Source organism: Streptomyces sp. NPDC126497 (assembly GCF_040302425.1).
GTDB lineage: Bacteria > Actinomycetota > Actinomycetes > Streptomycetales > Streptomycetaceae > Streptomyces.
This window is the reverse complement of record NZ_JBEORT010000017.1, coordinates 1-53,237: the sequence shown is the minus strand read 5'-3', so window position 1 is coordinate 53,237 and position 53,237 is coordinate 1. Positions and strand designations below refer to the sequence as shown.

Here is a 53,237-nt window from a genome sequence, read left to right as displayed (position 1 = left end):
GCGGGTGCTCGCGGCCCTCGGCCACGAGGTGACGGTCACCGGCTTCTCGGGCGGTACGACGGGCCGCGTCCTGCGGGACCGGCTCTCCGGGGTGCCGCACCTGACGGACGCGCTGGTCCCGGTCTCCGGCCCGACCCGGCGCACCGTCGCGGTCGTGGACGAGCGCTCCGGCGGCACCACCCTGCTCAACGAGCCCGGCCCGGCGATCGGCCCCGCCGAGTGGTCCGCGTTCCAGGGGGTGTACGAGGACCTGCTGGCCTCCGCCTCGGCGGTGGCCCTGTGCGGCAGCCTGCCCCCGGGCGTCCCGGTGGGCGCGTACGCGGGCCTGCTGCGCACCGCCCGCGCGGCCGGGGTCCCCACCCTCCTCGACACCAGCGGCGCGGCGCTGCGCCGCGGGGTCGCCGGACGGCCCGACATCCTCAAGCCGAACGCCGACGAACTGGCCGAGCTCACCGGCTCCCACGAACCGCTGACCGCCACCCGGGACGCCCGCCGGCGCGGCGCGGGCGCGGTGGTCGCCTCGCTGGGCGCGGAGGGCCTGCTCGCGGTGACCCCCGAGGGCCGTTGGCGCGCGGCCCCGCCGCGGCGGCTGCGCGGCAACCCGACCGGCGCCGGCGACGCGGCCGTCGCGGGCCTGCTCTCGGCCCTGGTGGAGCACCGCCCCTGGCCCGACCGCCTCGCCCGGGCGGCGGCCCTGGCGGCGGCGACGGTCCTGTCCCCGGCGGCGGGCGAGTTCGACCGGGCGGCCTACGAGGAGCTGCTGACCGGGGTCACGGTGACCGGGGAGGCGAACGCGGCGCAGGGCCCGCACCGGGTCACTTCTTGACCTGGCCCTCCTTCAGCCACAGCTGGTCCAGCAGGACGTTGCACTTGTCCCCGTCGGCGCAGGAGACCGAGATGGTGTTGCTGCCCTTGTTGAGCGTCGGCCAGGCGAAGGTCTGGGTCCAGCCCTTGGAGAAGTCGCCGTCCCCGGCGTGCGCGAAGTTGTCCATGTTGAGCTTGGAGCCGAACTCCTTGCCGTTGACGGTGAGCGTCATCGACTGGGGCTCGTCGGTGGTGCTGTAGCGCACGAAGACGGTGTAGGTGCCGTCCTTCGGGATGTCGTTGACGGTCCAGGTGACCGAGTTCCCCGGCTGGTTGAGGTTGGACACGTAGATGCCGCCGTCGGACTGCGCGCCCTCGACGTCCGACGCGAGGGTGGCCGTGCCGCCCAGCCGCATCGCCTTCGCGTCGGCGGTGGGCAGCTCCGCCGCCTCCTCCTCGTCCTCGCCCTTGCTCGCCGAGGGGGTCGGTTCGCCGCTCTGCTGGGTCTGGGTCGGCGTGGAGCCCGCCTGGTCGTCGCCGCCGTCCTCGTCGTCGCCGCCGATCATGGCCACGCCGATGCCGATCACGACCGCGGCGACCACCGCGATCGCGCCGATGAGCAGGCCCTTGGTGTTCGGACCGCGGCCCCGGCCGCCCCCGCCGCCGTGCGACGGCTGGGGTGAGTGGGCGGTGGGGGCGCCGCCGGGCAGCGTCTCGGGGGCGGCGTAGTGGGCGCTCGGCTGGCCGTAGACGCCCTGCTGCTGCGGTGCCTGCGGGGCGGGGCCCGGCTGGCCGTACTGGCGGGTTCCGACCGGACGCACCCGGTTGACCGAGTTCGGGTAGCCGTAGCCCCCGGACGGCGGCTGAGCCCCGCTGGCCTGCCCGTCGGCGTAGAGGTAGCCGAACGGGTCGTCGTCCTCCGGCGTGCTCGCGCCGTTGTTGCCGGCCGTCATCCCTTGGTGCTCCTAGCTGCGGATCGGGTGCGGTACGAGGGGTGGAGAAGACGAGCCTACCCGCTTCCCATGGCCCGAACGGGTGACCCGGATCGCATCAAACCACTGACCTGTGGTTCATCCCGCACGCCGATGTTGTTTGGGACGAGATCGTTTCTCGACGTACATCCGTTCGTCGGCGGACTTCAACACTTCGTCCGCCGTCATCCCGCAGTGCGCCCACCCGATGCCGAAGCTGGCCCCGACCCGCACGGCCCGTCCCTCGGCCCGGATGGGCTGGATGATCTCGTTGCGCAGCCGTACGGCGAGGTCCTGGGCGTCGGCCCGGCCGAGCCCGTCGGCGAGTATCACGAACTCGTCGCCGCCGAGCCGGGCGACGGTGTCGCCGTCCCGCACGCCGTTGCTGAGCCGGCGGGCCACCTCGATGAGGACCGCGTCACCCGCGTTGTGCCCGAACCGGTCGTTGATCGACTTGAAGCCGTCGAGGTCGCAGAAGAGCACCGCGAGCCCCTTGGCGCCGTCGTCGAACTCCGCGGCCGGCGCGACGGTGTGCACGTGGTGGTCGTATCCCTCGCACTGGTCGGCGCCCGGCGGGAAGTCGAAGTCGTGGCCCCGGTCGAAGACGGGCGGGCCGTAGGCGGCGCCGAAGGAGTCCGCGGAGTCGAAGGACTCGAAGGGCTCCATGGAGTCGACGGAGGCGGGCGGCGCGCTCTGCGGCTGCTGCCGGCACAGCCGGGCGGACAGCCGGGACCGCAGCTCGGCGGAGTTCGGCAGCCCGGTGAGCGAGTCGTGGGAGGCGCGGTGGGCGAGCTGGAGCTCGCGGCGCTTGCGTTCCTCTATGTCCTCGACGTGGGTGAGCAGGAAGCGGGGGCCGTCGGCGGCGTCGGCGACGACCGAGTTGCGCAGCGACACCCAGACGTAGGTGCCGTCGCGGCGGCCCAGGCGCAGCTCGGCCCGGCCGCCCTCGGCGGAGGTGCGCAGCAGGGTGCCGATGTCCTCGGGGTGGACCAGGTCGGAGAAGGAGTAGCGGCGCATCGCGGAGGCGGGGCGGCCCAGGAGGCGGCACAGGGCGTCGTTGGTGCGCAGGATCCGGCCGTGCTGGTCGCCGCCCATCTCGGCGATGGCCATGCCGGAGGGGGCGTACTCGAAGGCCTGCCGGAAGCTTTCCTCACTGGCCCGCAGCGCCTGCTGGTCGCGCTCGAGGCGGACCAGGGCGCGCTGCATGTTGGCGCGCAGACGCGCGTTGCTGATGGCGATGGCGGCCTGGAAGGCGTACATCTGCAGGGCCTCGCGGCCCCAGGCGCCGGGCCGCCGGCCGTTGCGCGGGCGGTCCACGGAGAGGACGCCGACCAGTTCCCCGGAGGTGCCGCCGCCCTGCGGGCCGGGGGCGTGCATCGGGGCGAAGAGCCGGTCGGAGGGGTGCCACTCGTCCTCGAAGCGGGGCGCGGGCCCGTCGGTGTACCACTGCGGGACGTCGTCGTCGTCGAGGACCCAGCCCTCGGTGTGCGGTATGAAGACCAGGTCGCCCCAGCGCTCGCCCATGTTCAGCCGGCGGTCCCAGGACCCGCGGGAGCCGACCCGGCCGGTGATGAGGGCCTCGGCGGCGGAGTTCCCGGCCAGGGCGGCGACCACGAGATCGCCGTCGGGGCGCACGAGATTGACGCACGCCAGCTCGTACCCGAGGGCGCCCACGACGCCGTCGGCGACCGTCTGCAGCGTGTCCGCCAGGCTGCGGGCCGTGTTCATGTCGGCCATGGCCTGGTGCAGTTGCCGCAGCGACGCAAGACGGACGTAGGGTTCCGACTCGGTCTCCATCCTCGCCCTCCCCCCGAGACCTCGCAGCGAATCAAGGGTTGTCTTCGGCGTATCGTCCCAGCAGCTTCCCCGCCACTGAATCACAGCGCGCTGCCCACTCGGTACACAGGGTCAACAATTCTTGCCCCTTGTGACTCAAGTCACAGATAAACGTGAGCAATTGCGTGCTCTCTCCGCGGTTTTCCGCATGCTCACCGAACGCTTTTTTCGTGGTGCTTGTGCAGGGCCTGTGCCCGTCTCGGGCGTTGGTCCTAGGCCCCGGCTCGGACCGGGGCCCGATGCGGGGCCCGTGGAGCGGAGATTAGCGTTTCCGGCGTGCCGAACACTTCCGCCCCGCCCACGATCACCGCTGCGTCCGCCGCCCGGCATGCTGAGGGGGTGAGCAACGACGAGTTCCGAGCCGCCCTGTCCCGGCTGGCCGCCGGCGTGGTCCTGGTGACCGCGCAGGAGCCGCCACTGGACCCCGACGACCCCTCGGCGCCGGCCGGCGAGGACGTCGGCATGACGGCCACCGCGTTCATGTCGGTCTCCCTGGACCCGCCGCTGGTGCTGGTCAGCCTGCGCAACGGCTCCCGCATGGACGACCTCCTCGACGAGCAGCCGCTGTGGGGGGTCTCCGTGCTCTCCGAGAGCCAGCGGCACGTCGCGGGCCGCTTCGCGATGAAGGGCCGGGTCAGCGACCGCCTGCTCTTCGCCGACATCCCGTACCTGCGCGGCGAGCACAGCGGGGCCCCGCTGGTGGGCGGCGCGCTGGCGACCCTGGAGTGCCGCACCGAGCAGCGGGTGCCGGCCGGGGACCACACGCTGGTGATCGGCCGCGTCCTGACGGCCCGGGTGCCGAGTGCGGAGGGCGGTCCGCTGACGTATTTCCGGGGCCGTTACCGGCAGTTGGGCTGAACGCTTTGACGCCGTCACCGAAATCCCTTTTACCGGACGGGATGTGCCCGCCTAGGGTGCCCGGATGACGACGACCACGGCACTTCGCCTCGAAGAGATCACCCCCGGGAATCTCGAGGCCGCCCTCGGCATACGGGTCCGCCCCGACCAGGAATTCGCCGTCGCGCCGGTGGTGAAATCCCTCGCCGAGGCATACGTCCGTCCGGACTCCGCCTGGCCCCGCCTGATCATGGACGGCGACCGCGCGGTCGGCTTCCTGATGGCCTTCCTCGACATCGACTGGCACGAGGACGGCGGCAGCGTCGTCCGCTCCGGCCTGTGGCGGCTGAACATCGCGGCGGAGGAGCAGGGCAAGGGCTACGGCCGCTTCGCCGTGGAGTCGGTGGCCGAGGAGCTCCGCCGCCGGGGCGCCCGCGAGTTCCACGTCACCTGGCACCCCGGTGACGACGGCCCCGAGGGCTTCTACCTGGGCCTGGGCTTCCGCAGGACCGGAGAGGTCGTCGAGGGCGAGACGGTGGGCGTACTGGACCTGGACTGAAACGCCGGGGCCCTTGTCCGGACACCGGGCCCAGCGCCCCGAGGAGACGCGGGACCGCCCCCGCGCGCGCCTACCGCCGCACGGGCGCGCCCCGAAGGGGCGCGGGAACTTGCGCGACCGACCGCGACGGACCCGCAGGGCCGTCCACGCAGCGTCCCCGGACCTCCGGCCCGACGCCTCCGCAGGAGCCACCGGGGCCGCGCCCAGGGGGAGCCGGGGGTCACCCCCAGTCCCGCGCGGAGCGCCCCCGCTTGGTCTCGGACCGCTGCTTCTTCTCCCGCAGCCGCCGCTCGTTGATCCCGCGCGGGACACGCGTCGGCCGGCGCGGCCTCGGCGGAGGCGCGGTCGCCTCCGCGAGCAGCGCCGCGAGGCGCACCGCGGCGGTCTCGCGGTTGCGCCACTGCGAGCGGTGCTCCGAAGCGCGGACGGTGATCACCCCACCGGTCAGCCGCCCGGCCAGCCGCTCCAGCGCCCGTTCCTTCCACACCTCGGGCAACGCCTCGGTGCGGGCGAGGTCGAAACGCAGCTCGACCTGGGAGTCACTGGTGTTCACATGCTGTCCGCCGGGCCCGGACGACCGCGAGAAACGCCACATGAGCTCGGCCTCGGGCAGCGGGACGGAGCCGCGGATGAGATAGGGACCGGACATGCCGTACAGGTTCCCGCGCCTGACCGGGCCACGTCACGCGAATATCCCGTGTCCCCCGACCCCCGGTCCGGGGACCGGGGGTCGGGGGACACGGGTAAAGAAAGTAAAGGGACCTGGAACCTCTCGCGCCCCTCTCCACGTTCAATGGGGTAGCTGTAGCTTCTAGCCGTACGTAAACGAGGGAAGGGACTCCCAACAATGGCTGTAAGCCTGTCCAAGGGTGGCAACGTCTCGCTCACCAAGGAGGCTCCGGGCCTGACCGCCGTCACCGTGGGCCTCGGCTGGGACGTCCGCACCACCACCGGCACGGACTTCGACCTCGACGCCTCCGCGATCGCGGTCAACACGCAGGGCAAGGTCTACTCGGACGCCCACTTCGTGTTCTTCAACAACAAGCAGACCCCGGACAACTCCATCGTCCACACGGGTGACAACCGCACCGGCGAGGGCGCCGGCGACGACGAGGCGATCAACGTCAACCTGGCCGCGCTCCCGGCCGACATCGACAAGATCGTCTTCCCGGTGTCGATCTACGACGCCGAGAACCGCTCGCAGAACTTCGGCCAGGTGCGCAACGCCTACATCCGCATCGTCAACCAGGCCGGGGGCGCCGAGATCGCCCGCTACGACCTCTCCGAGGACGCGGCCACCGAGACCGCCATGGTCTTCGGCGAGCTGTACCGCAACGGCGCGGAGTGGAAGTTCCGCGCCGTCGGCCAGGGCTACGCCTCGGGCCTCGTGGGCATCGCCCAGGACTTCGGCGTCAACGTCTGACGGACGCCCGCCTCCCGTGACGGAGCCCCCGGCCGGGCGGTGACCCGCCCGGCCGGGCCTCCGGCACACGCTCAGGGCCGCTCCGGTCGCCCCGCGCCGTACAGCCAGTCCTCCCAGATCCCCGCGAAGTCCCGGTCCGGAGCCGACCTCTCCACGAACGCCGTGAAGTCGCCGGTGTCCGCGTTGCCGTGGCGGTGCGCCCGCGCCCAGCCCCGGAGCAGGTCCCGGAAGGCGTCGTCGCCGACCGTCTGCCGGACCTTGTGCAGGACCATCGCGCCCCGCCCGTACACGGGAGCGGCGGAGAGGTGCGCCGCGTCCGGCGGCTCGGCGGGCGGGAAGGACCAGAGCTCCTCCTCGGCGCCCGCGTCCGGGACGTACCCGCCGGCGTACAGCGCGTCGAAGGTCCGCTGCGCCGTGTCACCGCCGTGCTCCTCCCGCCACAGCCACTCCGCGTAGGTCGCGAAGCCCTCGTTGAGCCACATGTCCCGCCAGGTCCTCGGGGTGACCGAGTCGCCGTACCACTGGTGGGCGATCTCGTGGACCAGCAGCCCGGTGTCGGGGGCCCCGGGGAAGACGGGCCGGCTCTGGGTCTCCAGGGCGTACCCGGCGTCCTCCGGGCGCTCGACGATCACACCCGCGGAGGAGAAGGGGTACGGGCCGAAGGTCCGTTCCGCCCACGCCAGCACCTCGGGGAGCCGCGCCAGGGACGCGCGGCTCGCCTCCGCCTGCTCCGGATCGACGGCCGTGTACACGGGCAGCCCGCCGGCGGTCGTCGTGCGGCGGACGTCGTACCGGCCGACGGCCAGCGTCGCGAGGTAGCTCGCCATCGGCTCGCCGGTGCGCCAGCGGTACGTCGTGCGGTCCCCCTTCCGCTCCTCACCGGCCGGCTCCCCGTTGGACACCGCCCGCACCCCCTCCGGCACGGTCACCGCCAGGGAGTACGTCGCCTTGTCGGAGGGGTGGTGGTTGCCCGGGAACCACGCCGTCGACCCCACCGGCTGCCCCAGCGCCAGCGCCCCGTCGGCGGTGCGCAGCCAGCCCTCCTCGGAACCGTCCGGATCGGTGACGGTCACCGGGGCGCCTGCATAGCGGACGGTCACCCGGAAGGTGCCGCGCACCGCCTCGCGCGGGCGGACGGTCAGCTCCTGCCCCGTCCGGCTCCAGCGGGCGGCCGCGCCGTCCACGGTGACCTCCTCGACGTCGAGGCCCTCGAGGTCGAGATTGAGCGCGGAGAGGTCCTCCGCCGCCCGGGCGGTGATCACCGCGGTACCGGTGAGACGGTGCGCGCGGGGGTCGTAGGCGAGGTCGAGGGCGTAGTGGCGGACGTCGTAACCGCCGTTGCCGGCCTTCGGGAAGTACGGGTCGCCCACACCGGAACCGCCGGCCGGAGCCCCCGGTCCTCCCCCGCAGGCGGCCGCCGACACCACGAGCAGGGCGGCGAGGGCGCTGCGGGAGCCGGGGCGGTGAGGGCGCACCCCGGGATCCTATGAGGGACGGCGCGCCACGACGTGGCACCATCACCCACGTGCTCGACATCGGCTACGCCCTCTCCAACCGCTTCCCCGACCCCCCGCAGACCGACTACCGCCGCGCGGACGTCCACGCCCTGCGGCACGACCTCTTCTGCGGGGACGTCTACCTCGCCGACACGACGTCGGACCGCGAACTGTCCACAGCCTGGGGATGGGTGCCGGTGCTCGACTTCGCGTGGGCGCTGTGCGACATCGTGGAGCGGATCGACCGGGACCCGGCCGGCTCCCGCGCCTCCCGTCCCCAGCACGCGGAGCTGGACTTCACCGAGTCCACCGACCGCCTGCTCTTCGAGCGCCGCTTCGGCTGGGTGGACATCGAGGCGGAGTGGCTGCCCGCCTCCGAGCCCCCGCTGACCTTCTCCCACACCGAGCTGCGCCGCGAGGCCCGCGACTTCCTCCACGACCTCCTCGCCGACCTGACCGACCTCCACGAGGACCTCGGCGAGAACCCGGCCGTCTGGACCCTCCAGGCCCGCTATCCCCGCCTGAAGTAGCCCTCACCCCTCCACTCTGATCCCCCTCTCCCCCGCCAGCACCGGCGCCAGGTCCAGCAGCTGGGCCGTGCTGATCACCGCCCCCGACAGCCGGTCCACCCCCCGCGCGATCTCCAGCGGCGCGGCCCCGCGCAGGTCCACGTCCTTCAGCGTGGCCCCCGAGAGGTCCGCGTCCTTCAGGGCGCAGTCCACGAACTCCACCCGCTCCAGCAGGGCCCCGCCGAAATCCGGCTCCACCAGGACACAGCCCTCGAAGACCACGTCCTGGAGCCGGGCCGAGCGCAGGTTCAGAAAGTCGATCTTCCCGCCCCGGATCAGCACCCGCTCCAGCGCCGCCCCGTGCAACTGCGTCCCCCCGAGCCGCGCGTCGGTCAGCTCGACGTCGCGCAGGGTCGCCCCGGCCAGGTCGGTGCCCACACCCCGGACACCGGCGAGCACCGAGTCCAGCACCCGGGCCCGGGACAGCCGCGTGCCGTCCAGCGCGCACCCCGTCAGCACGCAGTCCATGAAGCGCGCCCCGCCGCCGTCCTGCCCGGCGAAGTCCGCCTCCCGGAACTCCAGCCCGTCGTAGTCCCCGTCCGGCTCCAGCCCGCCGCCCTCGTACCGCTCCGGCGCGGGCAGCCGGAGCTCCGGACGCCGCGCCGCCTTCACCCCCGGACCGCCCACCGCTCTCCTCGTCATGCCCCCATGCTGCACCCCACCCCTGACAATCCATCCGACCAGGAGAAACCCCGGGCATGTCCCTTCTCCGACCTCCCGGCGACCTCCCCGACAGCGCCCTCGGAGCGCGCGCCCCGCCGAGGCCGCCGCCCACCGGGCCCCGGGGAGCAGGGGCACGACCGGAAAAGCCGTTCCGGAGCCGTGGCGGGCGCCGCTACCGTGCACGGGGTGATCGACGTTCCCGCGGGACTCGCCGCCGCCCAGGAGAAGTACAACAAGGAGGCGGGCCGCGCCTTCGTCGCCGCCCTCCCGGACCTCACCGCCGCCTTCCTGGACCGCTGGGAGCTGCGCGTCACCGGTACGCCCATGCACGGCGTCAGCGCCCTCGTCCTCCCCGTCGACCGCGCGGACGGCACACCGGCGGTGCTCAAGCTCCAGCTCCGCGACCACGAGACCGACGGCGAGCCGGCCGCCCTGCGCCGGTGGAACGGCGACGGGGCGGTCCGCCTGCTCGCCCACGACGAACCCACCGGCACCATGCTCCTGGAACGCCTCGACGCCTCCCGGATGCTCGCCCACCGGCCCGACGTCCACGAGGGCGTCCTGGTGATCGCCCGCCTCCTCGCCCGCCTCCACGCCACCCCGGCCCCCGACGGCATGCGCCGCCTCGGCGACATCGCCCGGTCCATGCTGGAGCGGACCCCCGCCGTCCTGGACCGCGTCCCGGACCCGGCGGCCCGCCGCCTCGTCGCCGACTGCGCCGCCGCCGTGCGCGAGGTCGCCGACGAGCCCGGCGACCGCCTGCTCCACTGGGACCTGCACGACGAGAACGTCCTCGCCGCCGACCGCGCCCCCTGGCTCGCCATCGACCCCAAGCCGCTGGCCGGCGACCCCGGCTTCGACCTGTGGCCCGCCCTCGCCAACAACTTCGACCCCGACGACATCGCCTGGCGCTTCGACGCCATGACCGACGTCCTCGGCCTGGACCGCGCGCGGGCGCGCGCCTGGACGTACGGCCGGCTGCTGCAGAACTGCCTGTGGAAGACGGAGGACGGCCGCCCCCTGGACGAGAACGACCTGGAGATCGCACGCCGCCTGCGCGGGCGTGGGGGAGGTCGGACCCGGTAGCGCCCTCGCGTCCTTGGTTCCCTCGTCCTGGCACCCTGCCGCTGAGGCCGGACACCGCGGACGACCGCCCCCTCCATGAGCAGGTGGCCTCGGCGGTCCGGCGCGCCGTCGCCGAGGGGGGTGCGCGCCGGGTGACCGGCTCCCCCGGCGCGGGAGCGCCGGCACCGAGGACGGCGGCCCCGCTCCACGGCTCCGAGCGGGGCCGCGGTGCGTCCCCGATGGCGAACTCCCGTCCCGAGGCGGAAGGATGCGCACGCGTCGCTCTCCGCCGCTCCCGGTCCGGACCACGCGAAAGGCCAGGCCACGAGTTGCGTGACCTGGCCTTTTCGGGAGCCCCCTGTCGGATTCGAACCGACGACCTACGCATTACAAGTGCGTTGCTCTGGCCAGCTGAGCTAAGGAGGCGTCGCGCGGCGCGCGCGAAGGCTGGTCCACTGTACACAGAGCCGGTTTCGCCGGGCCACGCACTTGTGGGGGCGGGGTCCGCCGTTTCACCCCAGGCCGTACGCGAAGGTGTACGCCACCTTCGTCTCCCCGTGCCGGTGGGTGAACCCGCCCGTACCGCGCAGGCCGGTCAGCTCCCCGGTGCCCGAGCCCTCGACGACCTCGAAGGCGCAGTGGACGGTGCCGTCGCTCCCGAAGCGGCCGCGTTCCTCCAGGACGAAGGTGCCGGCGCGGCCGTCGACCCGGCCTGCGACGAGCTCCATGCCCGCGAAGGTGCCGGTTCCGTCGGCCAGGTGGGTGATCGTGTAGTCGCAGGTGGTGGCCTCGGCCTCGATGCCGCCCGAGAAGGCGTTGGTGACGGTGGCGTGCGCGAGCCGGGGCAGGCCGTCCTCCCCGGTGACGGGGTCCTCCCTCCAGTCGGCGAAGGTGAAGTGGCCGGTGAGTTCGGTGGTGGACATGGGTGTTCCCTTCCGGGGTGGCCGATGGTGTGCCCCCCACTCTTCCGGCCGTACCTGACACCTTCTGTCAGGTACCGCGGACAATGGCCCCATGCGCGCCGACCGGCTCCTCTCCCTGCTCCTGCTGCTGCAGAACCGCGGCCGGATGACCGCTGCCGAGCTGGCGGCCGAGCTGGAGGTGTCGGTGCGCACCGTCTACCGGGACGTCGAGGCGCTCGGCGCCTCCGGGGTGCCGGTGTGCGCCGAGCGCGGGCCGGAGGGCGGCTACCGCCTGATGGACGGCTATCGCACGCGGCTCACCGGGCTCACGGACGCGGAGGCCGGTTCACTGGTCCTCGCGGGGCTGCCGGGACCGGCCAGGGAGCTGGGGCTGGGCGCCGTGCTGGCGAGCGCCCAGCTGAAGGTGGAGGCCGCCCTGCCGGGCGAACCGGCGGACCGGGCGCGGCGGGTGCGCGAGCGGTTCCACCTGGACGCGCCCGCCTGGTTCCGGGACGCCGACCCGGTACCGCACCTGGAGCCGATCGCGAGGGCGGTGTGGGAGCGCAGGGTGTTGCGCACCCGCTACCGCCGCTGGCGCGGCGAGGTGCGCCGGGAGGTGCGTCCGCTGGGGCTCGTGCTGAAGGGCGGCATCTGGTACCTGGTGGCGCTGGCGGACGACGCGGTGCGCACCTACCGGGTGTCACGGTTCCAGGAGGTGGCGGAGACCGGCGAGGAGTTCACCCGGCCCGCGGGGTTCGACCTGGCCGCGTACTGGACGGAGTCCTCCCGGCGGCTGGAGGAGGCGACGCGGCGGGGCACGGCCCGGCTGCGGCTGTCGCCGCGCGGGCAGAAGCTGCTGCCGATGCAGTTCGGGGCGGCGGGGGTGCGGGCGCTCGCGGGCGCGGGACCGGCGGACGGGCGGGGCTGGGTGGAGGTGGAGCTGGCCGTCGAGTCGGAGGCGGTCGCCACCGGCGATCTGCTGCGGCTCGGCGTCGAGGCGGAGGTGCTCGGCCCGGCGGGACTGCGGGAGGCGGTCGCCGCGGCGGTGGCGGTGCTGGCGGACCGGTACGGGGCGGGGCGCTGATCGCGTGCCCGGCCGGGCGCCGGCCCCCGCGCAACCGGGCCGTCATCCCGGCGGTCGAAAGTTTGCATGAAATTCACAGCCCTGGAACTACTGACAACCAGATGAACGCCCGGTACCGTCCTGTGCCAGTTCACCCACGTGGACCACACCACTGCGGAGCACCCGTCGTGGCACCGCCTTCCTACTCGGATCGTCCGGCACGTTCCTGCCGGTAGAAGGGGACCATTCACCATGGCCACTGTCACGTTCGACAAGGCGACCCGGATCTACCCGGGTTCCACCAAGCCCGCCGTCGACGCCCTGGAGATCGACATCGCGGACGGCGAGTTCCTCGTCCTGGTCGGCCCGTCCGGTTGCGGCAAGTCCACCTCGCTCCGCATGCTCGCGGGGCTCGAGGACGTCAACGGCGGCGCCATCCGCATCGGCGACCGCGACGTCACGCACCTGCCGCCGAAGGACCGGGACATCGCCATGGTGTTCCAGAACTACGCGCTCTACCCGCACATGACGGTCGCCGACAACATGGGCTTCGCGCTCAAGATCGCCGGCGTCAACAAGGCGGAGATCCGGCAGAAGGTCGAGGAGGCCGCGAAGATCCTCGACCTCACCGAGTACCTGGACCGCAAGCCGAAGGCGCTCTCCGGCGGTCAGCGCCAGCGTGTCGCGATGGGCCGCGCCATCGTGCGTGAGCCGCAGGTGTTCCTCATGGACGAGCCGCTGTCCAACCTGGACGCCAAGCTCCGCGTGTCCACCCGTACGCAGATCGCGTCGCTCCAGCGCCGCCTGGGCATCACCACCGTCTACGTCACCCACGACCAGGTCGAGGCCCTCACCATGGGCGACCGCGTCGCGGTCCTCAAGGACGGTCTGCTCCAGCAGGTCGACTCCCCGCGCAACATGTACGACAAGCCCGCGAACCTCTTCGTCGCCGGCTTCATCGGCTCCCCCGCCATGAACCTGGTCGAGGTCCCGGTCACCGACGGCGGCGTGAAGTTCGGCAACTCGGTGGTGCCGGTGCAGCGTGACGCGCTCTCCGCGACCAGCGACAAGACCGTCACCGTGGGCGTCCGCCCCGAGCACTTCGACGTGGCCGGCGCCGACTCCGACCAGGGTGTCGCCGTCACCGTCAACGTCGTCGAGGAGCTGGGCTCCGACGCGTACGTCTACGGCACCGCGCAGGTCGGCGGCGAGGCCAAGGACATCGTGGTCCGCGTCGGCGGCCGTGAAGTCCCGGAGAAGGGCAGCGTGCTGCACGTCGTGCCGCGCGCGGGCGAGACCCACGTGTTCTCGACCTCGACCGGTGCGCGCCTGTCCGACTGACCGTCGCCGCCGCGACCGTCGTTCACGGAAAGGGCCCCGCAGGCGCTGCGGGGCCCTTCGCGTTGTCGACAAATACCCCGTCACAACGGTCATTTCGAGCGGTGTACGTCAACACGCGTCCTGGAGTACGGGGTTCCGGGTCCCCCGTAACGGTGACGGAATGTTTCCTTGTCGCTACCGGACGCTACCCTCACACGCGTGAAGCACTCCACTAACCGTCAGACGCGTCGCGGCCGGGGCCCCGCCCGCCGGATCGGCCGCTCCCTCGCCTTCGTCCTGCCCGTCGTCCTGGTGTTCTCGGGAACCCTCGCGGTCGCGCGGGTCAACTGGTCGGGAGCGTCCCCCTCCAGCCCGGTGCTCACCGCCGCGGACACCTCCGCCTCCGGCGTCCCCTCGCGCGCCGGTGCCCGCGCGCCGCAGCACGTGCTGCGGGACAGGCTGCTGGTGGAACTGCAGGAGGAGAACCCGGGTGTGGCGCTCACCCACCTCCAGCAGGCGGTGGACGACCGCCCGTCGCTGGCGAAGCACTGCGCCTCCATCGCCCGCACCCTCGGCAAGGCGGCGGTCCGCGTCTACGGCCCCACCAAGGCCCAGTCCTACGCCCGCCCGGTCTGCGACACCTCCTTCGCCACCGGCGTCACCACAGCCGCCGGCTGACCCCGGCCGCCCCCGCGGGCGCCGGGCTGCGCGACCGCCCCGGCGCACAGCGACGCGGGGCACCCCGTCACACGTCCGCCCCACCCCCCTTTCCCCCGCCCCCACACCGGCGCCGGACCCCCCGCGAGCGCCGCGTAAAGTGCGGGCATGACCGATCCGCGTGCCGTCGCCCGCCCCGTGCAAGCCGTCGTCCTGGCCGGGGGCCAGGGGTCCCGGCTTCGTCCGTACACCGACGACCGCCCCAAGCCGATGGTCGAGATCCCCGGCACGGGAACCCCGATCATCGGTCACCAGCTCTCCTGGCTCGCCGAGGAGGGCGTGACGGACGTGGTGGTCTCCTGCGGCCATCTCGCCGAGGTCCTGCAGAAGTGGCTGGAGAGCGCCGACCTGCCGCTCTCCGTCACCACCGTCGTCGAGACGGAACCCCTCGGCCGCGGCGGCGGCCTGAAGTACGCCGCCGCCCACCTGCCGCACCCGGACCGGCCCTGGTACGCCACCAACGGCGACATCTGGACCCGCTTCTCGCTGCGCGACATGGCCGACTTCCACACCGAGCGCGACGCCGTGGCCACCCTCGCCCTGGCCCGCCCGCGCATCCCGTGGGGTGCGGTGCGCACGGACGGCTTCGGCCACATCACCGACTTCATCGAGGCCCCGCCGTCGACCTTCGAGATCAACGCGGGCGTGTACGTGTTCTCCCCCGAGTTCGCCGGTCTGCTCCCGGAGCGCGGCGACCACGAGCGCACCACGTTCCCGCGTCTCGCGCGGGAACGCCGCCTGGCCGGTTTCCCGATCCCCCAGGGTTCCTACTGGCGCGCGATCGACACCGCGAAGGACCTGACGGAGGCGGCCAAGGAGCTGGCGGGGCAGGGTCGCTGAGCCCCCTGTCCACCGGGCGCGGCTCCGGCCGTCCGTGGACGCCGTCGTACGACCGTGGGGTCCCGCACGTTCGACGGGGGGGGGCCCCCCGGGGGGGGGGGGGGGGGGGCCCCCAAACCACCGGCGGGGGCCGCCGTTCTACCGCGGGGGGGGCCCCCCCCGCCCACGGGGGGCCACCCCACGGTCGTGTGCGGGCGGCCGCCGCTATCCCAGGAGGCGGCCCACGAGTCCGGGGTTCCCGGAGGAGGAGCCGCCGCCGCTGTCGCCGCCGCTCGGGGTGCCGCCTCCGGTGCCGCCGGAGGCGCTGCCGCCGCCCGAGGTCGGGCCGGTGGTGGTGCTCGGCGCCTGGCCGGCCGGGGTGGACCGCTGGGGCGGGGCCTGGCCCGCGCTGCCCTGGGTCTGGCTGGGCGCGCCGGTGGCCGTGCCGGTGCCCCGGGTCGCCCCGGGGGTGGTGGCGTCGGCGGGCGGGCTCACCGTGCCCGACGTGGCGCCCCGGGGGGGTGAGGTGGAGGCGGACGGGGTCCGCTCCTCCTTCCGGCGCTCGCCGGACTCGACGGGCAGCGGGGAGCCGGGGAGCTCGTTGCGCGGGGCCTCGCCGGGTCCGGGGACGACCACCCGGTCGGCGTCCCGGACGGCGCCGCCGAGCAGTGCGCCGACGAGCATGCCGGCCCCGCAGACCACGAAGGTGATCAGGGCGCCCCGGCGCAGGACGTGGCGGCGCAGGTCCCAGATGTCGGCGCGGGGACCGAGCCGGCGCCAGGCCCCGCCCGCGAGGCGGCCGTCGACGGAGTAGACGGGGGCACCCGCGATGATCAGCGGCGACCAGGCGGCGAGGTAGATGATGTCGGGCGTCTCGTAGGCGGGGACGCTCTTCCAGCTGACGGTGACCAGCAGCGCCGCCGAGAGCGCCGCCCCGACGACGGCGGCCACGCGCTGCCAGCAGCCGAGGACGGTCAGGACGCCGACGACGATCTGCGCGAAGGCGATGGCCAGTCCGGAGCCGACGGGGTGCTCGAGGGCGAACTGGCGCAGCGGCTCGGCGACTTCCCAGGGGTGCAGGGAGTGCAGCCACGTGACCATGGAGCCGCGCTCGCCGCCCTCGAAGTAGAGGGGGTCGCACAGCTTGCTCATCCCGGCGTAGACGGAGATGCCGCCGAGGAAGACGCGCAGCGGGAGCAGGACGACGCCGAGGTTCATCCGGCGGCCGGGGTAGTAGGCGTGCCGGGCCGGGTCGTCGCCGTGCCGCCTGCCGCGCCGGCCGGTGGCCTCGGCCCCGTCGTCGTGGGCGGGCTCGTCGTAGGCGCTGCCGACCGGGCGCATCGGGGGCAGGAGGGGTCCGTCGGCGGGGCGGCGCTGGGCGCCGACGAACGGCGTCTCGAGGGGCCGGGTGGCCGGGCCGTCGGCGTGGTCGGGCCCGGCGCCGGGGCGCGGGACGACCCGGGTGACCCCGGTGCCGGCGGGCGGCTCGTCGGCGTGGCCGACGCCCCCGTGCCGTACGGCCTGGAGCAGCCGGTGGGCGCCGGTGTCGTCGGGCGCGGACCGGCCGCTCCAGACGACGGGCCGGCGGCGGGCGGCGGTCTGGCCCGGCGTGCCCACGGTGGTGACGACGGGGATGCGGGCGGTCTCCTCGGCGGCACTCGCGTGCCGTGCGATCCGCGGCGACGAGGCGTGCCGCGCCGAGGCGCCCAGCTGCACGCGGAAGCTGGCGTGATTGACGATGACCTGCGCCGGATCGCTCGGCACCTTCACCATGCTCAGCGCGGGAGCGTCGTCGAGTCCCGACGAGCGGTCCCCCGTGGGTGTGCGGGGTGTTCTGGTGTCCACACTCATCTAACCGAGTGACGTGCCGTTAGGACACTGCCTTGACCCGCCGGATGTGTCCGGACCCCGTCAAGCCGGTCCGGACCACTCGGAACACTCCGTGCGGGCGACCCCGCCGAACGGCCGTCCGGCCCCGTGCGGCACGGTCCCCGTCGCCGCACGGCCGTGCCGGCCTCCGGCCGGCGTCCTCGCCGCCCCGGGGTCAGCCCCGCCGGCGCGCCGCCTCGTACAGCACGATCCCCGCCGCCACGCCCGCGTTGAGCGACTCGGCGCCGCCCGGCATCGGGATCCGCACCCGGACGTCGCACGTCTCGCCGACCAGCCGGGACAGTCCCTTGCCCTCGCTGCCCACGACCACGACGACCGGACCGCCCAGCGCGTCCAGCGCGCCGAGTTCGGCCTCGCCGTCGGCCGCCAGGCCGACGACCGCGATCCCGGCCTTCTTGTACGCCTCCAGCGCGCGCGTCAGGTTGGTGGCGCGGGCGACGGGCGTGCGGGCGGCCGTACCGGCGGACGTCTTCCAGGCGCCGGCCGTCATCCCGGCGGCGCGCCGCTCGGGCACCACGACGCCGTGGCCGCCGAAGGCGGAGACGGACCGGACGACCGCGCCGAGGTTGCGCGGGTCGGTGACCCCGTCGAGGGCCACGATCAGCGGGTCCTCGCCCTCGTCGTGGGCGGCGGCGACCAGGTCCTCCGGGTGTGCGTACTCGTACGGCGGGACCTGCAGGACCAGGCCCTGGTGGTTCAGGCCGTTGGTCATGCGGTCGAGCTCGGGGCGGGGCGCCTCCATGAGGTTGATGCCGCCGCGCTCGGCCGCGAGCTGGAGCGCCTCGCGCACCCGCTCGTCGTTGTCGATGAACTGCTGGACGTACAGCGTGGACGCGGGCACGCCCTCGCGCAGCGCCTCGACGACCGGGTTGCGGCCGACGACGAGTTCGGAGGTCGAGCGGCCCCCGCCGCGCCGCTGCGGGGTGCGGCCCTGGGCGCGTCGCGCCTTCGCCTGGGCGGCGCGCTGCTTGGCGTGCCCCTTGCGCATCTCGGCGGGCGGCGTCGGCCCCTTGCCTTCCAGGCCCCGGCGTCGCTGGCCGCCGCTGCCGACCTGCGCGCCCTTCTTGCCGGACATGCGGCGGTTGTTCGCGGCCATGAGGTATCCGTCTCCGTGAAGTCGTGGGTGGTGCCGATGTGCGTACGGCCTGCGGTGTGCCTATGAAGTGTGCCGCCCGGAGGCCCGGACGGCACAGTCGATCTTCGGGTGCCCCGGCTCCTCAGCGCGGGCCGAGGCTCCAGCGCGGCCCCTGCGGGCCGTCCTCGATGACCAGTCCGGACTGGTTGAGCTGGTCGCGGATGGCGTCCGCGGTGGGCCAGTCCTTGCGGGCCCGGGCGGCCTCGCGCTGGTCGAGGACCATGCGGACGAGGGTGTCGACCACCCCGTGGAGGTCCTCGCCCCGGTCGCCCTCACCGGCCCAGTGCGGGTCCAGCGGGTCGAGGCCGAGCACGCCGAGCATGGCGCGGACCTCCGCGAGCCGGGCGACGGCCTCCTCCTTGTCGTCGGCGGCCAGCGCGCTGTTGCCCTGCCGGACGGTGGTGTGCACGACGGCGAGCGCCTGCGGGACGCCCAGGTCGTCGTCCATCGCCTCGGCGAACGCGGGCGGCACCTGGTCGGCGGGTTCGACGACGCCCCCGGCCTTCTCCACCACGCGCTGCACGAAGCCCTCGATCCGCGCGAACGCGGACTCGGCCTCGCGCAGGGCCTCCTCGCTGTACTCGATCATCGACCGGTAGTGCGGGGTGCCCAGGTAGTAGCGCAGCACGATGGGCCGCCAGCGCTTGACCATCTCGCTGACCAGCACCGAGTTGCCGAGCGACTTCGACATCTTCTCGCCGCTCATGGTGACCCAGGCGTTGTGCACCCAGTACCGGGCGAACTCGTCGCCGTAGGCCTTGGCCTGGGCGATCTCGTTCTCGTGGTGCGGGAAGATCAGGTCGAGACCGCCGCCGTGGACGTCGAAGGCGCTGCCGAGGTACTTGTGCGCCATCGCCGAGCACTCCAGGTGCCAGCCGGGGCGCCCGCGGCCCCACGGCGTCTCCCAGCTCGGCTCGCCGGGCTTGGCCGCCTTCCACATCGCGAAGTCGCGCGGGTCCCGCTTGCCGGTCTCGCCCTCGCCCGACGGCTGGAGCAGGTTGTCGAGCTCCTGGTTGGACAGCCTCAGGTACCCGGGGAACGAGGTGACGGCGAAGTACACGTTGCCGTCGGCCTCGTAGGCGTGCCCGCGCTCGATGAGGCCGCGCATCATCTCGACCATCTCGGTGATGTGGCCGGTGGCGCGCGGCTCGTAGGTCGGGGGCAGGCAGCCGAGGGCCCGGTAGCCGTCGGTGAAGGCGCGCTCGTTGTCGTAGCCGATGGACCACCAGGGGCGGCCCTGCTCGGCGGACTTGGCGATGATCTTGTCGTCGATGTCGGTGACGTTGCGGACGAACGTCACCTCCAGGCCGCGGTACTCGAACCAGCGGCGCATGATGTCGAAGTTCAGACCCGAGCGGATGTGCCCGATGTGGGGCGCCGCCTGCACGGTGGCGCCACACAGGTAGATCGAGACGCGACCCGGCCGGAGCGGGGTGAAGTCACGGATCTGCCGGGCGCTGGTGTCGTACAGGCGAATAGTCACGACACCAGGGTAGTGGGCGCGGGGGCGTGCGGTGCGCCTCCTGCGGTTTCGACGGCGCATGTCCCGTGCGGGCCCGGTGGGGGCCGGTCGCGCCCGCGCGGCGGGGCCGCGCGCCGTCCGGCCCGCGCCCCTCTCCGGCCGGACCGGTCACCCTTCCCGCGCGACGTGGACGACCAGCGCCGTCGCCACCGCCATGAGGCCCTCGTCCCGGCCCGGGAAGCCCAGGCCGTCCGTGGTGGCGCCGGAGACCGAGACCGGGGCGCCCGCCGCTTCCGAGAGGAGCCGCTGCGCCTCGTCCCTGCGCTTGCCGATCTTCGGGCGGGGGCCGACGACCTGCACGGCGACGTTGCCGATGCGGAAGCCGGCCTCGCGGACGATGCGGGCGGCCTCCTTCAGCAGGGTGACCCCGGACGCGCCGGACCATTCGGGGCGGCCGGTGCCGAAGTGCTGTCCGAGGTCGCCGAGGCCGGCGGCGGAGAACAGGGCGTTGCAGGCGGCGTGGGCGACGACGTCGGCGTCGGAGTGGCCGGCCAGGCCGGGGCCCTCGCCCTCCCACTTCAGGCCCGCACACCACAGTTCGCGGCCGTCCTCGAAGGCGTGGACGTCGGTGCCGACGCCGACCCGGGGCAGGGGGTACGGCTCAGAAGCCATCGTTGTGCCTCCTGCGGGCCAGGACCGCCTCGGCGAGGACCAGGTCGAGGGGACGGGTGACCTTGAAGGCCTCCTCGTGCCCGGGGACGGTGACGACGGTGAGGCCGAGCTGTTCGACCATGCTCGCGTCGTCGGTGACGTCGCCCCTCACCGTCTCGTGGGCGCGCACCAGGGTGGCCCGGTCGAAGCCCTGCGGGGTCTGCACCGCGCGCAGCAGCGACCGGTCGGGGGTGGCGACCACGGGTTCCGGGTCCCCGGGCACGGCGGCGGGCTCGACCTGCTTGACGGTGTCGGCGAGCGGCAGCGCGGGCACGACGGCGGGCGCGCCGTCGCGCACGGCCTCGATGACGGCGTCGACGGTGTCCACGGGGACCAGCGGGCGGGCCGCGTCGTGCACCAGGACGATGTCGTAACCGGGCGGCAGCGCGTCGAGGCCGAGCCGCACGGACTCCTGGCGGCTCTCGCCGCCGGGGACCACGAGGAAGTCGGTGCGCTCGGGCAGCGCGTGCGCGTCGAGCAGCGTCCTGACCTCGGCGGCGCCGTCGGGCGGGGCCACGACGACGACGAGGGAGACGGCGCGGGAGTCGGCCATCGCACGGATCGCGTGGACGAGCATGGGCGTGCCGCCCAGGGCGCGGAGCGCCTTGGGGGCGCCCGGACCGAGGCGTACGCCACGGCCGGCGGCCGGGATCACGGCCGCCGTACGGGTGGCCGTACGGCCGGGTGCGGGGTTCGGCGACGGCGGGGGGAGCGGATCGTCAGACATCGGTTCCTGTCAGGTTTGTGTGCTCGGCCTACGTGGGTATGGCCTGGGCGTACCCCCTGCTCCCGGAGCGGGGAGTGCCGGGTGTTCCGCCTTGACCAGCCCCTTCCGTGATTCTGGTCGAGCCGACCGCCCGGGCCCGGCACGCCGGGGGCGGGGACGTGAGTGAGGACACATTCCCGGTACGACGCACGTGCAGCGTAGACAAGGCGTTCGGGTGCGGACATGCCGCAGCGCCCGGCGACGTCCATGACGTCATCGGGCACCGCGGCATTTCGGTGTGCTGAGTGCTGAGAGTGAGGCGCGCGCTACGACCGCGCGCCACGAGCCACGAGCTGCGGCTCGGGGATCTCAGGAGGCGAGAACCTCGTCGAGCAGGGCCTCCGCCTTGTCCTCGTTGGTGTTCTCCGCGAGGGCGAGCTCGCTGACCAGGATCTGGCGCGCCTTGGCGAGCATGCGCTTCTCACCGGCGGAGAGTCCGCGCTCACGCTCACGACGCCACAGGTCACGCACGACTTCCGCGACCTTGATGACATCACCCGAGGCGAGCTTCTCGAGATTCGCCTTGTAACGACGGGACCAGTTCGTGGGCTCCTCCGCGTACGGTGCGCGCAGCACCTCGAAGACCCGGTCCAGCCCGTCCTGACCGACCACATCACGCACGCCGACGAACTCCGCATTGTCCGCTGGCACACGTACCGTCAGGTCACCCTGGGCGACCTTCAGCACCAAGTAGGTCTTGTCCACGCCTTTGATCTGGCGAGTTTCGATAGCCTCGATCAGCGCGGCCCCGTGATGGGGATAGACCACGGTGTCGCCAACCTTGAACGTCATGTGACAGGTACCCCTTCCGTGGCTATCCAGGGTAACACGGATACGGCGTCTTCTGAATGGCGTTTTCGCAGGTCAGGGCCTTTCTCGGGGCTTGACAACAGCAACAGGAACGTGCTTCGGACGCCTAGCGGAAGCAGGTATTCGCAGGTCGGAGCGGCTCTCCGACGCAAGCGAAACACGCACGCCACACACGCCCGGAGCCCCCCACAAGTGGCCGAACATCCCCATATGTCCGGTTCCATCTGCTCGAGTTCCGCTACTCCGTTCGGTGCGCGGAGCCGGATCCCGGACGAATCCCGGAATTGATCACCCGGCGCGGGATGAGCGGCCGGTGATCAATTCCGGAGTCCTCCGCCCATTCCTTCACCGGAAATACGCGGTCGCTATGGGAATGGCACGGGAGTGTCGCGCCAAAGCGACGCAAGTGACCGGTGAGTCACTTGTGGTTCAAGAGGTCGCGCGCGACTGTTCCCGACCACCGGTGAGGCGGTGGACGGGACGGTGGGGGAACCTCCGTGCACACCTCACCGGGCTAACGCGGGACGCCCTGAGGAGGGTCGGGTGTGGCGGCGCGGGAGCGGCTCGGTAACCTGAGGCCGCTGACAGACACTTAGGGCGGCTTTAACCCGAGTCGCCGAACGTTTCGAGTCAAGGAGTTGCCGCCGCCGTGAGCAGCAGCCTTCGACGCGGTGCTCTCGCCGCCACCGCCATCGCGTTCTCGATCGCCTCGCTCTCCGCGTGCGCGGCCGGCCACAACGCCCAGAGCCTCCAGATCAAGCCGGACAACGCGTCGGCGACCGTCGGCGACATCAAGGTCCAGAGCGCCACGGTCATCACCCAGCCCGACCTGCAGTCGACCGGCCCGGCCGTGGTGTCCGCCACGCTGTTCAACGAGGGCAGCACCGACCAGACCCTGGAGTCGGTCACCGTCCCGGGCACCGGCAAGACCGCCGAGCTGACCCCCGCCGAGGGCGGCAGCCTCACCGTCCCGGCCGGCGGCTCGCTGATCCTCGGCGGCGAGGGCAACGCCGCCGCCGTCCTGCCCAGCAGCCGCGAGGCCGTCCGGGACGGCAACGCGCAGAAGATCACCTTCACCTTCAGCAAGACCGGTGACGTGAGCCTGCGCGCGTACGTCTTCCCGGCCGAGCACTTCTTCGAGAGCTGGGGCCCGAGCGAGGCGGCCGCCGCGCTGGGCGCCTCCACCCAGCCGTCGACCGAGCCGTCGGCGGAGTCCTCCGAGGAGCCGGCCGCCGGCGCCACGGGCGAGGCCACCGGCACCGAGTCGGGCACCTCGACCGACGCGGCCTCCGCCGACGCGCAGACCGACCACTGAGCGCGCGTACGACACGAACACGGTGAAGGGCGGGACCCCGTACGGGGTCCCGCCCTTCACACGTGACCGCGGACGAGTCGTGCCCGCCCCCGGCGCCCCGAGGGCCTGGGAGGCGCCCCCGGAGCGGCACGGGCGGGCGGTGGGGGCCCTCCCCCGCTCAACCCCCGCACCCGCACCCGCAGGCCTACGGCTCGAACTTGTACCCCAGCCCCCGCACCGTCACCAGATACCGCGGCGCCCCCGGATCCGGCTCGATCTTCGCCCGCAGCCGCTTCACGTGCACGTCGAGCGTCTTGGTGTCACCGACGTAGTCCGCCCCCCACACCCGGTCGATGAGCTGCATCCGGGTCAGCACCCGACCCGCGTTCCGTAGCAGCATCTCCAGCAGGTCGAACTCCTTCAGCGGCAGGTCGACCTTGGTGCCGCCCACGGTCACCACGTGCCGGTCGACGTCCATCCGCACCGGCCCGGCCTCGAGCGCCGCCGGGGCGACCTCCTCCGGCTCCCCGCGCCGCCGCAGCACCGCGCGGATGCGGGCGACCAGCTCCCGCGAGGAGAACGGCTTGGTGACGTAGTCGTCGGCCCCTATCTCCAGGCCGACGACCTTGTCGATCTCGCTGTCCTTGGCGGTCACCATGATGACGGGGACGTTGGAACGGCCGCGCAGCTGGCGGCAGACCTCGGTGCCCGGCAGCCCGGGCAGCATCAGGTCCAGGAGGACGAGGTCGGCTCCGTTGCGCTCGAACTCGTCGAGTCCGTCGGGCCCGGTGGTCGCGACGGCGACCTCGAAGCCCTCCTTGCGGAGCATGTACGACAGGGCGTCGGAGAAGGACTCCTCGTCCTCGACGACGAGCACTCGGGTCACGGAAGGACCTCCGGGGAGGGAAGCGTTTCGTACGCGGATGGATCGGAAGAGTGGGGGGATGGGTGGGACGCCCGTCCGGCCTCACCGTCGAGGCCTCGGGTGTCGTCCCGGTGGGGCGTGTCGTCCCCGCGGGACGTGTCGTCGTCCCGGTGGGACGTCTGGGGGGTGCGGTCGCGGGCCGCACGGGCCTCCGGCAGCCGCAGGGTGAAGGTGGAGCCCTGGCCCTCGGCGCTCCACACCGTGACCTCCCCGCCGTGCGAGGCGGCCACGTGCTTCACGATCGCCAGGCCCAGCCCGGTACCGCCGGTGGCGCGGGAACGGGCGGGGTCGACCCGGTAGAAGCGCTCGAAGACGCGCTCCTTGTCCTTCTCGGAGATGCCGATGCCCTGGTCGGTCACCGCGATCTCGATCAGGTCCCCGCCGGGCTGGGCGACCGCGCGGACCGCGATGCCCACACGGGTGCGGGCGGGCGAGTAGTTGACCGCGTTCTCGACGAGGTTGCCGAGCGCGGCGGCGAGCTGGCCGCGGTTGCCCCAGACCCGCAGGTCGTCGGTGCCCGCCGCGGCCATGGTGATCTCCTTGGTGCCCGCCGCGTGCCGGCAGCGGTCGATGGCCTCGGCGACCAGTTCGTCGACGCGCACGGGTTCGGCGTCCTCCAGCGGGTCGTCGTTCTGCACCCGGGAGAGGTCGATGAGCTCCTGCACCAGGTTGGTCAGCCGGGTCGCCTCGATCTGCATGCGCCCGGCGAACCGTGTCACCGCCTCGGGGTCGTCGGCGGCGTCCATCACGGCCTCGGAGAGCAGCGAGAGCGCGCCGACGGGGGTCTTCAGCTCGTGGCTGACGTTGGCGACGAAGTCGCGCCGCACCGCCTCGATGCGGCGGGCCTCGGTGAGGTCCTCGACGAGCAGCAGGACGAGCCGGGAGCCGAGCGGCGCCACCCGCGCGGACACCGCGAGGGCCTCGCCGCGTCCGGTCCCCCGGCGCGGCAGGTCCAGCTCGACCTGGCGTATCTCGCCGTCGCGCCGGGTGTCACGGGCCATCTGCAGCATGGGCTCCACGGAGAGCTTGCCACCGCGGACCAGTCCGAGGGCGTACGCGGCGGAGCTGGCCTTGACCACGCCGTCGGCCTCGTCGAGGACGACGGCGGACGAGCGCAGCACGGACAGGACGGTGTCCACCCCCGGCGGAAGCACCGGGTCCGTGTGCAGGGAGGTGCGCGTGGGGCGCCGCTGTTCGCGCTCGCTGAAGCGGAAGGCCAGCATGGCGATGACGCCGGTGAGCACTCCGGCGATCGCCGCCACTGCGGCGACCGCCGCGTTCACGTCCATGTGACCAGGTTAGGCATGACGCGGGCGGTGCCCACAGCCGTCGGAGGGCGAGCTCGAACACTCGTCGCCCAGAGTTCACCTTGGAGCCAGGGGCGGTTCACGTGAGGGGCCGGAATCGGACGCGTACGGGACGGAACGTGGGAGCGTGGGGAGGAGCCCCGGCCCCTGAAGCCCGACGAAGACGCACGAGAGGAACCCTGATGCGGGACGCGTACCACGAGGAACTGGATTCGATCGGCGACGGTCTGGTGGAGATGGCCCGGCTGGTCGGGTCGGCGATCGGACGCGCCACGACGGCCATCCTCGACGCCGATCTGAAGCTGGCGGAGAGCGTGATCGAGGCCGACCAGAAGGTCGACGAGCTCCAGCACGAGCTGGAGGCGCGGGCCATCGCCCTGCTGGCCCGCCAGCAGCCGGTGGCGACCGACCTGCGGATAGTCGTCACCTCGCTGCGGATGTCGGCCGACCTGGAGCGCTCGGGCGACCTGGCCCAGCACGTGGCCAAGCTCGCCCGGCTGCGCTACCCGGAGCACGGGGTCCCGCGGGACCTGCACGCCACGATCCTGGAGATGGGCCAGCTCGCGCAGCGCCTGATGGCGAAGGCGGCCGAGGTGATCATCACCAAGGACGTCGACCTGGCGCTCCAGCTGGAGCAGGACGACGACGCGATGGACCTGCTGCACCGCACCCTCTTCCAGCACCTGATGGACGACCGCTGGAAGCACGGCATCGAGACGGCCGTCGACGTCACGCTGCTGGGCCGCTACTACGAGCGCTTCGCCGACCACGCCGTCTCGGTCGCCAAGCGGGTGGTGTACCTGGTCACCGGCGAGCACGCGGACGAGATCCAGGCGGACCTGCAGCCGGAGATCCAGGCGGTGACGGGGGCGGAAGGGGCCTGATCAGGGGCGTGCCCGCGCGACGGGGCCCGGCGGGAGCGCGTACGGGCTTCGATGCGCCGTTGATGCGCCCGGCGGGGCGGACGTCCAATGGGGTCAGGTGTGCACAGGCGCCAGCCCCCGAGGAGGGACCCATGGCCGATTCCCCCAGCACGACGCCCGACCCCGCGCGGGAGCGGGAGACCGAGCAGCCCGCCGAGATCAGGAACCTCACCCTGATCGCCGCCTGCGGCTGCGGCTCGGGCTGCGGCTGCGGCTGCCAGTCGGGCAACCCGTGCCAGTGCGGCTGACCCCCCACGTGCGGAGGCCCCGGCGCCGATGAGGCGGATCCGGGGCCTCCGGCCCGCTCAGGACGTCTTGGCCCCGGGCACCGCCTCGACGACCGTCTCCCCGGTCTTCCCCGTGCCCTCCGTGTCCCCGGTCTCCCCCGTCTCGACGACCGCCGCTTCCTCCGTCCCCTCCGGCAGCCGGCGCATCAGCAGCCCGTACCCGAGGCCGGCCACCGTGCCGGTGACGGCGCACAGTCCCCACAGCCACGCGGACCCGAACCGGTCGATGACGAACCCCGCCATCAGGGGGGCGACCAGCGCGGCCACCGCCCAGGACATGGTGTACATGCCCTGGTAGCGCCCGCGTCCGTGCACCGGGGAGAGCCGCACCACGAGCCCGGTCTGGGTCGGGGCGTTGACGATCTCGGCGAGGGTCCACACGCACACCGTGAGGGCGAAGACGCCGACTGACCCGGCGAACGCGGTGAGGCCGAGGCCGTACCCGGCGAGCAGCGACGAGATCACCAGCAGCCGCCCGGGGTCCCGGTGCTCGATGAACCGGGTGACCGGAATCTGCAGCACCACGATGAGGACGCCGTTGACGGCGATGGCCATGCCGTAGTCGGCCGGCGTGAACCCGGCCTCGCCCATCGCGATGGGCAGCCCGACCGACGCCTGCTGGAAGATCAGCGCGATGAGGAACGACAGCCCGACGACCCCCATGAACCGCCCGTCCCGCAGCACGGTCCCCAGCCCCACGCCGTCCTCCCGCGCGGCGGCCTCCGCGCTGCGGACCGGCTTCGACTCGGGCAGCTTCAGGAAGACGACGACGGCGCACACCAGCGTCATCAGCGCCTCGATCAGGAACCCGGCGAGGTAGCTGTACTCGGCGATGAAGCCGGCCCCCGCGGAGGAGATGGCGAAGCCGAGGTTGATGGCCCAGTAGTTGAGCGAGAAGGCCCGGACCCGGTCCTCCGGCCGCACGATGTCCGCCATCATCGCCTGCACCGCGGGCCGGGAGGCGTTGGAGGCCATGCCGACGAGGAAGGCGACGGCCGCGATGGCGGCCGGGTCCCGCATGAAGCCGAGCAGCGCCACGGACAGGGCGGTGGCGGTCTGCGCCACCAGCAGGGTGGGCCGCCGCCCCAGCCGGTCGGTCATCACGCCCGCGCCCAGCGAGGAGATCACCCCGCCGAGCCCGTGCAGCGCGGCGACGAGACCGGCGTAGGAGGCGGAGTACCCCCGGTCGAGCGTGAGGTAGAGCGCCATGAAGGTGGCGACGAACGCCCCGAGCCGGTTGACGAGGGTGCTGATCCACAGCCACCAGAACGCGCGGGGCAGTCCCGAGACGGACTCGCGCGCGGCACGTCTCACTCCGGCGATCGACATGGGACCCCCCGTAGAACAGATGTAAGCAGCTTAAACCGCGAGCACACCTTACAAAATGGGGGAGCTCGGAGACCACTCGATAAACGGGTCCCGTCGGCCGTCCGCCCATCGGGCAGGGCGCGCGACCGCCGCGTGACGTCGATTACGCTCGGACACATGGCCGACGCACCGTACAAGCTGATCCTCCTCCGCCACGGCGAGAGCGAGTGGAACGAGAAGAACCTGTTCACCGGCTGGGTGGACGTCAACCTCACCCCGAAGGGCGAGAAGGAGGCGACGCGCGGCGGCGAGCTGCTCAAGGACGCCGGCCTGCTGCCCGACGTGCTCCACACCTCCCTCCAGAAGCGCGCGATCCGCACCGCGCAGCTCGCCCTGGAGGCCGCCGACCGCCTGTGGGTCCCGGTGAACCGCAGCTGGCGCCTGAACGAGCGTCACTACGGCGCCCTGCAGGGCAAGGACAAGGCGCAGACCCTCGCGGAGTTCGGCGAGGAGCAGTTCATGCTGTGGCGCCGCTCCTACGACACCCCGCCGCCCCCGCTCGACAACGACGCCGAGTACTCCCAGTTCTCCGACCCGCGCTACGCGACCCTCCCGCCGGAGCTGCGCCCGCGGACGGAGTGCCTGAAGGACGTCGTCGTCCGGATGCTCCCGTACTGGTTCGACGCGATCGTCCCCGACCTGCTGGCCGACCGCACGGTGCTGGTCGCCGCCCACGGCAACAGCCTGCGCGCCCTGGTCAAGCACCTCGACGGCATCTCGGACGCCGACATCGCGGGCCTGAACATCCCCACGGGCATCCCGCTGTACTACGAGCTCGACTCCGACTTCAAGCCGGTCACCCCCGGCGGCAAGTACCTCGACCCGGAGGCGGCCGCGGCCGCCATCGAGGCGGTCAAGAACCAGGGCAAGAAGAAGTAGGAGCCCACGAACAAGCCCCCTGCCTGCGGTTTCCCCGCCGGACGGGGGCTTTTCGCTGCCCCTGGGCCCTCGTTGGGGCACGCTCGGTCAGGAGCGGGGCTTCGCGAGGACATCGCCGGGCCGGAGGACGTCACAGCCCGCCCTCTCCATGAGGCTCACGGGGCCAGGCGTCAGCCAGCGCGAAGGAGACGACCGTCCCCCCGAAAGGGCGCGGCCCGGAGTGCCAGGACTCGGCGAGGGAGTCGACCAGGAACAGTCCGCGCCCGTGTGTGTCCACGCATGAGGGCCGCCCCGTCGAGGTCACCGAGATGACCCTGGACGCCGCCTCGTACGTCCTGGAGTACGGCTTCGACGCAAGCCCGGCGAACGCCCCGGCCGACGACTGAGCCACCACCTTCCTCACCGGCCCGACGCCCGCGCACGGCGCGGGTACACACTGCCTGCTCGGCACGCCGGCGACTGCTCCGGGACGGTCACCGTGTGAGTGCCGCTGCGGCGACGACTTCCGCCCGAGCTTCCAGAGGCCAGGTCCGCAACCGGCTGCAGAAGACTCCAGCTGCCCGAGCCGGGGCAGTACGAACGCGCCGGTGCAGGCGGCGTCTGTAGGATTCCCTTCATGGTGACTGCGACTGTCCGGGAGTGGGACGACGAAGAAGGATGGGGCGTGCTCGACTCCCCCGAGACCCCCGGCGGCTGCTTCGGCCACTTCTCCGACATCCAGGCGCCCGGCTTCCGCACCCTGTCGCCCGGACAACAGGTGGACCTCACGTGGGAGGCTCCGGGCTTCAAGCAGGATGGATACGACTACCGCGCGGTGAGCATCGTGCCCCGGCCTGCCTGACATCCGCACCCGACGTCAAAGACGTCGCCCGCTTGAGGTTCCCGGCGGCTCGCGTGGCGAGTCCTTGGAAGTCCGTGAGGCCGACGGGCCCGCCCCTGCTCGCGGGAGGCGGCCAGAACCGGCGGCAGCTCCAAGAGCCCGTAGGCGCGCGCCAATCGGTGTGTCCGTTCTGGCCCTGCTGCCGGCCCTCCTCGCGGCCTGGACCGCCCGCCGCGGCCGGACGGCCGACGGCGACGGGCGGTCGTCCGAGGAGACGGCGCCCTCCGCGCCTCGCACCCGCCAGCACAGCCCGTTACCGCTGCTCGACAGCCGACGACTCCACCAGCGCCAATCCCGGCCTCCCGCCACACGCCGCAACGACGTGCACAGAAAAGCCGATCACGGCCACCGTCAACCATCAGCCGGGACCGAAGTGTCAAGCATCTCCCGGGACCGGACATCAGACGACCGGGCTTCTCCGTTCGATCAACACGACGTCGCGCCAAGCGCCATGGTGTTGGCCGATGCGCTCGCGCGTACCGACGATGCGGAAGCCCGCCTTCTGATGGAGGGCGAGGCTGGCGGTGTTCTCAGGGAAGATGCCGGATTGGATCGTCCAGATCCCGGCGGTCTCGGTCGACCTGATCAGCTCGCGGAGGAGTGCAGCGCCGATGCCATGGCCGCGTGCGTCGGGGTGGACGTACACCGAGTGCTCGATGACGCCGACGTACGCGCATCGGTCGGAGACCGGTACGGCGGCGACCCAGCCGAGGACCCGGCCTGTGACGTCGAGGGCGACGTACCGGTGTTCCGGCAGCTTGGCGGCGTTGAACTCTTCCCAACCGGGAGCGGTGGTCTCGAAGGTGGCGTTGCCTTCGTCGGTGCCGAGTTGGTAGATCTCCAGGACCTGGTGGGCGTGCTCGGCCGCCATCGCGGTGATGCGGTACTCATCGGCCGTGCTCATGCTCGGCTCGCCGGGGCGATCTCGTCGACCAGGCCGCGGATGCGCTTCTCGATCTCGTCGCGGATCGGGCGGACCGCTTCGACCCCTTGGCCGGCCGGGTCGGGGAGCTCCCAGTCGAGGTAACGCTTACCGGGGAAGACGGGGCAGGTGTCACCGCAGCCCATCGTGATCACGACGTCGGACGCCTGGACAGCGTCGGTCGTGAGCACCTTGGGTACCTCGGCCGCGATGTCGATGCCCACCTCCGCCATGGCCGTGACGACGGCCGGGTTGACGTTGGCGGCGGGGGCGGAGCCGGCGGAGCGGACCTGGACGCGGTCCCCCGCGAGGTGGGTGAGGAAGGCGGCGGCCATCTGCGAGCGTCCGGCGTTGTGGACGCAGACGAACAGGACGGACGAGACGGCGGTGTCAGGCATGGGCGGCGTCCTTCTGGGGCGCAGGGGTGGCGGCTGGGGCGGTGAAGTAGCGGCGCGCGTACAGGGCGACGTGCACAAGACCGATCAGTACGGGCACCTCGATGAGGGGGCCCACGACGCCGGCGAGGGCCTGGCCGGAGGAGGCGCCGAAAGTGGCGACGGCGACCGCGATGGCCAGTTCGAAGTTGTTGCCCGCAGCGGTGAAGGCCAGCGTCGTCGCGCGTGGGTAGTCCAGGCCGACCGCACGTCCCAGGAACATCGATCCGGCCCACATGATCGCGAAGTAGGCCAGCAGCGGCAGGGCGATGCGAGCGACGTCGAGGGGCTGCGAGGTGATGGCGTCGCCTTGCAGGGCGAAGAGGATGACGATCGTGAAGAGCAGGCCGTACAGGGCGAAGGGGCCGATACGCGGGATGAGCTTGGCCTCGTACCAGGTGCGGCCCTTGGTCCTCTCGCCGATGCGACGGGTGAGGTAGCCGGCGGCGAGCGGGATGCCGAGGAAGATGAGCACGCTGCGGGCGATCTCCCACACTGAGACGTCCAGGCCGGTTCGTTCCAGGCCGAGCCAGCCGGGCAGGACGGAGAGGTAGAACCAGCCGAGCGCCGAGAACGCGATGACCTGGAAGACGGAGTTCAGGGCGACCAGGACGGCGGCGGCTTCACGGTGGCCACAGGCGAGGTCGTTCCAGATGATGACCATGGCGATGCAGCGCGCCAGACCGACGATGATCAGGCCAATGCGGTAGGCGGGCAGGTCCGGCAGGAGCAGCCAGGCCAGGGCGAACATGAGCGCCGGGCCGATGATCCAGTTGAGCAGCAGAGACGGCAGCAACAGGCGGCGGTCGCGGGTGACGGTGTCGAGGCGGTCGTAGCGGACCTTGGCCAGCACCGGGTACATCATCACGAGCAAGCCCAAGGCGATCGGCAGGGACACCCCCGTCACGGTCACCTTGGCCAGCGCGTCGCCCAGGCCCGGAACCGAGCGGCCCAGGCCCAACCCGGCAGCCATGGCGGCAAGGATCCAGGCGGCGAGGTAGCGGTCCACGAAGGACAGACGCCCCGCTACGGTCTGTTCAGGAGCAGCAGTACTCACGAAGCGGCTCCGGACGGCGCGCTGCGGTCAGGCAGAGGCTCACCCATGGGGCGGGTCAGGATGCTCGCCAGCCGGTCAGTCATCTCCGGGACCAGCCGGTAGTAGACCCAGGTGCCGCGCCGTTCACAGTCGATCAGACCGGCTTGCCGCAGCAGCTTCAGGTGATGCGAGATCGTCGGCTGGGACAGATCGAAGGCCGGGGTCAGGTCACAGACACACACCTCACCGCCCGGCCGCGAGGCGATCATCGACAGCAGGCGCAGCCGCACCGGATCACCCAGCGCCTTGAACACCCTCGCCAGCTCCACGGCCTGGCCCTCGTCCAGGGGAGCGGTCAACAGCCCTGGGCAGCAGGTCCCGGACTCGTCGGTCCGGCCGAGCACCACCACATCTTGATTCGACATGGTTCTATGTTGACATCCTTCGATTCAGCGCGCAATGTTGTATCGACGGACATCGAAACAACCGGATGGGAGCCCTGCCATGTCCCGCGCTCAGCTCGCCCTGCGTGTCAGTGACCTGGAAGCGTCGATCACCTTCTACTCGAAGCTGTTCGGCACCGAACCGGCCAAGCGGCGCGAGGGCTACGCCAACTTCGCCATCACCGAGCCCCCGCTCAAGCTCGTCCTCATCGAAGGCGAGCCGGGCGAGGAAACCCGACTGGACCATCTCGGCGTCGAGGTCGAGTCCACTGACCAGGTCACGGCAGCCACAACCCGCCTCAAGGACGCCGGCCTGGCCACCTTCGAGGAGAACGACACCTCCTGCTGCTACGCCCTCCAGGACAAGGTGTGGGTGCACGGTCCCGGAAAGGAGCCCTGGGAGGTCTACGTCGTGAAGGCCGACGCCGACACCCTCGGCAAGAGCGCCGACCCCCACGCCACCGGCGACGGCTGCTGCACCAGCCAGGCCGCCGAGGAGACGCCGAGCGCCGCGGGCTGTGCCTGCGGCTGAGGGAGTGCAAGGAACGAGTGGGAACGGGCCCCGGCTGCTGTCGGGGCCCACTCGCGCCGGCGTGCCCTGCGACAGTCACAGGACGCAGCGTTGGGCTACGGATCGGAAGCTCCGTGCCACCGCCGTGCCAGATCGTACGGGGACGCACGGGGAACAGCGGGAAAGAGTTCGCTGGCCAGGTCGACCGCCTGGGCACTCCGCCGCAGGCCAGCTCAGCAGCAGCCCACGAGTAACCGGAGCCTTCCAAGCTGAGGACTCAGGCGCCGCTATCACGTCCCGACCGCCGTGGCTTGCTCTGGTCGACGGCATTGGCGTGGTGAGGTCGGTGGGGGTACAGCGGGGCATACGCGCGCCTGGTCGGTCGGCGTGCCCGCCATCGTGGCTGGCTGTCGTCGGCTGGGGTTCGTGCCACAACCGTGCCGCACACAGGGGTCAGTCACGGTTGACACCAGCGTTATGCCCGAGGGTGGGCGCGCACGGACAAAGCGGCCCGGCCCGCCTGCCCGGCTCGGCCGTCCGGTGGTCGGTCGGGGCGTGGTCAGGGCTCGGGGGAGTCCGGCTCCGGTCGTTGCCTCGCCTCGGCCCGGGCTCCCGCGTCGCGGAGGGCCGTGGCGGCCGCCTCGGCGTCTTCCTGCGGCACGCCGGCGAGGATCACGGCGGGTACCCGTGTCGCCAGAACCTTGCTGTGCCAGAGGCTCAGTCCCGTCAGTCGCCGTACGACCCGGGCGACGTCCAGCGTGCGCATGCCGGGGTCGGTGAGCACCACGTCATGCGGCACGTCGTCGCACACCAGCAGGACGTACTCGTCGGCCATGACTCCCCCCGTCCGTCGCCGGCCCCGGGGACGGCGGCCACCGCCTCGCAGGTGCACTCCCGGCCGGGGACTGCCCGGCTCCTCCGGAGCACACCGAAGCACGGCCGGTGCCGCGGCGTGTGACGACGCCTCCGGTCAATCGGGTCGACACCCGTTCCGAGGCGCGGCAGACTCCTCGCGATGACTCGACGAACCGACACGCCTCCCGCATGGGACGAGCGTACGCAGCTGATCACCTTCCTGGACTACGCCCGGGACACCGCGCGAGCCAAGTGCGAGGGCGTGTCCGCCGAGGACGCCCGCAAGGCCCCGCTCCCGGGCTCACCGCTGATGACGCTGTGCGGGCTGATCAGCCATCTGCGGTGGGTCGAGTACTACTGGTTCCAGGTGGTGTTCCTGGGCGAGGAGCTCGCGGGGCCGCTCGCCGAGGCGACGGACGACGATCCCGACCCTGAGATGCGGACGGCGGTCGACATCCCGCTGCCCCGGCTTCTCGCCGAGTACGAGGAGCAGAGCGCGCGCTACCGCCGCCTGGTGTCGGAGCACGACCTGGACTCGACGGCCGAGCGTCCCATCAGCGACGGCCGCCACGTCGACCTCCGGTGGGTGATCCTCCACCTCATCGAGGAGACGTCCCGTCACAACGGCCACCTCGATGTCGTGCGTGAGCTCGTCGACGGGCGGACCGGCAGCTGAACGAGCCCGTCAAGCCTTCGGACCGGTGCGCGCGAAGAGGCAGAACGGGTGGCCCGCCGGGTCGTACAGGACGCGCACGTCGCGGTCGAGGCTTCATGCGGTACTGCTGCCCGCTACCGGAACATGGACCGCGACTGGGAGGACCTCGCCGCCCTCGACGGCGCCCCGGTCACCCAGCCGTCGCTGTTCGTCGGCGGCGGCCTGGACGCCTCCACGACCTGGCCGGCCGGCGCGATCGAGGCGTACCCGGTGACCCTGCCGGGGCTGGTCTCCTCCCACGTGCTCGACGGCTGCGGCCACTGGATCCAGCAGGAGCGCCCCGACGAGGTGAACCGGCTCCTCACCGAGTGGCCGGCCGCGCTGTGACCCGGGCGTCGTTGTGACCCGGGCGTCGTGGGGGGGCCGCACGACAGCACCCTCACGGCGCGGCGGCGGTCAGGCGCAGGCGCGGGTCCGTCCCGTTCGGATACCACCACGGGCTGTGGTCGCCGGCGGCCAGGTGGTCGATCGCGACCAGGGTGTCCGAGGCCGTCTTGCAGCGGGGGTGGCGGGCGGCGAAGGCGGCGACGCGGGGGCGCTGGGTGGGGAGCCAGGCGGCGATGACCCCGGGGTCGCCGTCGTACCACCAGGTGAAGTCGAAGTCCTCCCAGAGCAGGTCGGTCGCCCAGCCGAAGGCGAGGCGGACCAGGCCGGCGTCCGCCGCCGGGCCGGTGAGGGCGGCGAGGTGGTCCAGCCAGGGCCGCAGGTCGCCCGTCGCGTGCGCGATGCCCTCGACCAGGTCCGTGACGTCCCCCGGGGGCCGGCCGTCGGTCAGGGCGACGGCCAGCAGCGCGCGGAACGCCTGCTCGACGGCGGCGCGTTCGGGTGCGGGCCAGTCGGCCAGTCCGGCGCCGTGACCGGCCAGGTGGCCGATCTCCAGGTCCACATCGGTGCTCCCGCCCCCCGGGCCCCAGTAGCGCAGGGCGTGTGGCAGGAGGCGGCGCCACAGGACGGGGTACTGCTCCTCGTCCCAGTGGCTCACGGTCTCGCGCAGGAAGTGGCCGAGGACGTCCTCGGGCACGGCGGCGGGGTCGCCGCCGAGCAGGACCAGCTCCGACTCGGGGGTGCAGTACGTGCAGCCGTCCACCGGGCGGTCGAGCGCGGGGGGCGACGCGAAGACGCGGTCGGCTTCGGCGAGGGCGTGGCGCCACATCGCGCACGGGTCGGCGAAGACGGCACGGGGATCGGACATGTCGGCCTGCCACGGGGACTCCGCACGGGGTGCCCGGCGAAGAGCGCGACGTTACCAGCCGCGGGCCCCGCCGTCCTCACTACGGTCACGCCATGGACCGGGTGGAGCGGGCCGCGGGGTCGCGGCAGGGGAGCAGGGGCGGGGTGCGGGCCCCGCACAGGCCGTTGCCGCTGCTGTCAGTACGCCCTCGGCCGCTTCCGGCGGGACGGCGGCGACGAGCCGGCGCACAGGGCCGCCCCCTCCTCGTCCCCGGCCGGGCGCGGCCCCCGTGGCGGCCGTCCACCGCACCCGGCACACCGACCAGGTGTCCAAGGGCGGGCCGCTTCCGGTCGGCTCGGCCGGGTGGGCGGGCCTCACGGGTGCATCCGCGCGCCCTTCAGGACCTTGTCCACCGCGTTCCTCGGGCCGTGGACGGACAGGCCGACCAGGTCCAGGTCGGCCGTGCCCACGGCGCGGACCGCCGCGCGGTTGGCCTCGTCGTGGCCCGTGGCGAACAGGTCGGAGGTGAAGACCGCGCGCGGGAGGGCGCGGGTCAGGGCGCGCGCGTGGGCCGCCTTCAGCACCTCCTTCGTGCCCTGGAAGACCAGGACCGGCTGGCGGAACATCGGCAGGTACGGCACGTCGTCCGCGTCCGCGTAGGGTTCCCCGACCAGCTCGGGGAGCCGGGTGCCCACTCCGCTGACCAGGAACGCGGTGACGTTGAGGCGCTGCCAGGGCTCCAGGTCCTCGCGCAGCAGTACGGCGATCTTCGTGTCGAAGCGAGTGCTCATGCCCCGAGACTGCCGATCCGGCCGCACCGGTGTCTTGTACGTTCTTTGCATGCCCGCAGACCGCCCCGAGCGGGCCGTGTCCGCCTGGCGGCCCCGTGTTCCGGGCGTCGTCGAGGTGTTCCACGCCCGCTTCACCGAGTACGCGTACCCGATGCACGTCCACGACGCCTGGACGCTGCTCATCGTCGACGACGGCGCCGTGCGGTACGACCTCGACCGGCACGAGCACGGCACCCCGCACGACACCGTGTCCCTGCTGCCGCCGCACGTCCCCCACAACGGGGCCCCCGCCACCCCCGGCGGCTTCCGCAAGCGGGTGCTGTACCTCGACGGCCACCACCTCGCCGACGGTCTCATCGGGGCCGCCGTCGACCGGCCCGACCTGCGCGACCCGCTGCTGCGGCGGCGCGTCGGGCAGGTGCACTCCGCGCTCGTGCGGCCCGGGGACGAGCTGGAGGCCGAGAGCAGGCTGGCGCTCGTCGGGGAGCGGCTGCGGGAGCACCTGCGGTCCCGGGACGTCCTCGGCGCGCCCCGGCGGGACCCCGTGCTGGCGCGGCGGCTGCGGGAGCTGCTCGACGAGCGGGTCGTGGAGGGCGTCGGCCTGGCGGAGGCCGGCGAGGCGCTGTCCGCCCACCCCGCGCACCTGGTGCGGGCGTTCAGCGGGGCCTACGGCATCGCGCCGCACCAGTACCTGATGTCCCGCCGGGTCGGCCGCGCCCGGCGGCTGCTCCTGGAGGGGCGGTCACCGGGCGAGGTCGCCGTCGCCACCGGGTTCTACGACCAGGCGCACCTCACCCGGCACTTCCGCAGGCTGGTCGGGGTCACGCCGGGCCGGTACCGGGCGGGCGGCCGGTGCCGGCCCGGTGGAAGCGGGCCACCGGGCCGGGACGACGGCGGCGGTGCCGCCGCGCGTCACTTCACGTCGACGTAGTCGCCCGCCGCCGTCGCGCCGCCCGTCGTGGACGTCTCGCCGAACGTCCAGCGCCAGTAGCCGTCGGTGGTGGCCTTCACGGTGGTCTTCAGGGAGCCCGTGGAGTTCGCCCGCGCGGTCTTGACCGTGGTGTAGGTGCTGGTGCCCGCCTTGCGGAACTGGAGCTTGGCCAGCTTGTCCCCGTAGCCGACGTACGCCTCCCTGCCCCAGTCGGCGCGGGTCAGCTTGCCCGTCACGGTGAGCGTCCCGTTCTTGGCGACCGGTTCCGGCGAGGCGTTGACCGTGGCCCGCGCGGCGCGCTTGACCTGGACCGTGCCGAGGCCGGTCAGGGTCTCCTCGGCCTTGAGCTTGGTCTCGGTGGCCCAGAGGCGGACGTTGACCGCGATCTTCCAGGTGGTGGCGTCCTTGGTGGAGTCCAGGGTCCAGCGGGGGTCGATGTAGAGCTCGCCCTCGACGTTGGCCGAGCCGGGGGTGTCGTCGTAGTAGGTGACCTGGGCCGTGCGGATGCCGCTCTCCGCGCCCTTGACGGCCGTGGTCTCGTGGTACAGGTGCGGGAACGCGGTGATGTCCCTGGAGGTGTAACCCGCGGGCCAGGTCATGCGGAAGCTGACGCTGGGGAACTTCTCCTCGGAGACGCCCACGACGATGGGCTTGCCCTTGTTCACGACCACGTTCGACACCGTGACGCCGGTGTCGGCCGCCCGGGCGGGCGTCGCGGTGAGCGTCCCGAGGGCGAGCGCTCCGGTGAGCGCGGCCATGAGGGTGGATCTGCCTGTGCGCATGCACGTCTCTCTTCATGCACGGGACCCCCGAGTCCGGGGTCCGGATCGCGGCAGATTAACAGCCCGTCACCGTACGTCCGTTCGAGGCCCGTGCGGTGACCTGCGCGGTCGTCAGCCGTCCGAGGGGCGCCGCAGCAGGTGCGTGAAGGCGTCCAGGTTGCGGGTGGACTCCCCGCGCGACACCCGCCACTCGTACTCCTTGCGGATCGCCGAGGCGAATCCCAGCTCCAGGAGGGTGTTGAAGCTGCCGTCGGCGGCCTCCAGGATCTGGCCGAGGAGACGGTCGAGTTCCTCCGGGGTGACGGCGGAGAGGGGCAGTCGGCCGGTGACGTAGATGTCGCCGAGCGGGTCGACGGCGTAACTCACGCCGAAGAGCTTGAGGTTGCGCTCCAGGAGCCAGCGGTGGACGCCCGCCTCGTTCTCGTCGGGGTGACGGATGACGAAGGCGTTCAGGGAGAGCGTGTGCCGGCCCGCGATCAGGGACACGGTGGTGGAGAGCTTGCGGGTGCCGGGGAGCTTCACCACGTAACTGCCGGGCGCGGGACTCTCCCACTCCAGCTCGGCGTCCTTCAGGACGTCCTCGATGACCCGCGTCGCCTCCACCGCCTTGTCAGCCATGCTGCGAGCGTACGCGACGGCGGTGGGTCTGGGCGGCGGCCGTGTAGACGTCGGCCGTGGCCGCGGCGGCGGCGTCCCAGCCGAAGGACCGGGCGTGCCGGGCGGCGGCCTCGCCCATGCGGTCGGTGAGGTGCGGGTGGTCGGCGAAGTCGCGCAGCACGCGCGCGTAGGCGTCGGGGTCGTGGCCCTGGACGAGGAATCCGGTGTCCCCGTCCCGTACGGCCACCGGGAGGCCGCCGACCGCGGCGGCGAGCACCGGGGTGCCGGCGGCCTGCGCCTCTATGGCGACCAGTCCGAAGGACTCGCTGTAGGACGGCATGACGAGGACGGAGGCCGCGCGGAACCAGTCCGCGAGCTGCTCCTGCCCGACGGGCGGGTGGAACCGTACGACGTCGGTGATGCCGAGCCGGGCGGCGAGCTTCTGCAGCCCCTCCGGCTTGGCGAGGCCGCTGCCGCTGGGGCCGCCGACCACGGGGACGCAGAGGCGGGAGCGCAGCTCGGGACGCTCGCCGAGCAGGGCGGCCACCGCGCGCAGCAGCACGTCGGGGGCCTTGAGGGGCTGGATGCGGCCGGCGAAGAGCGGGATCAGGGCGTCCTGCGGGAGGCCGAGGCGGGCCCGCGCGGCGGCGCGGCCGTCGGCCGGGCGGAAGCGGGCCAGGTTGACGCCGGGGTGGACGACGGCGACCTTGCCGGGGTCGGCCGCGTAGTGCCGGACGAGTTCGCCCGCCTCCTCGGCGGTGTTGGCGATCAGCCGGTCGGCGGCGTTGACGATCTGGGTCTCGCCGATGACGCGGGCGGCGGGCTCGGGCGTGTCGCCGTCGGCCAGGTTGGCGTTCTTGACCTTGGCCATGGTGTGCATGGCGTGCACCAGGGGGACGCCCCAGCGCTGGGCGGCGAGCCAGCCGACGTGGCCGGAGAGCCAGTAGTGGGAGTGGACCAGGTCGTAGTGGCCGGGGCGGTGGCGGGCCCAGGCCTGCATCACGCCGTGGGTGAAGGCGCACAGCTGGGCCGGCAGCTCCTCCTTGGCGAGGCCCTCGTAGGGGCCGGCGTCGACGTGCCGGACGAGGACGCCGGGGGCGAGTTCCACGGTGGGCGGGAGGGCGGCGGCGGTCGCGCGGGTGAAGATCTCGACCTCGATGTTGAGCGCGGCGAGGCGCTGCGCGAGCTCGACGATGTAGACGTTCATGCCGCCCGCGTCGCCGGTGCCCGGCTGGTGGAGCGGGGAGGTGTGCACGGAGAGCATGGCCACGCGGCGGGGCCTGCGGTGCAGCCGCAGCCGTGGGGACGCGGCGGGGGAGCGCCGCCCGAGCCTCGCGATGTACTGGCTCACGTGGCGTTCCTCCTCGCAGCGGGCATGACGGGCGGAGGGTGTGCGGCCCTCGGCGGCGTCAACGCCGGAAAGCCGCCTTCCCATTCCGGACGGCCTCCCCGGTTCGGGGTTTTACCGAATCATTGCCGAACGTCGCTCAACCGTTCGAGGGTGGGTCGCGTCACTCACGGCGGCGCGGCTGCCGGGTACCCGCATACTCGTCCCTATGCCAGTCCGCGTCCCCTCCCTCCCCCGCCCTCGGCTCCGCGCGAGCGGGGGGACCCCCGTCATCGGCACGGTGACGCGCGGGACGACCAACCCCAACCGGCTGCGCCGCATGGACCGCTGGATCGCGGCCGCGCACGGCGCGGAGCTGCGCCGCGCGGCCGATCCCGTCGCCGTCGACCTCGGCTACGGCGCGGCCCCCTGGACGGCGGTCGAGCTGCTGCACCGGCTGCGCGCGGTGGCCCCCCGCACGCGGGTGACGGGCGTCGAGATCGAACCGGCCCGGGTCGCGGCGGCACGGCCCTACGAGCGCGAGGGGCTGGTCTTCCTCCGCGGCGGCTTCGAGGTCCCGGTCGCCGGGCGGCCGGTGCTGGTCCGCGCGGCGAACGTGCTGCGCCAGTACGACGAGGCCGAGGTCGCCGCCGTGTGGCGGCGGCTGTGCGCGCGGCTGGCGCCCGCCGACCCGGCGACCGGCTCGCGCGGCGGGCTGCTGGTCGAGGGGACCTGCGACGAGATCGGACGCCGGCACGTCTGGGTCGCCCTCGGCCCGGAAGGACCGCGCACGGTCACCTTCGCGACCCGGCTCGGTTCACTGGAGCGCCCCTCCGACCTGGCGGAACGCCTGCCGAAGGCGCTCATCCACCGCAATGTGCCGGGCGAGCCGGTGCACGCCTTCCTGCGCGACTTCGACCGCGCCTGGGCCGCCGCAGCCCCCTACACCTCGTACGGTGCGCGGCAGCGCTGGATCCGGGCGGTGCGGGACCTCACGGCCGACTGGCCGGTGACGGACGGGCCGGGACGGTGGCGGCAGGGGGAAGTGACGGTGCGGTGGGAGGCGCTCGCGCCGCGGGGGTGACGCCCGGCCCCGCGGCGGCGCGGACCGGGAACGATCTCCGTGAACCGTTCGTCACACGGGCGGGATGACCGCCGCACCGGGAACGCCGGGAGGGGAGGGGACGCACTCCCCCTGTCGTTTCGCGCCCCGGCATGGCAGCATCCCCCGAGAGCCGAATGTTACTGACGGTTAATCAACGGGGGTGGATTCATGGGAACGGGCAAGCGCTGGCTGCTCACGGCGGCCGTGACCGTGGTCTGTGCGGTCACCGTGCTGGCGGTGCCCGGTACGGCGTTCGCGGCTCCCGCTCCCCCGCCGTCCCCCGGTACGACCGCGAGCGTCACCGTGGTCGCCGACAAGGACCTCGAGGCCGTGCGCAAGAAGCTCGAGAAGCTCTACCGCGCGGCGGCCGTCGCCACCGACGAGTACAACGCCGCCGACGAGAAGGCACAGCAGCAGTCCGCCCAGGTCGTCCGGCTGGCGAAGAAGATCGTCGAGGGCCGGGAGAAGCTGGACGAGCTGAAGGCCCTCGCGGGCGCCGCGGCCGCCGCCCAGTACCGCGGCGGCGGGCTCCCGCCCGAGGCCCGGCTGATGCTGAGCGAGGATCCGCAGGAGTTCCTCGACGGCGCGGGCCGGGTGCGCCAGGGCCAGCACGCGACCAAGGGCCTGCTCGGGGAAATGACCCGCACCCAGCAGGACTTGGAGCAGTACGCACAGGACGCCCGGGCGCAGATGAAGAGGCTCGAGGCGGGCCGCAAGGCCAAGGCCGAGGCACAGAAGAAGATCGAGAAGAAGATCGCGGCGGCCGAGAAGCTCGAGTCCGAGCTGGAGCAGGAGGAGAGGGAGCGCCTGGCCCGCCTGGAGCAGCAGGCCGCCGACGAGGCGCAGGCCGGCTGGCTCGGCTCCGGCATCCTCGACGAGATGGGCGGCGAGGCGACCGAGCAGGGCAGGAAGGCCGTCGCGTACGCCACCGCGCAGATCGGCAAGCCGTACCAGTGGGGCGCCGAGGGGCCGAAGACCTACGACTGCTCCGGACTGACCTCACAGGCCTGGATCTCGGCCGGGCGGAGCATGCCGCGCACCTCGCAGGCGCAGTGGGAGCAGCTGACGCGCGTCGACGTCACCGACATGCGGCCCGGTGACCTCGTCATCTACTTCGACGACGCCAGCCACGTGGGGATGTACGTCGGGGACGGCACCATCGTGCACGCCCCGCGCCCGGGGCGGACGGTGACGCTCGCGGGGGCCGGGTCGATGCCGATCCTCGGGGTGGTGCGGCCGGACGCGGAGGAGAACTGAGCGGTTCGCGCCCTCCGGTCCGGACGCCCAACTGCCCGGCGGCGCACGCCCTGTGACCCAGCGCACGTCGATCTTGCGGCCGGATCCCCGCGGGCGTGACGTTCGTCATCCCCACGGCGCCTCCGGCCTGTCCAACTGCGGCAGCAAACGCGGCATATGGCGGCGGCGGACGGCGCGGCGACGTGGTTCACACCATTCCGCTGCGGCGCCGGCACCCGCTATGGTCCCCGTTCGAAGGGGCGTCCCCCGCTCGCACCCGGAGGTGGGAGCAGGGCGCAGGGCCTGCGGCCGTCGCCCCACCGTGCCCTCGGGGGGAGGGAAGGAACCCGGAACCATGCCCGCACCCGTACCGCGGCAGAGAGCGATCCCGGCCGCGGAAGGCGGTCAGGCGCCGGCCGCCGCACCGAACGGCGGCTCCGCCCAGGACTCCTCGGAGGCCAGGACGGCGTCCCCGCGCGCGGCGGACCCGTCCGAGAACGCCACGGACCGGACCACCGGCCCCGCGCCGGCCCGGACCGAGACGGCCGCCCACACCCACCTCACCCTGCTGCTGATCGAGGACGACCCCGGTGGGTCGCCGATCGTGCCGGAACTGCTCGACCAGGCCGGCAAGCCGATCCGCGTCCGCACCGCCCGCAACCTCACCGAGGCCGCGCGGCTGCTGACCGACGACGTCCACTGCATCCTGCTGGACCTCGCGCTGCCCGCACCGGGCCGCACGGGCGACGGCGACGAGCTCGCCGTGCTCAAGCACGTCCTGGAGCTCGCGCCCCGGCACGCCGTCCTCGCGCTCACCGGCGCCGACGACACCGAGCGCGGCGCGGAGGCCGTGCGGGTGGGCGCCCAGGACTACCTCGTCCGCGACGAGCTGGACGGCCGGCTGCTGAGCCGGGCGATCCGGTACGCGGTGGAGCGCAAGCGGTCCGACTCCGCCGAGCGGCGGCTCGCCGAGGGCCGGGTGCGCGCCCAGGAGAACCGCCGGCTGGAGCGCGGCCTGCTGCCCACCCCGCTGCTGGACGGCTCCCCGCTGCGGTTCGCCGCCCGCTACCGCCCCGGCCGCTCCCGCGCCCTGCTCGGCGGGGACTTCTACGACGTCGTCCGCACCCCGGACGGCACCGTGCACGCCATGATCGGCGACGTCTGCGGACACGGCCCGGACGAGGCCGCGCTCGGCGTGGAGCTGCGCATCGCCTGGCGTGCGCTGACCCTCGCGGGCCTCTGCGGCGACCAGCTCCTCGGCACGCTGCAGCAGGTGCTGGAGCACGAACGGCCGGACGACGAGATCTTCGCGACCCTGTGCGCGGTGGACATCGCGCCGGACGGCCGCCGGGCGGGCCTGTGCCTGGCCGGCCACCCGTCACCGCTGCTCGCCCGCCCCGGGCACCCCGCGCGCCTGCTGCCGTACGACAACAACGGCCCGGCCCTCGGCCTGCTGCCGGGGGCCCGCTGGCCGCGGACGCAGGTGGAGCTGGGCGCCGAGTGGAGCCTGATGCTCTACACCGACGGCCTGATCGAGGGCCGGGTCGGCGACACCGGCGAGCGGCTCGGCCAGGAGGGCATGGTGGAGATGATCCGCCGCCGGCTCTCCGAGGGGCTGCGCGGGGAGGAGCTGCTGAGCACCGCCGTCAACGAGGTGCGGGACCTCAACGGGGGCGAGCTGACGGACGACGTGGCGGTGCTGCTGCTGGACCGGGCGGCGGTGTGAGGAGCGACGGGGCCGCTCCCCGTCAGCGGCCGCCGTTGTACGGCCCGTAGGGGCCGTCGCTGCTGGAGCCCCGGCGGGGGCGCCCGCCGCCGGAGAGGCCGCGGAGCGCGGGGCGGACGTCGACCATGTACACGATGGTCGCGATCAGCCCGATGACCGGCAGGAACGACAGGACGTTGAAGATCAGGTTCACCACGAAGGCGATGCCGAGGACGATCAGCCAGAAGGGCTTGGTCTGCTTGTCGACGGCGCGGTAGGCGTCCTCACGGCGCGTGGCGGCGTCGATCAGCGCGAAGCCGCTGAACACGATCAGGGCCATGCTCAACAGCCACATGAACCCCGCGAAGCCCTGCATCAGCACTACGTCCACCACCAGACTCGGCTCGTCCTCTACGCCGTCACCGTACCCGCAACCACCGGCCGGCTATCCGGAGAACGGGCCGGGCACCGCGAGAGTGCCCGGCCCGGCCGGTTGCGCCCCGCCCGCTCCTACTTCTCGGGCGTCGTCTTCTTCACCGTGGTCCTGCGCGCCGGGGCCTTCCTGGCCGCGGCCGGCTTCCTCGCCTCGGCGGAGTCGGCCGCGGTGGACCCGGCGGCGGGCCCGTCCCCGGTGACCTCGACCGGCTCCGGCCGGGACGCCGGCTTCGGCTCGGCCGGCGGCTCGACGGCGACGGCGATGTCCTCGATGCCCTCGGCGGCCTCGCCGCGCCAGGTCCTCACGGCCTGCTCGCCGTGCTCGGCGACCTTCTCGTAGGTCTCCCGGGCCTTGACGGCGTACTCGGCGGCGATGCCGACCCCGCGCAGCGCGAGGCCCTGGGCGCTCTCACCGAGCTTCTTCAGATCGGTGTCGAGCGAGCCGATGAGCTCGCCGACCTTGGCCTGGAGGGTCTCCTGCGTCTCCCGGACGCGGACGGTCGCCCGCTCCTGGACGGCCTTGGGGTCGGTGTTGCGCACGGCCTCGATACGGGCCGGGGCCTCGGTGCGCAGCTGCTCCACCAGGGCCGGCACCTTCTTGGCCTGCTTGAACGCGAGGTCGGCGGTGCCGGCGGCGAAGTAGAGGGGGGTCGGGTCGCTGAAGGTCTTGCGCAGGTCGTCGGTGATGGCCATGGTGAGGGTCCTCCCGGATTCGTTTTCGGCTGAGGGTTGTGTGTGGTCCGCGGCGGGCGGCCGGTGCCCTGGTCCGGCTCAGCCGGCCGCCCGTCGCGGACCCGTGTCGCTGTCGCCCGCCGGGGCGTCGACGGGATCCCCGGGCACCGCCTCACCGTCCTCGGCGCCCGCAAACCCGTTCTCCTTGCGGAACGACTCGTAGATCTGGAGCAGCACCTGCTTCTGACGCCCGGTCAGCGTGGGGTCGGCGAGGATCACGGCCCGCGTCCCGGCCTCGGACCGGTCCCGCTCGGCGTCGAGGATCCCGGCCCGGACGTACAGCGTCTCGGCGGAGATCCGCAGCGCCTTGGCGACCTGCTGCAGCACCTCCGCGCTCGGCTTGCGCAGCCCGCGCTCGATCTGGCTGAGGTACGGATTGGACACCCCGGCGGCGTCGGCGAGCTGCCGCAGCGACAACTGCGCGCTGCGCCGCTGTTCCCGTAGGTACTCACCGAGATTGCCGACGTTGAGCGATGCCATGCCTCCACCCTGCCCCAATCCGCTAACTCTTGCAAGCACCCGCTTGCAAGAGTGCGCCATGCCACGGACGGATCCCGCGAAGCGCCGCATCCGTGCGGATGCGGCGCCGGCGTGGGGCCCGTGATCTTGTGGATCAACGGCACCCGCGGCGTGGGCAGCCGGCACTTCGTCCTCCACGCCGACCGGGACACCCTGCGCGCACGCGTCGCGGGGGACACCGTGCAGAGCCCCGACGTCTCGTCCCGCCTCGAGCACCTCGAGCCCTGCGCCGAGGCGGCCCGCCCCTGGCTGCACGCCGAGGCCGAGGTCGTCGACACCACCCGCCTCACCCCCGCCGAGGCCGCCCTGCGGATCGCGGAGGCCGTCGGGGGCCGAGGCCCGCCGCCACCGGGAGGACCGGTCAGGATTCGAGAAGCCCCCGGGGGCGGGGCGCGCCTAGCGTGAGGGGCATGGCATCCATCGAAAGCGTGACCCTCGACGTGGCCGACACCGCGGCCGCCCGCCGCTTCCTCTCCGCCGCCTTCGGGCTGGACGGGCGGATCCGTCTGCGCGCCTCCCAGGAGGCCACGAGCGGGTTCCGCGGGTTCACCCTGGGGCTCACGGTGGCCCGGCCGGGCGACGTCGACAGCCTCGTCGGCACCGCCGTGGACGCCGGCGCCGTGCCGCTGAAGCCGGCCGCGAAGTCCCTCTGGGGGTACGGGGGCGTCGTACAGGCCCCGGACGGGACGATCTGGAAGGTCGCGACCTCCGCGAAGAAGGACCGCGGTCCCGTCACCCGGCGGATCGACGAGATCGTGCTGCTGCTCGGCGTCGCGGACGTGGCCGCGAGCAAGCGGTTCTACGTCGCGCGGGGCCTCACCGTGGCGAAGAGCTTCGGCCGGACGTACGCCGAGTTCGCCGGCGGGGCGTCGAGCCCCGTCAAACTGGCGCTGTACCGGCGCCGGGCCCTCGCCAAGGACCTCGGCGTCCCCGAGGAGGGCGGCGGATCGCACCGGCTGCTGATCGGCGGCGGCGAGGGCGCCTTCACCGACCCGGACGGGTTCGCCTGGGAGGCCGCGGCGCCGGCCGCGCTCGCCTCGTGACGGACGCCCCGTCGCGCGGATCCGGGACCGGCGCCGGCCCTCGCGGGGGGGCGGACCCGGGCGCGCCCCGTGCGGAAAGGCCGTCGACCCGGCGGGCCGCACACGACAGACTGGCCCGCATGACCTCCGCAGCCGGCACCGCCAAGTCCGACCTCCACCGCTACCTCCAGGAAGCCCGCGACGCCCTGCTGTGGAAGCTCGAGGGGCTCTCCGAGTACGACGTCCGCCGCCCGTTGACGCCGACCGGCACCAATCTCCTGGGCCTGGTGAAGCACGTGGCCGGGGTGGAACTGGGCTACCTCGGCGACACCTTCGGCCGGCCGTCCGGCGAGCCGCTGCCCTGGCTCGCGGAGGGCGCCGATCCGAACGGGGACATGTGGGCCACCGCCGAGGAGTCGCGCGAGGACGTCACCGGCCTGTACCGCCGGGCGTGGGCGCACGCGGACGCGACGATCGAGGCCCTGCCGCTGGACACGACCGGCCGGGTGCCGTGGTGGCCGGACGGCGGGGACGGACTGACGCTGCACCACGCCGTGGTCCGCGTGATCGCCGACACCCACCGGCACGCCGGCCACGCCGACATCCTCCGCGAACTCCTCGACGGCGCCGCGGGGGAGAGCCCGACCGGCAGCAGCCTGCCGTCGGACGACCCGGTCTGGTGGAAGGCCTACCGGGACCGCCTGGAGCGTGTGGCGCGGCAGGCCGGCCGGGAGGCGTGACCGGCCCGTCCGGCGGCACCCCTCACCGTGCCGCGCGGGCCCACTCCCCGAGGACGGGGACGCACTTCTCGGCGACGTACTCGTAGTCCTCGGCGGTGTTGTAGACGTGCGCGGACAGCCGCAGGTAGCCGGTGCCGCCGAAGCTGGTGAACGCCGCCTCGACGCCCAGTTCCGCGGTGGCCCGGTCGCGCAGGGCGTCGGCCGCGAGGCGGCTCCCGCCGAGGCCGTCGGGCAGCCGCACCAGTCGCATGCCGGGCACCGGCATGCCGACGTCGACGGACGCGTCCGCACCGGTCAGTTCGGCGAGCGCGGCGCCCACCACCCGCGCGCCGTAACCGGCCAGCTCGTCCATGTACCGGCGGGCGGCCGCCCAGCCCCAGGTGGCCTCGACGAAGCCGAGGGCCGTCGCCGCGGCCAGCCAGGGGGTGGCGTCGAGCGTGCCCTGCTGGTCGAAGCGGTCGGGGTACGGGTCGGCGGCGCCCCAGGAGTCGATCAGCGGGTACAGCCCGTCCCGCAGCGGGCCGCGCGCCACCAGGGCCGCGGTGCCGCGCGGCGCGCAGCCCCACTTGTGCAGGTTGCCCGTCCAGAAGTCGCAGGCCGTCCCGGAGAGCGGGGCGTCGATCAGACCGGGCGCGTGCGCGCCGTCCACGAGCAGCGGGACGCCGCGCCGCCGCGCCTCGGCGCCGATCCGCTCCACCGGCAGCCGGCGGGCGGTCGCCGAGGTGATCTGGTCGACGACCAGGAGCCCGGTCGCCCCGCCGACCTCGGCCATCACCGCCTCGTACGCCTGCTCCTCGCCGGCGTCCAGCGGCACCCTGGCCGTGCGCACCCGGCCGCCCCAGCGGCGGGCCAGCCGCTCGGCGCCCATCGTCACGGCGCCGTAGCCGTGGTCGGTGACGACGATCTCCCCGCCGCCCCGGTGGGGGAGGCCGGCGTACACGACGCTCGCGCCGGCGCTCGCGTTCGGCACCAGGGCGAGGTCGCCGGGGTCCGCGCCGAGGAAGGCGGCGAGCTCGACCCGGGCCGCCGCGATCCGCTCCGGCAGCCCGGGGAACCACGCCACCGGGGCGCCCTCCATCCGCGCGCGCAGCTCCTGCTGCCGCTCCTGCGCGACCAGCGGCACGGCCCCGAACGAACCGTGGTTGAGGTGGCGCAGGGCGGGGTCCAGCGACCAGGCCCGCGCGGCCGGCCGGCCGTCGGCCAGCAGCAGGGGACGGGGCGCGGTGGTGACCTCGGTCTCGCTCACATGACTCCCCTCCGTGCGGAACACCGGATCCTAACGCGGCCGCACCCGCGCCCCGGGGCCCGCGGACGGCGGGCACACCCACTTTTTTGTGCGTACTTGGCAGCGCGGCGGCGCGCGGCGAACCTGGTGGCGGGCGCCGGAGGGAAGGGAGCGGGAACGGCCGCCCGTCAGGAGACCGGGACCCCGGTCAGCCTCTCCAGCCGGCGGTGACCCCAGTCGGACAGGGGCGCCAGCGCCTCGGCGAGCTCGCGGCCGAACGCGGTCAGGGAGTAGACCGTCTTCGGCGGCAGTACGTCGTGCACCTCCCGGTGCACCACGCCGTCCGCCTCCATCTCGCGCAGCGCCTGGGTCAGCACCTTCTCGGTGAGGCCGGGCACCCGGCGGCGCAGTTCGGCCGGCCGGTGCGGTCCGGACTCCAGCAGCCACAGCAGCGTGGTCTTCCACTTGCCCTCGATCACGGCGATCGCGGCGGTCACCCCGCAGACGTCCGGATCGTGGCGCCGGTGCACCATGCCATGCCCCTTTCTTCAACAATTGCCATGAATATTACGGGAGTCGAAACATGTCCGTGCACACCGACCAGCCCTCCGTCACCGTCCTCGGTCTCGGCCCGATGGGCCGGGCGCTGGCCGGCGCGTTCCTGGACGCGGGAGTGCGCACCACCGTCTGGAACCGCACGCCCGGCCGGGACGCCGAGCTGACCGTCCGGGGCGCGGCCTCGGCGGCCTCGCCCGAGGAGGCGGTCGCCGCCGCCCCGCTCACCGTCGTCTGCGTGGTCAACTACGACGCCTCGGACGCCGTGCTGCGCCAGGCGGCCGTCGCCACCGCCCTCAAGGGCCGTACGGTCGTGAACCTGAGCGCCGACACCCCCGAGCGCGCCCGGGACACGGCCGAGTGGGCCGGCCGGCACGGCGTCCGCTACCTGGACGGGGCGATCATGACCCCGACCCCGACCATCGGCACGGACGACGCGGTGTTCCTGCACAGCGGCCCCGAGGAGGTGTACCGGGAGCACCGGCCCGTGCTGGCGGCGCTCGGCGGCAGCCACACCCACCTCGGGGAGGAGATCGGCCGGGCGGCGGCGTACGACGTCGCGCTGCTCGACGTCTTCTGGACGGCGATGGCCGGCTACGCGCACGCCCTCGCCGTGGCCCGCGCGGAGGGCGTCACCGCGACGGAGCTCGCCCCCTTCGCCCAGGGGATCGCCGCGATCCTCCCTCCCCTGTTCACCGAGTTCGCGGCCGACACCGACGCCGGCACGTACTCGGGCGAGCTGAACCCGATCACCTCGGCCGCCTCGACCATGGCCCACGTGATCCACGCCTCCGAGTCCCACGGCATCGACGCGAGCGTGATGCGGGTGATCGAGGGACAGGCCCGGCGGGTCATCGCGCTCGGGCACGGCACGGACGGCTTCACCCGGGTCGCCGAGGTGCTCGCCCGACACTGACGGCACGCCAGGAGGGCGGCGCCCGCGCCCGGGATCAGCGCCGGACCAGCCGGAGGACGACCTCCAGCGAGTCCACGACCGTCGTGGCGCCCGCCTCCCGCAGGAGCCCGGCCTTGCGGTCGGTGCGCGCGTAGCCGAGGAAGGGCACGCCGGCCGACCGGGCCGCGATCAGGTCCGACGGGGAGTCGCCGAGCATCAGGGAGGTCTCCGCAGCGGCGGCCATGGCGTTCAGGGCCCGGTCGACGCAGTGGGGATCGGGCTTGAGGCGGCCGGGGCCCCGGGTGCGGCCGTAGAGGTGGGGGCCGAAGCACGGGGCGAGGCCGCGACCGGTCAGATAGGCGCGCACGGCACGCGGGGAGGTGTCGGTGGCGACGGCCAGCCGGACGCCCACCGCGCTCCAGGTGCGGATCAGCGGGTCCGCGTACGGAGTGGGCATCGCCGTTGCGGCGGCCCGCACCTCCTCCCGGGTGAGGCGCTCCTCCAGTTCCGCGACCAGGCCGCCGCCCGGCTTCCGGCGGCCGGCGGCGCGCAGCACGACGTGCGGGTCGGGGGACGCGCGTTCGGCCTCCGTCAGCGGGTCCCGCAGGCCGCGTTCCTCGAGCCAGGACACCAGGCCGTTCGCCACCCGCTCCGCCGAACGCCCGGCGAACAGGCGGCAGACGGGGCCGTCGAAGCCCCACAGGACGGTGCGGGCGCCTCCGACCAGTTTCCGCAGGCCGTCACCTTCGCTCCCGGTCCCGGTCGTCACCGGGCCGGTCCGTGTCGTCGTCTCAGAGGTCACGAGGAGAGTGTCAGGTCCGTGGTGATGGTTTCCCAGAGGGCGTCGAACCACTTCTGGGATTCCTCCACGAACGCCTGGTCACGCCGTCCGGTCCGCTTGGCGAAGGGGAAGAGCAGGGACTGGGGGCCGAGGGCGCTGTACGTCTCCAGGCTCCGGCCCTCCCACTCCTCCTCGCGCCGGGCCAGCGTGTAGTAGGCGAGCAGCGCCTCCTCGCCGTTGAGCAGGTACAGCTTCACCGGCGGGGTGAAGGGCAGCGCGCGGAAGGAGACCCGCACGTCGATGCCGTGGGTGGCGCGCAGGGAGAGCAGGTTGTGGCGCAGCACCTGACCCTGGGCGTTGCGCTGGGCCAGCCACCGCTCGCGCAGCAGGGTGCCGTCCTCCTCGCGCCCCTCGACCGGCACCGGGAAGGCCAGGTCCACGTCCCGGCCCGGCAACAGGACGCGCACGTCGACCGACTCCGGCCGGACGCGGCCCTCGTGGATGCGCCGGATCGGTTCGCCCAGCGCCGGCAGCAGGCTCTCGGCGGTCAGGCACGCCGCGTCGATCCGCACGTGGGCCGACTCGAACGCCTCCGCCAGGCGCGGCGCCAGCCCCACCATCGTCGGCCGGGGCTCCTCCCGGACGGGGGCCGGCTCGGCGATCCGCGGCGGGCTGCCCTTGCTGACGTTGCTGAGCAGGCCGTCCTCCTGGAGGGCGCGCAGCGCTTGGCGGACGGTGCCGCGCTCCACGCCGAACTCCTCGGCCAGCTCGGCCTGGGTGGGCAGCCGGTCGCCCGTCCTGAGCTCACCGGCCCGGATGCGTTCCCGCAGGATGTCGGCGATCTCCTGGGGCGAGAGCCTGCCACTGCCGTTCACTGCCGCTTCCTCCTGGGTCACGACCAAACGCTACAACTATGATCCATCTGAGGGGAGTTGTTCGCCAGTCCCGGCCAAGCGGCGACAACCGGCGGAAGTTGGCCCCCAACCCGCCACTCCCGTCGGTCGCCTCCGGACCGGCGCGGAGGACGACGCCGAGCGGGCACCCTCCTGGATCACGAGTGGATGTCACAACCACGGACTCACCGGAGGGAGTTGTCGGAAAGTTGTTTGCGAGTAAGAACCAAGTGGGGACAACTCACTAAGAGTTGGTTGCCAACTTCCTCACGTTGGTGAATCCCCGATCCCGCAGCCCCGACCCGCACCCGAAGGAGGAACACGCCGTGCCCGTCCTCGCTCTCGTCTCCGCCGTCCTGGTCGTCACCGTCGAACAGCTCGTCCAGTGGGAGTACGGCGCGGCCGGCGTCCTCGGCCTGTTGCTGCTCACCGTGGGCATCAAGGCCAACAGGCCGGGGGTCAGCTCCGCCGGGGCGGTCCTGCTCGCGCTGCTGGTGTCCAGGCCGGCCCTGTGAGGCGTCAGCCCGTGAGCACCGGCTCCGGACCGATCGTCCCCCACAGCGCGTCGAACCACCGGCCCGACTGCTCCACGAACGCGGCGTCCCGCGGGCCGGGCCCCCGCCCGAAGCCGAACAGCATGGACCGGGTGCCCTGCACGCCGTACGTCTCCAGGCGCCCCCGGTCGGTCTGCTCCCCGCCGCGCACCGGCGTGCAGGAGGCGAGCAGCGCCTCCTCGCCGTTGAGCAGGTACAGCTTCACCGGCGGGGTGAAGGGCAGCGCGCGGAAGGAGACCCGCACGTCGATGCCGTGGGTGGCGCGCAGGGAGAGCAGGTTGTGGCGCAGCACCTGACCCTGGGCGTCGCGCTGGGCCAGCCACCGCTCGCGCAGCAGGGCGCCGTCCTCCTCGCGCCCCTCGACCGGCACCGGGAAGGCCAGGTCCACGTCCCGGCCCGGCAACAGGACGCGCACGTCGACCTTGGCCGGTTCCAGCCGCCCGGAGCGTATCCCGCGCAGCGGCTCCCCGACGGCCAGGGTGAGGGAGACCGCGGTCAGGCAGACGGCGTCGATCGCGACGTGCTCGGCCTCGAAGGCGGCGGTGATCCTGGGCGCGAGGCCCACGGCGGTGGGCAGCGGGGGCGCCGCGGGGCCGGCCGGCGCCCCGCCGGGGCCGGCGGCGACGGCCGCCGGGGCCCCCGTG

The 53,237-nt window shown here is 73.2% G+C and carries 58 protein-coding genes, 1 tRNA gene and 3 pseudogenes (1 of these 62 running past the window's edge); 28 read left to right on the top strand and 34 right to left on the bottom strand.

Annotation, left to right across the window (positions count from 1 at the left end):
- Positions 1-826: the 3' portion of a 1-phosphofructokinase family hexose kinase gene (locus tag ABTY20_RS11410; protein ID WP_351996746.1), read on the top strand. The gene continues 128 nt to the left of window position 1, outside the view; 826 of the gene's 954 nt are visible here — the last part of the coding sequence; its start codon lies beyond the left edge, outside the window; its stop codon occupies positions 824-826.
- On the opposite strand, the gene ABTY20_RS11405 is transcribed toward ABTY20_RS11410, so the two are convergent.
- Positions 816-1,757 carry a carbohydrate-binding protein gene (locus tag ABTY20_RS11405; protein WP_351996745.1) on the bottom strand — a complete coding sequence of 314 codons (942 nt, stop codon included), beginning with the start codon at positions 1,755-1,757 and terminating at the stop codon, positions 816-818. The two genes, ABTY20_RS11410 and ABTY20_RS11405, sit on opposite strands and share 11 nt — an antisense overlap.
- Positions 1,758-1,874: 117 nt before the next feature.
- Positions 1,875-3,572, bottom strand: coding sequence for a diguanylate cyclase CdgB (cdgB, locus tag ABTY20_RS11400; protein WP_351996744.1), 1,698 nt, complete (start codon positions 3,570-3,572; stop codon positions 1,875-1,877).
- Between the two features lie 315 nt (positions 3,573-3,887).
- Here cdgB and ABTY20_RS11395 point away from each other — a divergent pair, with 315 nt between their 5' ends.
- Both ABTY20_RS11395 and ABTY20_RS11390 read left to right on the top strand, forming a co-directional pair.
- Positions 3,888-4,469 (top strand): flavin reductase family protein, encoded by a 582-nt coding sequence (locus tag ABTY20_RS11395; protein WP_351996743.1) that lies wholly within the window; start codon positions 3,888-3,890, stop codon positions 4,467-4,469.
- Positions 4,470-4,533: 64 nt separating this feature from the next.
- Positions 4,534-5,007: a GNAT family N-acetyltransferase gene (locus ABTY20_RS11390; protein WP_351996742.1), complete on the top strand. Its 474-nt coding sequence runs from the start codon at positions 4,534-4,536 to the stop codon at positions 5,005-5,007.
- Positions 5,008-5,227: 220 nt separating this feature from the next.
- Here the strand turns inward: ABTY20_RS11390 and arfB are convergent, their stop codons facing one another.
- Positions 5,228-5,665: an alternative ribosome rescue aminoacyl-tRNA hydrolase ArfB gene (gene arfB, locus ABTY20_RS11385; protein ID WP_351996775.1), complete on the bottom strand. Its 438-nt coding sequence runs from the start codon at positions 5,663-5,665 to the stop codon at positions 5,228-5,230.
- Positions 5,666-5,854: 189 nt separating this feature from the next.
- On the opposite strand from arfB, the gene ABTY20_RS11380 reads away from it, so the two are divergent.
- A complete protein-coding gene (locus tag ABTY20_RS11380; RefSeq protein ID WP_010035999.1) occupies positions 5,855-6,430 on the top strand; it encodes a TerD family protein in 576 nt (191 codons plus the stop codon).
- Positions 6,431-6,501: 71 nt separating this feature from the next.
- Here the strand turns inward: ABTY20_RS11380 and ABTY20_RS11375 are convergent, their stop codons facing one another.
- Complete coding sequence (locus ABTY20_RS11375; RefSeq protein WP_351996741.1) at positions 6,502-7,905, bottom strand: M1 family metallopeptidase; 1,404 nt, start codon at positions 7,903-7,905, stop codon at positions 6,502-6,504.
- A gap of 50 nt (positions 7,906-7,955) precedes the next feature.
- Here ABTY20_RS11375 and ABTY20_RS11370 point away from each other — a divergent pair, with 50 nt between their 5' ends.
- Positions 7,956-8,456 (top strand): hypothetical protein, encoded by a 501-nt coding sequence (locus tag ABTY20_RS11370; RefSeq protein ID WP_351996740.1) that lies wholly within the window; start codon positions 7,956-7,958, stop codon positions 8,454-8,456.
- A gap of 3 nt (positions 8,457-8,459) precedes the next feature.
- On the opposite strand, the gene ABTY20_RS11365 is transcribed toward ABTY20_RS11370, so the two are convergent.
- The gene (locus tag ABTY20_RS11365; protein ID WP_351996739.1) at positions 8,460-9,137 is read right to left on the bottom strand and encodes a pentapeptide repeat-containing protein; all 678 of its coding nucleotides are present in this window, start codon (positions 9,135-9,137) and stop codon (positions 8,460-8,462) included.
- A 180-nt stretch (positions 9,138-9,317) separates the two neighbouring features.
- Here ABTY20_RS11365 and ABTY20_RS11360 point away from each other — a divergent pair, with 180 nt between their 5' ends.
- Positions 9,318-10,244: an aminoglycoside phosphotransferase family protein gene (locus tag ABTY20_RS11360; RefSeq protein WP_502991790.1), complete on the top strand. Its 927-nt coding sequence runs from the start codon at positions 9,318-9,320 to the stop codon at positions 10,242-10,244.
- A gap of 331 nt (positions 10,245-10,575) precedes the next feature.
- Here ABTY20_RS11360 and ABTY20_RS11355 read toward each other — a convergent pair.
- Both ABTY20_RS11355 and ABTY20_RS11350 read right to left on the bottom strand, forming a co-directional pair.
- A tRNA-Thr gene (locus ABTY20_RS11355) sits at positions 10,576-10,649 on the bottom strand.
- An 86-nt stretch (positions 10,650-10,735) separates the two neighbouring features.
- Entirely contained in the window at positions 10,736-11,146 is a 411-nt protein-coding gene (locus ABTY20_RS11350) for a DUF3224 domain-containing protein (protein ID WP_351996737.1), read from the bottom strand.
- Positions 11,147-11,237: 91 nt separating this feature from the next.
- Here ABTY20_RS11350 and ABTY20_RS11345 point away from each other — a divergent pair, with 91 nt between their 5' ends.
- The 4 genes from ABTY20_RS11345 to ABTY20_RS11330 all read left to right on the top strand — a co-directional run bounded on the left by ABTY20_RS11345 (position 11,238) and on the right by ABTY20_RS11330 (position 15,065).
- Positions 11,238-12,209, top strand: coding sequence for a helix-turn-helix transcriptional regulator (locus tag ABTY20_RS11345; RefSeq protein WP_351996736.1), 972 nt, complete (start codon positions 11,238-11,240; stop codon positions 12,207-12,209).
- 231 nt (positions 12,210-12,440) lie between these two features.
- The gene (locus ABTY20_RS11340; protein WP_351996735.1) at positions 12,441-13,529 is read left to right on the top strand and encodes an ABC transporter ATP-binding protein; all 1,089 of its coding nucleotides are present in this window, start codon (positions 12,441-12,443) and stop codon (positions 13,527-13,529) included.
- A 198-nt stretch (positions 13,530-13,727) separates the two neighbouring features.
- Positions 13,728-14,186: a hypothetical protein gene (locus ABTY20_RS11335; protein WP_351996734.1), complete on the top strand. Its 459-nt coding sequence runs from the start codon at positions 13,728-13,730 to the stop codon at positions 14,184-14,186.
- Positions 14,187-14,333: 147 nt separating this feature from the next.
- Positions 14,334-15,065, top strand: a complete 732-nt coding sequence (locus ABTY20_RS11330; protein ID WP_351996733.1) for a nucleotidyltransferase family protein — start codon at positions 14,334-14,336, stop codon at positions 15,063-15,065.
- A gap of 204 nt (positions 15,066-15,269) precedes the next feature.
- Here ABTY20_RS11330 and ABTY20_RS11325 read toward each other — a convergent pair whose 3' ends face one another.
- The 6 genes from ABTY20_RS11325 to ABTY20_RS11300 form a co-directional block, all read right to left on the bottom strand.
- A complete protein-coding gene (locus ABTY20_RS11325; RefSeq protein WP_351996732.1) occupies positions 15,270-16,895 on the bottom strand; it encodes a DoxX family protein in 1,626 nt (541 codons plus the stop codon).
- Between the two features lie 193 nt (positions 16,896-17,088).
- Positions 17,089-18,030, bottom strand: coding sequence for a 23S rRNA (guanosine(2251)-2'-O)-methyltransferase RlmB (rlmB, locus tag ABTY20_RS11320; protein ID WP_351996731.1), 942 nt, complete (start codon positions 18,028-18,030; stop codon positions 17,089-17,091).
- Positions 18,031-18,151: 121 nt separating this feature from the next.
- Positions 18,152-19,552 carry a cysteine--tRNA ligase gene (gene cysS, locus ABTY20_RS11315; protein WP_351996730.1) on the bottom strand — a complete coding sequence of 467 codons (1,401 nt, stop codon included), beginning with the start codon at positions 19,550-19,552 and terminating at the stop codon, positions 18,152-18,154.
- Positions 19,553-19,699: 147 nt separating this feature from the next.
- Positions 19,700-20,203 carry a 2-C-methyl-D-erythritol 2,4-cyclodiphosphate synthase gene (ispF, locus tag ABTY20_RS11310; RefSeq protein ID WP_351996729.1) on the bottom strand — a complete coding sequence of 168 codons (504 nt, stop codon included), beginning with the start codon at positions 20,201-20,203 and terminating at the stop codon, positions 19,700-19,702.
- The gene (gene ispD, locus ABTY20_RS11305) at positions 20,193-20,969 is read right to left on the bottom strand and encodes a 2-C-methyl-D-erythritol 4-phosphate cytidylyltransferase (protein ID WP_351996728.1); all 777 of its coding nucleotides are present in this window, start codon (positions 20,967-20,969) and stop codon (positions 20,193-20,195) included. The genes ispF and ispD overlap by 11 nt, the downstream gene beginning before the upstream one ends.
- 348 nt (positions 20,970-21,317) lie before the next feature.
- Positions 21,318-21,800 (bottom strand): CarD family transcriptional regulator, encoded by a 483-nt coding sequence (locus tag ABTY20_RS11300; RefSeq protein ID WP_003953493.1) that lies wholly within the window; start codon positions 21,798-21,800, stop codon positions 21,318-21,320.
- Between the two features lie 667 nt (positions 21,801-22,467).
- Between ABTY20_RS11300 and ABTY20_RS11295 the strand changes: the two genes are divergently transcribed.
- Entirely contained in the window at positions 22,468-23,133 is a 666-nt protein-coding gene (locus ABTY20_RS11295) for a copper chaperone PCu(A)C domain-containing protein (protein ID WP_351996727.1), read from the top strand.
- 184 nt (positions 23,134-23,317) lie between these two features.
- Here the strand turns inward: ABTY20_RS11295 and phoP are convergent, their stop codons facing one another.
- Both phoP and phoR read right to left on the bottom strand, forming a co-directional pair.
- On the bottom strand, positions 23,318-23,998 hold the full coding sequence (phoP, locus tag ABTY20_RS11290; protein ID WP_030829297.1) for a two-component system response regulator PhoP: 681 nt from the start codon (positions 23,996-23,998) through the stop codon (positions 23,318-23,320).
- The gene (gene phoR / locus ABTY20_RS11285) at positions 23,995-25,326 is read right to left on the bottom strand and encodes a two-component system sensor histidine kinase PhoR (RefSeq protein ID WP_351996726.1); all 1,332 of its coding nucleotides are present in this window, start codon (positions 25,324-25,326) and stop codon (positions 23,995-23,997) included. The genes phoP and phoR overlap by 4 nt, the downstream gene beginning before the upstream one ends.
- Positions 25,327-25,526: 200 nt before the next feature.
- Here phoR and phoU point away from each other — a divergent pair, with 200 nt between their 5' ends.
- Together phoU and ABTY20_RS11275 are read left to right on the top strand one after the other, a co-directional pair.
- A complete protein-coding gene (phoU, locus tag ABTY20_RS11280) occupies positions 25,527-26,228 on the top strand; it encodes a phosphate signaling complex protein PhoU (RefSeq protein WP_351996725.1) in 702 nt (233 codons plus the stop codon).
- Between the two features lie 131 nt (positions 26,229-26,359).
- Entirely contained in the window at positions 26,360-26,515 is a 156-nt protein-coding gene (locus tag ABTY20_RS11275; protein WP_167353487.1) for a hypothetical protein, read from the top strand.
- A gap of 57 nt (positions 26,516-26,572) precedes the next feature.
- On the opposite strand, the gene ABTY20_RS11270 is transcribed toward ABTY20_RS11275, so the two are convergent.
- Positions 26,573-27,883: an MDR family MFS transporter gene (locus ABTY20_RS11270; RefSeq protein WP_351996724.1), complete on the bottom strand. Its 1,311-nt coding sequence runs from the start codon at positions 27,881-27,883 to the stop codon at positions 26,573-26,575.
- 156 nt (positions 27,884-28,039) lie between these two features.
- On the opposite strand from ABTY20_RS11270, the gene ABTY20_RS11265 reads away from it, so the two are divergent.
- The 3 genes and pseudogenes from ABTY20_RS11265 (at position 28,040) to ABTY20_RS11255 (ending at position 29,642) form a co-directional block, all read left to right on the top strand.
- On the top strand, positions 28,040-28,801 hold the full coding sequence (locus tag ABTY20_RS11265; protein WP_351996723.1) for a phosphoglyceromutase: 762 nt from the start codon (positions 28,040-28,042) through the stop codon (positions 28,799-28,801).
- Positions 28,802-29,076: 275 nt separating this feature from the next.
- A pseudogene (locus ABTY20_RS11260) lies at positions 29,077-29,187 on the top strand (GntR family transcriptional regulator); the annotation flags it as partial.
- 230 nt (positions 29,188-29,417) lie between these two features.
- Complete coding sequence (locus ABTY20_RS11255) at positions 29,418-29,642, top strand: cold-shock protein (protein WP_351996722.1); 225 nt, start codon at positions 29,418-29,420, stop codon at positions 29,640-29,642.
- Between the two features lie 439 nt (positions 29,643-30,081).
- Here ABTY20_RS11255 and ABTY20_RS11250 read toward each other — a convergent pair whose 3' ends face one another.
- From ABTY20_RS11250 to ABTY20_RS11235, 4 genes are read right to left on the bottom strand one after another with little or no spacing between them, the layout of a single operon-like run.
- Positions 30,082-30,585: a GNAT family N-acetyltransferase gene (locus tag ABTY20_RS11250; RefSeq protein ID WP_351996721.1), complete on the bottom strand. Its 504-nt coding sequence runs from the start codon at positions 30,583-30,585 to the stop codon at positions 30,082-30,084.
- A complete protein-coding gene (locus ABTY20_RS11245; RefSeq protein ID WP_351996720.1) occupies positions 30,582-31,001 on the bottom strand; it encodes an arsenate reductase ArsC in 420 nt (139 codons plus the stop codon). The genes ABTY20_RS11250 and ABTY20_RS11245 overlap by 4 nt, the downstream gene beginning before the upstream one ends.
- Entirely contained in the window at positions 30,994-32,094 is a 1,101-nt protein-coding gene (gene arsB, locus ABTY20_RS11240; RefSeq protein WP_351996719.1) for an ACR3 family arsenite efflux transporter, read from the bottom strand. Before arsB ends, ABTY20_RS11245 begins: the two co-directional genes overlap by 8 nt.
- On the bottom strand, positions 32,091-32,498 hold the full coding sequence (locus ABTY20_RS11235; RefSeq protein ID WP_351996718.1) for an ArsR/SmtB family transcription factor: 408 nt from the start codon (positions 32,496-32,498) through the stop codon (positions 32,091-32,093). Before ABTY20_RS11235 ends, arsB begins: the two co-directional genes overlap by 4 nt.
- A gap of 79 nt (positions 32,499-32,577) precedes the next feature.
- Here ABTY20_RS11235 and ABTY20_RS11230 point away from each other — a divergent pair, with 79 nt between their 5' ends.
- Entirely contained in the window at positions 32,578-33,048 is a 471-nt protein-coding gene (locus ABTY20_RS11230; protein WP_351996717.1) for an ArsI/CadI family heavy metal resistance metalloenzyme, read from the top strand.
- Between the two features lie 538 nt (positions 33,049-33,586).
- On the opposite strand, the gene ABTY20_RS11225 is transcribed toward ABTY20_RS11230, so the two are convergent.
- The gene (locus ABTY20_RS11225) at positions 33,587-33,862 is read right to left on the bottom strand and encodes a ribosomal protein L7/L12 (protein ID WP_351996716.1); all 276 of its coding nucleotides are present in this window, start codon (positions 33,860-33,862) and stop codon (positions 33,587-33,589) included.
- 180 nt (positions 33,863-34,042) lie between these two features.
- On the opposite strand from ABTY20_RS11225, the gene ABTY20_RS11220 reads away from it, so the two are divergent.
- Together ABTY20_RS11220 and ABTY20_RS11215 are read left to right on the top strand one after the other, a co-directional pair.
- A complete protein-coding gene (locus ABTY20_RS11220; protein WP_351996715.1) occupies positions 34,043-34,558 on the top strand; it encodes a DinB family protein in 516 nt (171 codons plus the stop codon).
- A gap of 6 nt (positions 34,559-34,564) precedes the next feature.
- A pseudogene (locus tag ABTY20_RS11215) lies at positions 34,565-34,924 on the top strand (alpha/beta fold hydrolase); the annotation flags it as partial.
- A 52-nt stretch (positions 34,925-34,976) separates the two neighbouring features.
- On the opposite strand, the gene ABTY20_RS11210 reads toward ABTY20_RS11215, so the two are convergent.
- On the bottom strand, positions 34,977-35,789 hold the full coding sequence (locus ABTY20_RS11210; RefSeq protein ID WP_351996713.1) for a hypothetical protein: 813 nt from the start codon (positions 35,787-35,789) through the stop codon (positions 34,977-34,979).
- A 353-nt stretch (positions 35,790-36,142) separates the two neighbouring features.
- Positions 36,143-36,610, bottom strand: coding sequence for a DUF2000 family protein (locus tag ABTY20_RS11205; protein WP_351996712.1), 468 nt, complete (start codon positions 36,608-36,610; stop codon positions 36,143-36,145).
- Here ABTY20_RS11205 and ABTY20_RS11200 point away from each other — a divergent pair.
- Positions 36,609-37,490 carry a helix-turn-helix domain-containing protein gene (locus ABTY20_RS11200; RefSeq protein ID WP_351996711.1) on the top strand — a complete coding sequence of 294 codons (882 nt, stop codon included), beginning with the start codon at positions 36,609-36,611 and terminating at the stop codon, positions 37,488-37,490. The two genes, ABTY20_RS11205 and ABTY20_RS11200, sit on opposite strands and share 2 nt — an antisense overlap.
- Here the strand turns inward: ABTY20_RS11200 and ABTY20_RS11195 are convergent.
- The 3 genes from ABTY20_RS11195 to mshA all read right to left on the bottom strand — a co-directional run bounded on the left by ABTY20_RS11195 (position 37,472) and on the right by mshA (position 40,220).
- Entirely contained in the window at positions 37,472-38,272 is an 801-nt protein-coding gene (locus ABTY20_RS11195) for a hypothetical protein (protein ID WP_351996710.1), read from the bottom strand. The genes ABTY20_RS11200 and ABTY20_RS11195 overlap by 19 nt on opposite strands.
- 111 nt (positions 38,273-38,383) lie before the next feature.
- A complete protein-coding gene (locus ABTY20_RS11190) occupies positions 38,384-38,890 on the bottom strand; it encodes a type III secretion system chaperone family protein (RefSeq protein ID WP_351996709.1) in 507 nt (168 codons plus the stop codon).
- Positions 38,883-40,220, bottom strand: coding sequence for a D-inositol-3-phosphate glycosyltransferase (gene mshA / locus ABTY20_RS11185; protein WP_351996708.1), 1,338 nt, complete (start codon positions 40,218-40,220; stop codon positions 38,883-38,885). Before mshA ends, ABTY20_RS11190 begins: the two co-directional genes overlap by 8 nt.
- Positions 40,221-40,488: 268 nt before the next feature.
- Between mshA and ABTY20_RS11180 the strand changes: the two genes are divergently transcribed.
- The 3 genes from ABTY20_RS11180 (at position 40,489) to ABTY20_RS11170 (ending at position 44,263) form a co-directional block, all read left to right on the top strand.
- Positions 40,489-41,280: a class I SAM-dependent methyltransferase gene (locus ABTY20_RS11180; protein ID WP_351996774.1), complete on the top strand. Its 792-nt coding sequence runs from the start codon at positions 40,489-40,491 to the stop codon at positions 41,278-41,280.
- A 189-nt stretch (positions 41,281-41,469) separates the two neighbouring features.
- On the top strand, positions 41,470-42,558 hold the full coding sequence (locus ABTY20_RS11175; RefSeq protein WP_351996707.1) for a C40 family peptidase: 1,089 nt from the start codon (positions 41,470-41,472) through the stop codon (positions 42,556-42,558).
- 334 nt (positions 42,559-42,892) lie between these two features.
- The gene (locus ABTY20_RS11170; RefSeq protein ID WP_351996706.1) at positions 42,893-44,263 is read left to right on the top strand and encodes a PP2C family protein-serine/threonine phosphatase; all 1,371 of its coding nucleotides are present in this window, start codon (positions 42,893-42,895) and stop codon (positions 44,261-44,263) included.
- 22 nt (positions 44,264-44,285) lie between these two features.
- On the opposite strand, the gene ABTY20_RS11165 is transcribed toward ABTY20_RS11170, so the two are convergent.
- The 3 genes from ABTY20_RS11165 to ABTY20_RS11155 form a co-directional block, all read right to left on the bottom strand.
- Positions 44,286-44,618: a DUF2516 family protein gene (locus tag ABTY20_RS11165; protein WP_351996773.1), complete on the bottom strand. Its 333-nt coding sequence runs from the start codon at positions 44,616-44,618 to the stop codon at positions 44,286-44,288.
- Positions 44,619-44,752: 134 nt separating this feature from the next.
- Complete coding sequence (locus tag ABTY20_RS11160) at positions 44,753-45,370, bottom strand: hypothetical protein (protein ID WP_351996705.1); 618 nt, start codon at positions 45,368-45,370, stop codon at positions 44,753-44,755.
- A 78-nt stretch (positions 45,371-45,448) separates the two neighbouring features.
- On the bottom strand, positions 45,449-45,889 hold the full coding sequence (locus tag ABTY20_RS11155; RefSeq protein ID WP_351996704.1) for a helix-turn-helix domain-containing protein: 441 nt from the start codon (positions 45,887-45,889) through the stop codon (positions 45,449-45,451).
- Positions 45,890-46,048: 159 nt separating this feature from the next.
- On the opposite strand from ABTY20_RS11155, the pseudogene ABTY20_RS11150 reads away from it, so the two are divergent.
- From ABTY20_RS11150 to ABTY20_RS11140, 3 genes and pseudogenes are all read left to right on the top strand, one after another.
- Positions 46,049-46,333: pseudogene (locus tag ABTY20_RS11150) on the top strand (hypothetical protein); the annotation flags it as partial.
- A 5-nt stretch (positions 46,334-46,338) separates the two neighbouring features.
- The gene (locus tag ABTY20_RS11145; RefSeq protein WP_351996703.1) at positions 46,339-46,971 is read left to right on the top strand and encodes a glyoxalase; all 633 of its coding nucleotides are present in this window, start codon (positions 46,339-46,341) and stop codon (positions 46,969-46,971) included.
- A 119-nt stretch (positions 46,972-47,090) separates the two neighbouring features.
- On the top strand, positions 47,091-47,690 hold the full coding sequence (locus ABTY20_RS11140) for a DinB family protein (protein ID WP_351996702.1): 600 nt from the start codon (positions 47,091-47,093) through the stop codon (positions 47,688-47,690).
- Positions 47,691-47,712: 22 nt separating this feature from the next.
- Here the strand turns inward: ABTY20_RS11140 and ABTY20_RS11135 are convergent, their stop codons facing one another.
- Positions 47,713-48,936: an aminotransferase class V-fold PLP-dependent enzyme gene (locus ABTY20_RS11135; protein WP_351996701.1), complete on the bottom strand. Its 1,224-nt coding sequence runs from the start codon at positions 48,934-48,936 to the stop codon at positions 47,713-47,715.
- Between the two features lie 167 nt (positions 48,937-49,103).
- Positions 49,104-49,448, bottom strand: coding sequence for a winged helix-turn-helix transcriptional regulator (locus ABTY20_RS11130; RefSeq protein WP_351996700.1), 345 nt, complete (start codon positions 49,446-49,448; stop codon positions 49,104-49,106).
- A 50-nt stretch (positions 49,449-49,498) separates the two neighbouring features.
- Between ABTY20_RS11130 and ABTY20_RS11125 the strand changes: the two genes are divergently transcribed.
- The gene (locus tag ABTY20_RS11125) at positions 49,499-50,386 is read left to right on the top strand and encodes an NAD(P)-dependent oxidoreductase (protein WP_351996699.1); all 888 of its coding nucleotides are present in this window, start codon (positions 49,499-49,501) and stop codon (positions 50,384-50,386) included.
- A 34-nt stretch (positions 50,387-50,420) separates the two neighbouring features.
- Here ABTY20_RS11125 and ABTY20_RS11120 read toward each other — a convergent pair whose 3' ends face one another.
- Together ABTY20_RS11120 and ABTY20_RS11115 are read right to left on the bottom strand one after the other, a co-directional pair.
- A complete protein-coding gene (locus ABTY20_RS11120; RefSeq protein WP_351996698.1) occupies positions 50,421-51,167 on the bottom strand; it encodes an HAD family hydrolase in 747 nt (248 codons plus the stop codon).
- Positions 51,164-52,048 carry a GntR family transcriptional regulator gene (locus ABTY20_RS11115; protein ID WP_351996697.1) on the bottom strand — a complete coding sequence of 295 codons (885 nt, stop codon included), beginning with the start codon at positions 52,046-52,048 and terminating at the stop codon, positions 51,164-51,166. The genes ABTY20_RS11120 and ABTY20_RS11115 overlap by 4 nt, the downstream gene beginning before the upstream one ends.
- A gap of 317 nt (positions 52,049-52,365) precedes the next feature.
- Between ABTY20_RS11115 and ABTY20_RS11110 the strand changes: the two genes are divergently transcribed.
- Positions 52,366-52,554 carry a hypothetical protein gene (locus ABTY20_RS11110; protein WP_351996696.1) on the top strand — a complete coding sequence of 63 codons (189 nt, stop codon included), beginning with the start codon at positions 52,366-52,368 and terminating at the stop codon, positions 52,552-52,554.
- A 4-nt stretch (positions 52,555-52,558) separates the two neighbouring features.
- On the opposite strand, the gene ABTY20_RS11105 is transcribed toward ABTY20_RS11110, so the two are convergent.
- Positions 52,559-53,237 (bottom strand): GntR family transcriptional regulator (locus ABTY20_RS11105; RefSeq protein ID WP_351996695.1); only part of this gene is annotated, 679 nt, incomplete at its 5' end.

Bases quoted from the DNA above. Each gene is read 5' to 3' on its own strand.
- ABTY20_RS11175 (WP_351996707.1), top strand. From the start codon at position 41,470: ATGGGAACGGGCAAGCGCTGGCTGCTCACGGCGGCCGTGACCGTGGTC.
- ABTY20_RS11255 (WP_351996722.1), top strand. From the start codon at position 29,418: ATGGTGACTGCGACTGTCCGGGAGTGGGACGACGAAGAAGGATGGGGC.
- ABTY20_RS11160 (WP_351996705.1), bottom strand. From the start codon at position 45,370: ATGGCCATCACCGACGACCTGCGCAAGACCTTCAGCGACCCGACCCCC.
- ABTY20_RS11125 (WP_351996699.1), top strand. From the start codon at position 49,499: ATGTCCGTGCACACCGACCAGCCCTCCGTCACCGTCCTCGGTCTCGGC.
- ispF (WP_351996729.1), bottom strand. From the start codon at position 20,203: ATGGCTTCTGAGCCGTACCCCCTGCCCCGGGTCGGCGTCGGCACCGAC.
- ABTY20_RS11380 (WP_010035999.1), top strand. From the start codon at position 5,855: ATGGCTGTAAGCCTGTCCAAGGGTGGCAACGTCTCGCTCACCAAGGAG.
- ABTY20_RS11140 (WP_351996702.1), top strand. From the start codon at position 47,091: ATGACCTCCGCAGCCGGCACCGCCAAGTCCGACCTCCACCGCTACCTC.
- ABTY20_RS11350 (WP_351996737.1), bottom strand. From the start codon at position 11,146: ATGTCCACCACCGAACTCACCGGCCACTTCACCTTCGCCGACTGGAGG.
- ABTY20_RS11155 (WP_351996704.1), bottom strand. From the start codon at position 45,889: ATGGCATCGCTCAACGTCGGCAATCTCGGTGAGTACCTACGGGAACAG.
- phoR (WP_351996726.1), bottom strand. From the start codon at position 25,326: ATGGACGTGAACGCGGCGGTCGCCGCAGTGGCGGCGATCGCCGGAGTG.
- ABTY20_RS11405 (WP_351996745.1), bottom strand. From the start codon at position 1,757: ATGACGGCCGGCAACAACGGCGCGAGCACGCCGGAGGACGACGACCCG.
- ABTY20_RS11330 (WP_351996733.1), top strand. From the start codon at position 14,334: ATGACCGATCCGCGTGCCGTCGCCCGCCCCGTGCAAGCCGTCGTCCTG.
- ABTY20_RS11130 (WP_351996700.1), bottom strand. From the start codon at position 49,448: ATGGTGCACCGGCGCCACGATCCGGACGTCTGCGGGGTGACCGCCGCG.
- ABTY20_RS11230 (WP_351996717.1), top strand. From the start codon at position 32,578: ATGTCCCGCGCTCAGCTCGCCCTGCGTGTCAGTGACCTGGAAGCGTCG.
- ABTY20_RS11190 (WP_351996709.1), bottom strand. From the start codon at position 38,890: ATGGCTGACAAGGCGGTGGAGGCGACGCGGGTCATCGAGGACGTCCTG.
- ABTY20_RS11265 (WP_351996723.1), top strand. From the start codon at position 28,040: ATGGCCGACGCACCGTACAAGCTGATCCTCCTCCGCCACGGCGAGAGC.
- ABTY20_RS11145 (WP_351996703.1), top strand. From the start codon at position 46,339: ATGGCATCCATCGAAAGCGTGACCCTCGACGTGGCCGACACCGCGGCC.
- ABTY20_RS11340 (WP_351996735.1), top strand. From the start codon at position 12,441: ATGGCCACTGTCACGTTCGACAAGGCGACCCGGATCTACCCGGGTTCC.
- ABTY20_RS11195 (WP_351996710.1), bottom strand. From the start codon at position 38,272: ATGCGCACAGGCAGATCCACCCTCATGGCCGCGCTCACCGGAGCGCTC.
- ABTY20_RS11245 (WP_351996720.1), bottom strand. From the start codon at position 31,001: ATGCCTGACACCGCCGTCTCGTCCGTCCTGTTCGTCTGCGTCCACAAC.
- ABTY20_RS11345 (WP_351996736.1), top strand. From the start codon at position 11,238: ATGCGCGCCGACCGGCTCCTCTCCCTGCTCCTGCTGCTGCAGAACCGC.
- ABTY20_RS11275 (WP_167353487.1), top strand. From the start codon at position 26,360: ATGGCCGATTCCCCCAGCACGACGCCCGACCCCGCGCGGGAGCGGGAG.
- ABTY20_RS11210 (WP_351996713.1), bottom strand. From the start codon at position 35,789: ATGTCCGATCCCCGTGCCGTCTTCGCCGACCCGTGCGCGATGTGGCGC.
- ABTY20_RS11365 (WP_351996739.1), bottom strand. From the start codon at position 9,137: ATGACGAGGAGAGCGGTGGGCGGTCCGGGGGTGAAGGCGGCGCGGCGT.
- ABTY20_RS11165 (WP_351996773.1), bottom strand. From the start codon at position 44,618: ATGCAGGGCTTCGCGGGGTTCATGTGGCTGTTGAGCATGGCCCTGATC.
- ABTY20_RS11300 (WP_003953493.1), bottom strand. From the start codon at position 21,800: ATGACGTTCAAGGTTGGCGACACCGTGGTCTATCCCCATCACGGGGCC.
- ABTY20_RS11390 (WP_351996742.1), top strand. From the start codon at position 4,534: ATGACGACGACCACGGCACTTCGCCTCGAAGAGATCACCCCCGGGAAT.
- ispD (WP_351996728.1), bottom strand. From the start codon at position 20,969: ATGTCTGACGATCCGCTCCCCCCGCCGTCGCCGAACCCCGCACCCGGC.
- ABTY20_RS11235 (WP_351996718.1), bottom strand. From the start codon at position 32,498: ATGTCGAATCAAGATGTGGTGGTGCTCGGCCGGACCGACGAGTCCGGG.
- ABTY20_RS11270 (WP_351996724.1), bottom strand. From the start codon at position 27,883: ATGTCGATCGCCGGAGTGAGACGTGCCGCGCGCGAGTCCGTCTCGGGA.
- ABTY20_RS11205 (WP_351996712.1), bottom strand. From the start codon at position 36,610: ATGCAAAGAACGTACAAGACACCGGTGCGGCCGGATCGGCAGTCTCGG.
- ABTY20_RS11170 (WP_351996706.1), top strand. From the start codon at position 42,893: ATGCCCGCACCCGTACCGCGGCAGAGAGCGATCCCGGCCGCGGAAGGC.
- ABTY20_RS11200 (WP_351996711.1), top strand. From the start codon at position 36,609: ATGCCCGCAGACCGCCCCGAGCGGGCCGTGTCCGCCTGGCGGCCCCGT.
- cdgB (WP_351996744.1), bottom strand. From the start codon at position 3,572: ATGGAGACCGAGTCGGAACCCTACGTCCGTCTTGCGTCGCTGCGGCAA.
- ABTY20_RS11225 (WP_351996716.1), bottom strand. From the start codon at position 33,862: ATGGCCGACGAGTACGTCCTGCTGGTGTGCGACGACGTGCCGCATGAC.
- rlmB (WP_351996731.1), bottom strand. From the start codon at position 18,030: ATGGCCGCGAACAACCGCCGCATGTCCGGCAAGAAGGGCGCGCAGGTC.
- phoU (WP_351996725.1), top strand. From the start codon at position 25,527: ATGCGGGACGCGTACCACGAGGAACTGGATTCGATCGGCGACGGTCTG.
- ABTY20_RS11325 (WP_351996732.1), bottom strand. From the start codon at position 16,895: ATGAGTGTGGACACCAGAACACCCCGCACACCCACGGGGGACCGCTCG.
- ABTY20_RS11220 (WP_351996715.1), top strand. From the start codon at position 34,043: ATGACTCGACGAACCGACACGCCTCCCGCATGGGACGAGCGTACGCAG.
- ABTY20_RS11250 (WP_351996721.1), bottom strand. From the start codon at position 30,585: ATGAGCACGGCCGATGAGTACCGCATCACCGCGATGGCGGCCGAGCAC.